The 57,671-nt window shown below is 67.2% G+C and carries 48 protein-coding genes, 1 tRNA gene, 1 pseudogene and 1 riboswitch (2 of these 51 running past the window's edge); of the genes and pseudogenes, 41 read left to right on the top strand and 9 right to left on the bottom strand.

All coding sequences use genetic code 11. The features are described 5' to 3' along the window. From coaBC to pyk, 22 genes are all read left to right on the top strand, one after another. On the top strand, positions 1-328 hold the 3' portion of the coding sequence (gene coaBC / locus B4E96_RS02635; protein WP_286956301.1) for a bifunctional phosphopantothenoylcysteine decarboxylase/phosphopantothenate--cysteine ligase CoaBC. It extends 944 nt beyond the left edge of the window; 328 of the gene's 1,272 nt are visible here — the last part of the coding sequence; its start codon lies off the left edge, out of view; its stop codon occupies positions 326-328. 9 nt (positions 329-337) lie between these two features. Beyond that, entirely contained in the window at positions 338-1,537 is a 1,200-nt protein-coding gene (gene metK / locus B4E96_RS02630; protein ID WP_286956300.1) for a methionine adenosyltransferase, read from the top strand. 21 nt (positions 1,538-1,558) lie between these two features. After that, a complete protein-coding gene (locus B4E96_RS02625; RefSeq protein ID WP_286956298.1) occupies positions 1,559-3,637 on the top strand; it encodes a primosomal protein N' in 2,079 nt (692 codons plus the stop codon). Between the two features lie 30 nt (positions 3,638-3,667). Further along, entirely contained in the window at positions 3,668-4,612 is a 945-nt protein-coding gene (gene fmt, locus B4E96_RS02620) for a methionyl-tRNA formyltransferase (RefSeq protein ID WP_286956297.1), read from the top strand. Next, on the top strand, positions 4,605-6,071 hold the full coding sequence (locus tag B4E96_RS02615) for an RsmB/NOP family class I SAM-dependent RNA methyltransferase (RefSeq protein WP_286956296.1): 1,467 nt from the start codon (positions 4,605-4,607) through the stop codon (positions 6,069-6,071). Before fmt ends, B4E96_RS02615 begins: the two co-directional genes overlap by 8 nt. A gap of 25 nt (positions 6,072-6,096) precedes the next feature. After that, complete coding sequence (gene rpe / locus B4E96_RS02610) at positions 6,097-6,759, top strand: ribulose-phosphate 3-epimerase (protein ID WP_259844980.1); 663 nt, start codon at positions 6,097-6,099, stop codon at positions 6,757-6,759. Positions 6,760-6,824: 65 nt separating this feature from the next. Further along, positions 6,825-6,950: riboswitch (FMN riboswitch) on the top strand. 102 nt (positions 6,951-7,052) lie between these two features. Further along, positions 7,053-7,721, top strand: coding sequence for a nicotinamide mononucleotide transporter family protein (locus B4E96_RS02605; RefSeq protein WP_286956294.1), 669 nt, complete (start codon positions 7,053-7,055; stop codon positions 7,719-7,721). A 327-nt stretch (positions 7,722-8,048) separates the two neighbouring features. Beyond that, entirely contained in the window at positions 8,049-8,312 is a 264-nt protein-coding gene (locus tag B4E96_RS02600; RefSeq protein ID WP_180964675.1) for a phosphoribosyl-ATP diphosphatase, read from the top strand. 68 nt (positions 8,313-8,380) lie between these two features. Then, positions 8,381-9,220, top strand: a complete 840-nt coding sequence (gene hisG / locus B4E96_RS02595) for an ATP phosphoribosyltransferase (RefSeq protein ID WP_286956437.1) — start codon at positions 8,381-8,383, stop codon at positions 9,218-9,220. A gap of 40 nt (positions 9,221-9,260) precedes the next feature. After that, entirely contained in the window at positions 9,261-9,668 is a 408-nt protein-coding gene (locus tag B4E96_RS02590) for a PH domain-containing protein (RefSeq protein ID WP_259795570.1), read from the top strand. Between the two features lie 134 nt (positions 9,669-9,802). Next, complete coding sequence (locus B4E96_RS02585) at positions 9,803-11,011, top strand: CaiB/BaiF CoA transferase family protein (RefSeq protein WP_259833651.1); 1,209 nt, start codon at positions 9,803-9,805, stop codon at positions 11,009-11,011. Next, positions 11,008-12,513, top strand: coding sequence for a carboxyl transferase domain-containing protein (locus B4E96_RS02580; protein ID WP_286956292.1), 1,506 nt, complete (start codon positions 11,008-11,010; stop codon positions 12,511-12,513). The genes B4E96_RS02585 and B4E96_RS02580 overlap by 4 nt, the downstream gene beginning before the upstream one ends. A 16-nt stretch (positions 12,514-12,529) precedes the next feature. Further along, on the top strand, positions 12,530-13,303 hold the full coding sequence (gene hisF / locus B4E96_RS02575; RefSeq protein ID WP_286956291.1) for an imidazole glycerol phosphate synthase subunit HisF: 774 nt from the start codon (positions 12,530-12,532) through the stop codon (positions 13,301-13,303). Then, a complete protein-coding gene (hisI, locus tag B4E96_RS02570) occupies positions 13,300-13,671 on the top strand; it encodes a phosphoribosyl-AMP cyclohydrolase (RefSeq protein ID WP_165882854.1) in 372 nt (123 codons plus the stop codon). The genes hisF and hisI overlap by 4 nt, the downstream gene beginning before the upstream one ends. A gap of 34 nt (positions 13,672-13,705) precedes the next feature. Continuing rightward, a complete protein-coding gene (gene trpE, locus B4E96_RS02565; protein WP_349680635.1) occupies positions 13,706-15,181 on the top strand; it encodes an anthranilate synthase component I in 1,476 nt (491 codons plus the stop codon). Beyond that, the gene (locus tag B4E96_RS02560) at positions 15,178-15,681 is read left to right on the top strand and encodes a Trp biosynthesis-associated membrane protein (RefSeq protein WP_286956290.1); all 504 of its coding nucleotides are present in this window, start codon (positions 15,178-15,180) and stop codon (positions 15,679-15,681) included. The genes trpE and B4E96_RS02560 overlap by 4 nt, the downstream gene beginning before the upstream one ends. A 109-nt stretch (positions 15,682-15,790) precedes the next feature. Next, positions 15,791-16,066, top strand: coding sequence for an HGxxPAAW family protein (locus B4E96_RS02555; protein WP_286956289.1), 276 nt, complete (start codon positions 15,791-15,793; stop codon positions 16,064-16,066). After that, on the top strand, positions 16,063-16,869 hold the full coding sequence (trpC, locus tag B4E96_RS02550) for an indole-3-glycerol phosphate synthase TrpC (protein ID WP_286956288.1): 807 nt from the start codon (positions 16,063-16,065) through the stop codon (positions 16,867-16,869). The genes B4E96_RS02555 and trpC overlap by 4 nt, the downstream gene beginning before the upstream one ends. Positions 16,870-16,907: 38 nt before the next feature. Next, a complete protein-coding gene (trpB, locus tag B4E96_RS02545) occupies positions 16,908-18,227 on the top strand; it encodes a tryptophan synthase subunit beta (RefSeq protein ID WP_286956287.1) in 1,320 nt (439 codons plus the stop codon). Next, positions 18,224-19,006, top strand: coding sequence for a tryptophan synthase subunit alpha (trpA, locus tag B4E96_RS02540; RefSeq protein WP_286956286.1), 783 nt, complete (start codon positions 18,224-18,226; stop codon positions 19,004-19,006). The genes trpB and trpA overlap by 4 nt, the downstream gene beginning before the upstream one ends. Then, positions 18,999-20,177 carry a prolipoprotein diacylglyceryl transferase gene (lgt, locus tag B4E96_RS02535; protein WP_286956285.1) on the top strand — a complete coding sequence of 393 codons (1,179 nt, stop codon included), beginning with the start codon at positions 18,999-19,001 and terminating at the stop codon, positions 20,175-20,177. The genes trpA and lgt overlap by 8 nt, the downstream gene beginning before the upstream one ends. 87 nt (positions 20,178-20,264) lie before the next feature. Beyond that, positions 20,265-21,785: a pyruvate kinase gene (gene pyk, locus B4E96_RS02530; RefSeq protein WP_102160256.1), complete on the top strand. Its 1,521-nt coding sequence runs from the start codon at positions 20,265-20,267 to the stop codon at positions 21,783-21,785. A gap of 77 nt (positions 21,786-21,862) precedes the next feature. Here pyk and B4E96_RS02525 read toward each other — a convergent pair whose 3' ends face one another. Both B4E96_RS02525 and B4E96_RS02520 read right to left on the bottom strand, forming a co-directional pair. Next, the gene (locus tag B4E96_RS02525; RefSeq protein WP_102160254.1) at positions 21,863-22,279 is read right to left on the bottom strand and encodes a phage holin family protein; all 417 of its coding nucleotides are present in this window, start codon (positions 22,277-22,279) and stop codon (positions 21,863-21,865) included. Between the two features lie 49 nt (positions 22,280-22,328). Next, positions 22,329-22,410, bottom strand: a tRNA-Leu gene (locus tag B4E96_RS02520). Between the two features lie 100 nt (positions 22,411-22,510). On the opposite strand from B4E96_RS02520, the gene B4E96_RS02515 reads away from it, so the two are divergent. Next, complete coding sequence (locus B4E96_RS02515) at positions 22,511-23,128, top strand: ANTAR domain-containing response regulator (protein WP_286956283.1); 618 nt, start codon at positions 22,511-22,513, stop codon at positions 23,126-23,128. Positions 23,129-23,189: 61 nt separating this feature from the next. Here the strand turns inward: B4E96_RS02515 and B4E96_RS02510 are convergent, their stop codons facing one another. Continuing rightward, positions 23,190-23,642 (bottom strand): PaaI family thioesterase, encoded by a 453-nt coding sequence (locus B4E96_RS02510; protein WP_102160251.1) that lies wholly within the window; start codon positions 23,640-23,642, stop codon positions 23,190-23,192. Positions 23,643-23,694: 52 nt separating this feature from the next. On the opposite strand from B4E96_RS02510, the gene polA reads away from it, so the two are divergent. Next, positions 23,695-26,373 (top strand): DNA polymerase I, encoded by a 2,679-nt coding sequence (polA, locus tag B4E96_RS02505; protein WP_286956281.1) that lies wholly within the window; start codon positions 23,695-23,697, stop codon positions 26,371-26,373. 37 nt (positions 26,374-26,410) lie between these two features. Here polA and B4E96_RS02500 read toward each other — a convergent pair whose 3' ends face one another. Continuing rightward, entirely contained in the window at positions 26,411-27,247 is an 837-nt protein-coding gene (locus B4E96_RS02500) for a class I SAM-dependent methyltransferase (protein WP_286956280.1), read from the bottom strand. A 267-nt stretch (positions 27,248-27,514) separates the two neighbouring features. On the opposite strand from B4E96_RS02500, the gene rpsA reads away from it, so the two are divergent. The 3 genes from rpsA (at position 27,515) to coaE (ending at position 32,110) form a co-directional block, all read left to right on the top strand. Beyond that, entirely contained in the window at positions 27,515-28,987 is a 1,473-nt protein-coding gene (rpsA, locus tag B4E96_RS02495) for a 30S ribosomal protein S1 (RefSeq protein ID WP_165882883.1), read from the top strand. 71 nt (positions 28,988-29,058) lie between these two features. Next, positions 29,059-30,870, top strand: coding sequence for a hypothetical protein (locus B4E96_RS02490; RefSeq protein ID WP_286956279.1), 1,812 nt, complete (start codon positions 29,059-29,061; stop codon positions 30,868-30,870). A 64-nt stretch (positions 30,871-30,934) separates the two neighbouring features. After that, on the top strand, positions 30,935-32,110 hold the full coding sequence (gene coaE, locus B4E96_RS02485; protein ID WP_286956278.1) for a dephospho-CoA kinase: 1,176 nt from the start codon (positions 30,935-30,937) through the stop codon (positions 32,108-32,110). 6 nt (positions 32,111-32,116) lie between these two features. Here coaE and B4E96_RS02480 read toward each other — a convergent pair whose 3' ends face one another. Beyond that, the gene (locus B4E96_RS02480; protein WP_165882886.1) at positions 32,117-32,548 is read right to left on the bottom strand and encodes an OsmC family peroxiredoxin; all 432 of its coding nucleotides are present in this window, start codon (positions 32,546-32,548) and stop codon (positions 32,117-32,119) included. A 138-nt stretch (positions 32,549-32,686) separates the two neighbouring features. On the opposite strand from B4E96_RS02480, the gene uvrB reads away from it, so the two are divergent. Next, positions 32,687-34,885: an excinuclease ABC subunit UvrB gene (gene uvrB, locus B4E96_RS02475; RefSeq protein WP_286956277.1), complete on the top strand. Its 2,199-nt coding sequence runs from the start codon at positions 32,687-32,689 to the stop codon at positions 34,883-34,885. A 146-nt stretch (positions 34,886-35,031) separates the two neighbouring features. Then, positions 35,032-35,967, top strand: a pseudogene (locus B4E96_RS02470) (TerC family protein); the annotation flags it as partial. Between the two features lie 424 nt (positions 35,968-36,391). Here the strand turns inward: B4E96_RS02470 and B4E96_RS02465 are convergent. After that, the gene (locus B4E96_RS02465) at positions 36,392-36,679 is read right to left on the bottom strand and encodes a YciI family protein (RefSeq protein WP_102160237.1); all 288 of its coding nucleotides are present in this window, start codon (positions 36,677-36,679) and stop codon (positions 36,392-36,394) included. A 104-nt stretch (positions 36,680-36,783) separates the two neighbouring features. Here B4E96_RS02465 and B4E96_RS02460 point away from each other — a divergent pair, with 104 nt between their 5' ends. The 10 genes from B4E96_RS02460 (at position 36,784) to secG (ending at position 50,647) form a co-directional block, all read left to right on the top strand. Beyond that, positions 36,784-39,312 carry a DEAD/DEAH box helicase gene (locus tag B4E96_RS02460; protein WP_286956276.1) on the top strand — a complete coding sequence of 843 codons (2,529 nt, stop codon included), beginning with the start codon at positions 36,784-36,786 and terminating at the stop codon, positions 39,310-39,312. 8 nt (positions 39,313-39,320) lie between these two features. After that, positions 39,321-42,233 (top strand): excinuclease ABC subunit UvrA, encoded by a 2,913-nt coding sequence (gene uvrA / locus B4E96_RS02455; RefSeq protein ID WP_170274145.1) that lies wholly within the window; start codon positions 39,321-39,323, stop codon positions 42,231-42,233. Between the two features lie 2 nt (positions 42,234-42,235). Then, positions 42,236-44,152 (top strand): excinuclease ABC subunit UvrC, encoded by a 1,917-nt coding sequence (gene uvrC / locus B4E96_RS02450; RefSeq protein WP_102160231.1) that lies wholly within the window; start codon positions 42,236-42,238, stop codon positions 44,150-44,152. Next, on the top strand, positions 44,145-45,050 hold the full coding sequence (gene rapZ / locus B4E96_RS02445) for an RNase adapter RapZ (RefSeq protein WP_102160229.1): 906 nt from the start codon (positions 44,145-44,147) through the stop codon (positions 45,048-45,050). The genes uvrC and rapZ overlap by 8 nt, the downstream gene beginning before the upstream one ends. A 90-nt stretch (positions 45,051-45,140) precedes the next feature. After that, on the top strand, positions 45,141-46,124 hold the full coding sequence (locus B4E96_RS02440; RefSeq protein WP_165884768.1) for a gluconeogenesis factor YvcK family protein: 984 nt from the start codon (positions 45,141-45,143) through the stop codon (positions 46,122-46,124). A 32-nt stretch (positions 46,125-46,156) separates the two neighbouring features. Continuing rightward, complete coding sequence (gene whiA, locus B4E96_RS02435; RefSeq protein WP_165882893.1) at positions 46,157-47,140, top strand: DNA-binding protein WhiA; 984 nt, start codon at positions 46,157-46,159, stop codon at positions 47,138-47,140. A gap of 108 nt (positions 47,141-47,248) precedes the next feature. Continuing rightward, positions 47,249-48,253, top strand: coding sequence for a type I glyceraldehyde-3-phosphate dehydrogenase (gene gap / locus B4E96_RS02430; protein WP_102160224.1), 1,005 nt, complete (start codon positions 47,249-47,251; stop codon positions 48,251-48,253). 75 nt (positions 48,254-48,328) lie between these two features. Next, positions 48,329-49,552, top strand: a complete 1,224-nt coding sequence (locus B4E96_RS02425) for a phosphoglycerate kinase (protein ID WP_286956275.1) — start codon at positions 48,329-48,331, stop codon at positions 49,550-49,552. A 10-nt stretch (positions 49,553-49,562) separates the two neighbouring features. Next, positions 49,563-50,351 carry a triose-phosphate isomerase gene (tpiA, locus tag B4E96_RS02420; protein WP_286956273.1) on the top strand — a complete coding sequence of 263 codons (789 nt, stop codon included), beginning with the start codon at positions 49,563-49,565 and terminating at the stop codon, positions 50,349-50,351. A gap of 47 nt (positions 50,352-50,398) precedes the next feature. Then, the gene (secG, locus tag B4E96_RS02415; RefSeq protein WP_243743525.1) at positions 50,399-50,647 is read left to right on the top strand and encodes a preprotein translocase subunit SecG; all 249 of its coding nucleotides are present in this window, start codon (positions 50,399-50,401) and stop codon (positions 50,645-50,647) included. A gap of 96 nt (positions 50,648-50,743) precedes the next feature. Here the strand turns inward: secG and B4E96_RS02410 are convergent, their stop codons facing one another. The 3 genes from B4E96_RS02410 to tkt are packed head-to-tail and all read right to left on the bottom strand — an operon-like array spanning position 50,744 to position 55,547. Beyond that, positions 50,744-52,363, bottom strand: coding sequence for a glucose-6-phosphate isomerase (locus B4E96_RS02410; protein WP_286956272.1), 1,620 nt, complete (start codon positions 52,361-52,363; stop codon positions 50,744-50,746). Next, positions 52,360-53,469, bottom strand: a complete 1,110-nt coding sequence (gene tal / locus B4E96_RS02405) for a transaldolase (RefSeq protein WP_286956270.1) — start codon at positions 53,467-53,469, stop codon at positions 52,360-52,362. The genes B4E96_RS02410 and tal overlap by 4 nt, the downstream gene beginning before the upstream one ends. After that, positions 53,469-55,547, bottom strand: a complete 2,079-nt coding sequence (gene tkt / locus B4E96_RS02400) for a transketolase (protein WP_286956269.1) — start codon at positions 55,545-55,547, stop codon at positions 53,469-53,471. The genes tal and tkt overlap by 1 nt, the downstream gene beginning before the upstream one ends. A 342-nt stretch (positions 55,548-55,889) precedes the next feature. On the opposite strand from tkt, the gene B4E96_RS02395 reads away from it, so the two are divergent. Beyond that, a complete protein-coding gene (locus B4E96_RS02395; protein WP_259798859.1) occupies positions 55,890-56,822 on the top strand; it encodes a heme o synthase in 933 nt (310 codons plus the stop codon). Between the two features lie 130 nt (positions 56,823-56,952). Beyond that, positions 56,953-57,671: the 5' portion of a CYTH and CHAD domain-containing protein gene (locus B4E96_RS02390; protein ID WP_286956268.1), read on the top strand. 898 nt of this gene lie beyond the right edge of the window; 719 of the gene's 1,617 nt are visible here — the first part of the coding sequence; its start codon is at positions 56,953-56,955; its stop codon lies beyond the right edge, outside the window.

Raw genomic sequence — 57,671 nt, 5'->3', positions numbered from 1 at the left:
TCTCGTCGAAACCCGCGCCGCCGGCCAGACGATCATCGGCTTCGCCGCCGAAACCGGCTCCCCGGACGCCAGTGCCGAACAGCTCGCCCAGCAGAAGCTGCTGCGCAAGGGCTGCGACATGCTCGTGCTCAACGACGTCTCCGCCGGCCAGGCCTTCGACCGCGACGACAACAGCCTCGTCGTCTACGAACGCATTGATGCTGACGCCTCCGAGGGTGGAACCGCTGGTGAGAGTGCTGGCGTGCGCGAGGTGCTGCGCACGGCCGGGTCGAAGGAGAGTGTGTCGCAGGAAGTCATGGCCGCTGTCGCTGTCCGTGCGAATCGATAGGATGGCCGGGTGAGCACACAACATCTTCGCCAATTCACCTCAGAGTCCGTCACCGAAGGACACCCCGACAAGATCTGCGACCAGATCAGCGACGGTGTCCTCGACGAGCTGCTGAGGCAGGACCCCAACGCCCGCGTCGCCGTTGAGACGATGGTCACCACCGGCCTCGTCCACGTCGCCGGTGAAGTCTCGACAGACGGCTATGCCGATGTCGCCGGCATCGCCCGCAGGATCATCACCGGCATCGGCTACGACTCCTCTGAGAAGGGCTTCGACGGCCACTCCTGCGGCGTGTCCGTCTCGATCGGCGCGCAGTCGCAGAACATCGCCGACGCTGTCACCACCTCCCTTGAACACCGCACCGGCGGTGAGGTCGAAGACGCTGACTCGCTGCTCGGCGCCGGCGACCAGGGACTCATGTTCGGCTACGCCGATGACTCCACCGACGTGCTCATGCCCCTGCCGATCCATCTGGCACATCGGCTGAGCGAGCAGCTGAGCCGGGTGCGCAAGTCCGGACGGCTGGACTACCTGCGGCCTGACGGCAAGACGCAGGTGACGATCGGCTACGACGGTGACACCGCCTGCACCGTCGAGGCCCTTGTCGTCTCCACCCAGCACGATGCCGCGATCGGCCAGCACCAGCTCGAAGCCGACGTCAAGCGCGAGGTCATCGAACCGGTCCTCGCCGACTTCAGCCTCGACACCGCTGCCACGAAGTTCTACATCAATCCCGCCGGACCGTTCGTCGTCGGCGGCCCGATGGGCGATGCCGGACTGACCGGCCGCAAGATCATCGTCGACACCTACGGCGGCTTCGCCCGCCACGGCGGCGGAGCGTTCTCCGGCAAGGACCCCTCGAAGGTCGACCGGTCCGGTGCCTATGCGATGCGCTGGGTGGCCAAGAACGTCGTCGCCGCCGGCCTGGCCCGCCGCTGCGAAGTGCAGGTCGCCTATGCGATCGGCTCCGCCCGCCCGGTCGGTCTCTACGTCGAGACCTTCGGCACCGAAACCGTCGACCCGGCCCGCATCGAAGCGGCCATCCGCGAGGTCTTTGACCTGCGCCCGTCGATGATCATCAAGAGCCTCGACCTCAAGCGCCCGATCTACACCGAGACCGCCACCCACGGTCACTTCGGGCGCACCGGTGAGAACTTCACGTGGGAGCGCACGGACCGCGCCGAGGACCTGCGCCGCCTGTGCTCCTGACCCGGTCAGGGGAGCAGACACATGAGCCAGCAGCCGCGGCTCATCGCCGACGACGGCGACGACGACGGCCTCGACACCGGCATCAGGGTGCGCGGCGGCAAGACGCCGGCCGCGCACCTGCCGGTTGCCGAAGTGCTCGTCGAAACCCAGCTGCCGCACCTGGCCCGCCCCTTCGACTACGCCGTCACCGACAGCCTCGCCGCCGACGCACAGCCCGGAGTGCGCGTGCGGGTCCGCTTCGCCGGACGGCTCATCTCCGGGTTCGTCGTCGCCCGCAAGGACAGCACCGAACACGTCGGCGAACTCACCGCCATCGAACGCGTCGTCTCCGACCTCGTCGTCCTCACCCCCGGGCTGCGGGCCCTGTGCGAGGAGATCGCCTCCCGCTATGCCGGCACCCTGCCCGATGTCCTGCGCCTGGCGATCCCGCCCCGGCACGCGACGGCTGAGAAGCGCGCCCGTGCAGCAGAACCCGAACCCTTGGGCGAAGTCGAACGGCAGCAGATCTGCGATGAGATCAGCGCCCACACCGATGAGCCAGCGGACTTCACCGACTACCTCACCGCCCTCGACACCTGGATCGGCGATACACCGTCCGAGGCCACCGACACCGGACGCCCATCTGCCGGCCCGCGCGCAGCCATGGCGCTGCTGCCAGGAAGCATGCCGGGCACCGGCTGGATCCACTACGGACTGCGCGCAGCCGCCCGCGTGCTGCGCACCGGCCGATCGGTGCTGTGGCTCGTACCCGATCACCGCGAACTCTCAGCCCTCGAAGCCGCCCTCGGCGACCTCAAGCCGCTGGCCATCCGCCTATCAGCCGACCAGGGCCAGTCCGCCCGCTGGTCAGCCTGGGTGCGCGCCCTGCACGGGGCAGGCCGGCTCATCATCGGCACCCGCGCCGCCGCCTTCGCCCCGACATCCGACATCGGCCTCGTCATCTGCCTCGACGACGGCGACGAGAACTACCTCGACCAGCACGCCCCCTACCCGCACGCCCGCCAGGTGCTGCTCACCCGCATCCAGCAGACCGGCAGTGCAGCCCTGTTCCTTGACTACAACCGCACCGTCGAGATCCAGCGGCTCGTGCGCATCGGCTGGTTCGGTGAGATCACCTATCCGGGACCGGTTCATCGCCAACAGGCCCCGATCTGCCAGCTGCCACCCGACGACCTGCCGCCGCACCAGCATCAGCGGCTGCCCGAACTCGGCTTCCGCCTCACCCAGGCAGCGATCGGGCGGACGACGGAATCCCCGGCCATCGGACCTGTCCTCGTGCAGGTCCCGCGTGCCGGCTACCTGCCGGTCGTGGCCTGTGCTGGCTGCCGCAGCGTCATCGAATGCCCGCAGTGCGCCGGCAAACTTGAAGCCGCCTCCCAGACCGGTCCGTTCGCCTGCCGCGCTTGCGGCTTCCGCGCTGAGACCTTCACCTGCCCGCAGTGCTCCAGCAACGCCATCCGGTCGGTCGTCGCCGGCATCGAGCGCACCTTTGAAGAACTCGGCCGCGCCTTCCCCGGCACCAAGGTCATCCGCTCGGGCGGCAGCCACATCATCGACCGGGTCCCAGACGAACCGAGCATCATCGTCGCCACCACAGGCGCCGAACCGTATGCAGACAACGGCTACGCCCTGGCCCTGCTGCTCGACTCGCTGTGGCCAGGCCCCGGTCTGCAGGCCACCGACCGCGCCATTGCTCGCCGCATGCGGGCCGCCTGTCTGGTGCGCGGCTGGCAGCACGGCGGGCGCATCCTGCTCATGGACGACGACCCCTCGATTCGGCAGGTCATCTCCGACTTCGCACCCGTCGCCTGGGCCGATGAGCAGTACCAGGCGCGCAGCGAGTTGCGCTTCCCGCCGGCCGTGCGCACCATCGGCCTGCGCGGCGACCGGTCCGCCGTCGCCGAGGTGGTCGCTGCGGCCTCCGAGGTAGGGGAGGTGTGGGACATCTATGCCCACGACGAGCCGTATGAGCGCATCATCGGCACGACGATCGCCTCCGGTCCTGCTGTCACCCGGCGCATCGCCGCCGAGGTCGCCGCCCGGTCGATGCGGCATGAGGAGTCCGTCTTCGCCCGGGTCGACGATCCCGACGTGCTCTGAACCGGCCGGCCCGGTCGTTAGACTGGCGGGGTGAGAATCGTCTTCGCAGGAACCCCCGCCGTCGCCGTGCCCGCTCTCGAGGCGCTGCTTGAATCCGACCATGAGGTCATCGCCGTGCTCACCCGCCCCGATGCCCCGGTCGGCCGCAAGCGCGTGCTGACCCCGAGCCCGGTGAAGGAGCGCGCCCTTGCCGCCGGCATCCCGGTGCTCGAGGCCGCCCGGCTGCGCGGGGAGATCCTCGACGAACTCGAAGCCCTCGGCCCCGATGCCGTCGCCGTCGTCGCCTTCGGTGCGATCGCCGGACCTCGTGCCCTGTCGATCAGTGAGCACGGCTGGTACAACCTGCACTTCTCCCTGCTGCCCCAGTGGCGCGGGGCAGCACCGGTCCAGCGGGCGCTCATGGCCGGACAGACGACCTCAGGAGTCACTGTCTTCCGCATCGACACCGGCATGGACACCGGACCGGTCCTCACCCAGCAGGAACTCGACCTGCCCTCGGCACCGGCCGGAGAGGTCCTCGACTCCTACGCCCGCACCGGGGCGGAGCTGCTCGTCACCGCCTTCGATCAGCTCGCAGACGGCAGCGCCGAACTCACCCCACAGCACGGTGAGACCAGCCACGCTGAGAAGATCACCCCAGACGAAGCCGAACTGCCCTTCACCGCCACCACCGCCGAACTCGTCGCCCGCGCCAACGGCGTCACCCCAGCACCGGGCCCATGGGCGCTCATGGACGGCAAGCGCACCAAGCTCTCCGGCATCACCGCCGCCGATGACCTCAGCAGCGCCGCCTGGCAGCAGCCCGGCCGGCTCGCAGCCGCCGCTGACGGCACTGTGCTCATCGGCACCAGCGACGGCGCCGTCGCTGTCGAACGCATCCAGCCCTTCGGCAAGGCGATGATGGACGCCGCCGACTTCCTGCGCGGCCGCGGTCAGGCCGCCTTCGACATCAGCGAGGAGCCCGGCGATGCGTGAGCCCAGCGGAGACCGCAAACCCGCCCCCGGCAAACCCGGCCCCGGCGTCAAACGCCGCCGTGTCAGCCATGGCCGCACCCGCGTCAACCCCGGTAGGCGCATCGCCTTCGACGTTCTCATCGCCGTCGACGATGACGACGCCTACGCCAACCTGCTGCTGCCCCCACGGCTCAGCCGTGCCGGGCTGAGCACCGCCGACGCCGGGCTGGCAACCGAACTGACCTACGGCACCCTGCGCGGCCGCGGTCTTTACGATGCGATCATCGCCCACGCCGCCGGCCGGCCGGTCAGCAAGCTCGACACGCCCGCCCGCAATGCCCTGCGGCTGGGTGCCCACCAGCTGCTCGACATGAACACCGCCGCCCACGCCGCCGTCAACGAAGCCGTCGGTCTCATGCGGGCGACCAAGCACATGAAGGCCGCAGGCTTCGTCAACGCCGTCATGCGCCGCATCAGCGAACGCACCCGCATCGAGTGGCTCGACCTCGTCACCAGAGGCGCCAGCGACGACGAGCAGATCGGGCTGACCTACGCGCACCCGGCCTGGATCGTCACTGCACTGCGCCGATCGCTCACCGCCCACGGGCGCGATGCCGGCGAACTCACCGCACTGCTCGCAGCCGACAATGTGCCCGCCCGCGTGTGCCTGACAGCCCTGCCCGGCCTGGCCGACCGGGAGGCGATCGCCGCCGACTGCGGAAAGCCCACCGCGCTGTCCCCGCTCGGCGTCGAACTGTCCTCCGGAGACCCCTACACACTTCCTGAGGTGCAGGCAGGACAGGCCCGCGTCCAGGACGAAGGCTCCCAGCTCGTAGTCCTCGGCCTGACCGCAGCCTGCGCACCTGACGGCCCGGTCCTCGACCTGTGCGCCGGGCCCGGCGGCAAGACTGCCATCCTGGCAGCAGACGCCGCTGCCACCGGAACACCAGTCGTCGCCTGCGACGTCTCCGCACACCGCGCCGAACTCGTCCGCGACTCCGTACGCGCCATCGACGCAGACGTCACCGTCCTCAACACCGACGGCCGCAGCCTGGCAGACGAGCACCTCGGCCGCTACACCCGCGTGCTCGCCGACGTTCCCTGCACCGGCCTCGGCGCGCTGCGCCGCCGACCCGAAGCCCGCTGGCGGCGCAAACCTGAGGACGTCGAGGCACTGCAGCCCATCCAGCGCGAACTGCTGACCCGGGCGATCGAGCTCACCGCACCCGGGGGAGTCGTGGCTTACACCACCTGCTCGCCCCACCACGGGGAGACGATCGACATCGTCACCGAGGTGCTCACCGCCTCGGGCACGGACGTCGAGGTGCTTGACGCGCCGGCGATCCTCGCAGACGTCACCGGCCAGGAGGCCGCCCAGTTCGCCTCGGCGCCGATCGGCACCGGGCAGGCCGTGCAGCTGTGGCCGCACGTGCACGGCACTGACGGGATGTTCCTGGCACTGCTGCGCCGCACCGGCTGAAGCGCTGAGGCTCTATGCTGGGAGGGTGAGCATTCGCATTCATCCCAGCATCCTGTCCTGTGACTTCTCCCGCCTGTCCGAGGAACTCGACGCGATCTCGGCAGCCGATATGGCCCACGTCGACGTCATGGACAACCACTTCGTTCCCAACCTCACCTTCGGCCCGCCGGTCGTCGAGCGGATCCGTGAGGTCTCGCCGATCCCCATCGACGCACATCTCATGATCGAGCAGGCCGACCGGCACGCCCAGGTCTACGCGGAGATGGGCTGCGCATCGGTCAGCTTCCACGCCGAAGCCTCCGCGGCCCCTGTCCGGCTGGCCCGCGAGATCCGCGCACTCGGGGCGAAGGCCTCGCTGGCGATCCGCCCGGCCACTCCGATCGAGCCCTACATCGACCTGCTGGCCGAGTTCGACCAGATCCTCATCATGACCGTCGAACCCGGATTCGGCGGCCAGTCATTCCTCGACGTGTGCCTGCCGAAGGTGGCCCGCACCCGCCAGGCGATCGAAGACGCCGGTCTCGAAGTACAGCTGCAGGTCGACGGGGGAGTCTCAGCCACGACTGTGGCCCGCGCTGTGGCCGCCGGAGCGAATGTGCTCGTGGCAGGCTCCGCCGTATACAGCGCTGAAAACCGCAGCGCAGCGATCGAAGAGCTGCGCGAACTCGCCCTCGACGCCCTGCGCTGAACAGGCATGCGCGGCAAGACAGAAGTTGCCGCGCATGTGAGCCAGAGCCTATAGTGCCACCAGGAGTACGTGCTCCGGGGTCGGTGAAAGTCCGAGCCGGCGGTGACAGTCCGCGACCCCCGTTCCGACGGGGCTGAACTGGTGGGATTCCAGTACCGACGGTGAAAGTCCGGATGGGAGGAAGCACGTCTGCGTCCGCGCAGCTGATGGCGATATGTGCCTGAGCCTACGCGGCGCCACCGCGCTATTCACGCGTCGCAACCCCCGGAGCCTTGAGCGAAAGGTTTCGGAAAGTGGATATCATCTCGTGGCTCAACGCCCCGGTCTTCGAACTCATGGGCAAGCCCGTTCCCTGGTCCGATGTCATCGGCAACATCTGCGCACTGGCAACGGTGTTCCTGGCACTGCGGCGCAACATCTTCTCCTGGCCTGTGCAGATCACCGGCTCGATCTTCCTGTTCTCGGCCAGCATTTCGGCGGGCCTCGGCGGCAACGCCGCGCGTCAGGTCGTCATCATCGCCGCTGCGATCTGGGGATGGAGCCAGTGGAAGCGCTCCCAGGAGGAGACCGGTGAGATCCGCGTGCGCTGGGCGACCTGGCCCGAACGACTACTGCTCATCGCCGCCCTGGCCGCAGGCACTGCCGGTTTCGGCTGGATCCTGGCGTGGGGCGACTGGTCGTGGAACCCATACCCGGACGCCTACATCTTCATCGGCTCACTCGTGGCGATGTACGCCCAAGGCCGGGCGATCGTCGAGTTCTGGTTCGTGTGGCTGGCCGTCGACCTCGTCGGGATTCCACTGGCCATCATGGGCGGCCTGCTGTTCTCCGGCATCGTGTACTTCGTCTTCCTCATCATGGTCATCGTCGGCATCGTCGACTGGGCGAGGAAGTCCAAGCAGACGATCGCATCACCGAGCGAACCCGCACAGACGATCGCCGGGCACTGCGCCGACGGCTGAGGGTCTTCGAACGTCGTGCTGACGTCGACCCCGATCATGTACGTCCGCCCTCGGCATTGCCCTCAACCATCCGGTCTGTGCGCCATCCCGCACGGGGCAGGCTCCCGAGCTCACGGCAGGAGGTTTCGGTGGCCTGGAGCTGTGATCCTCCCCTCACTTCCTCCTGATCGCAGTTTCATACGTCATCGTCTGGATGCGCCGGGCGCCGGCCGCAGCCTCTGGGGCCGCTGCTTCCAGCTCCTGCGCTGGGACTTCGCCTCTCTGCTCTGTAGGGCGGCGCCTGAGACTCTCTGCAGACTGGTGCCGGTGGTGTATTACCCTGGCCGTGTGAAGACCTTCGAAGAACTGTTCGCAGAACTGACCGAAAAAGCAGCCACCCGTCCCGCTGGCTCGTCCACCGTGGCCGAGCTGGACGCCGGAGTCCATGCGATCGGCAAGAAGGTCGTCGAAGAGGCCGCCGAGGTGTGGATGGCCGCCGAGTACGAATCCGATGTCGAACTCGCAGGTGAGATCGCTCAGGCGATCTACCACCTGCAGGTGATGATGATCGCCCGCGGGATCAGCCTCGACGACGTCTATCGCGAACTGTGAGCCGAAAGGAAGCTGTGAGCCGAGAAATCACCGATACCGGCCGCATCCCGGCGGTCCGGGCCGACGGCATGCTGCGCGTGGCTGTGCCTAACAAGGGCTCGCTGTCCGAATCAGCGACGACGATGCTGCGCGAAGCCGGCTACCAGGTGCGCACGACCTCCAAGCGACTCGTCCACCGCGACGTCGACGCCGGCATCGAGTTCTTCTACCTGCGCCCGCGCGATATCGCCGTCTATGTCGGCCGCGGGCTCATCGACCTCGGCATCACCGGCCGCGATCTGCTGCTGGAATCCGGTGCCGAAGCCGAGGAGCTGCTGCCGCTGGGCTTCGCCCGCTCTCGCTTCCACTACGCCGGAGCCGAAGGCGCTTTCCACGAGATCGACGAACTCGAGGGCCTCACCATCGCCACCAGCTATCCGATGCTGGTCGAACGCGACCTTGCACAGCGCGGACTCGAAGCCCGGGTCATCAAACTCGACGGGGCCGTGGAGGTCTCGATCGAACTCGGTGTCGCCGACGTCATCGCCGATGTGGTCGAAACCGGCACCACGCTGCGGATGGCCGGGCTGCAGACCTTCGGCGAACCGGTCCTGCACTCCGAAGCCGTGGTCATCTCCAACCGGAAGTCGAACCCGGGCACCCGGAAGTTTCTGCGCCGGCTCGAAAGCGTCATGGTCGCCCGCGACTACGTCCTCGTCGACTACGACATCGCCGCCGAACACCTCGCCGAGGCGACCGCGCTGACCCCCGGCTTCGAAAGCCCCACCGTCTCCGCCCTGCACGACAGCGACTGGTACGCCGTGCGCACCATGGTCGCCGCCCGCGACGTGCACAAGACCATGGACCAGCTCTACGAAGTCGGCGCACGCGCCATCCTGGTGACGAACATTGGCGCCTGCCGCATCTGAGACACGGCCATTCAGGCCCTATTTCACGAGGATCCTCACCGTGTTCCTCGCGATCACGATCGTCGTGTCCTTCGCACTGCTGAGCTGGGGGCTGACTCAGTTGCACTGGACCGGCTGGAAGACCCGCGACATCATCTGGATGAATGCTCTGGGCGTGATCTTCGGAGCCGTCGTCTGGCGCGTCGGGGCGATCGCGGCATTTGTCACCGACGAAGCACTCATCGTGCGCAACATCTTCAGCACGACAAGGGTCGAATGGACGCGCATCCTCTCCATCAGCTTCCACCCGCGGGGTGGTGACTCGTGGGTCACCCTCGACCTGTCCGACGGTTCGACCCTGTCGGTGATGGCGATCCAGTCCGCAGACGGAGACCGGGCGCGCTACGCCTGCGAGCGGTTGCGTAGACTCGTGGACACATACAGCTCACCCGATGTGCCGGACAACTGAACCGGTCTGACACCACCCGTGCAGACACGCGTCCGCGAGACGACAGCGCAGCGGCACCGACACCTCGGGCACACTGAGACCAGCCGCCGGGCACGGCTGCCAGCGGCCGAACGACGAAGGAGAACCGCCTGACGATGAGCAGCACATCCGAGACCACCACCCGCCCCGGACCGCTGTCCGGCTACACCGTCGTCGACCTCTCCCGCGCACTGGCCGGACCGCACGCCGGGCAGATGCTCGGCGACCTCGGCGCCCGCGTCATCAAGGTCGAGAACCCCGCCTCCGGCGACGACTCCCGCTCCTGGGGCCCGCCCTTCGTCGGCCCTGAGGACGACCCGCAGGCCACCTACTTCTTCTCCTGCAACCGCAACAAGGAATCCATCGCCCTCAACCTCAAGGACGACGGCGACAAGGAGGTTCTCGCCCAGCTCATCGAACGCGCCGACGTGCTCGTCGAGAACTTCCGCGGCGGCGTGCTCACCCGCCTCGGGTTCTCCACCGAACGCTGCATGGAGCTCAACCCGCGCCTCGTGATCCTCTCGATCACCGGCTTCGGCCACGACGGCCCCGAAGCCTCCCGCGCCGGCTACGACCAGATCGCCCAGGGTGAGGCCGGCCTCATGTCGCTGACCGGCTCCGGCCCCGATGACATGCAGAAGGTCGGCGTGCCGATCGCCGACCTGCTCTCCGGCATCTACGGCTCCTACGGCGTGCTCGCCGCCCTGCTCGAACGCGAGCGCACCGGCCGCGGCAAGGTCGTGCGCACTTCGCTCATCGCCGGCATGGTCGGCGTCCACGCCTTCCAGGGCACCCGCGCCACGGTCGCCGGGGAGAACCCCGCACCCGGCGGCAACCACCACCCGTCGCTGTCGCCCTACGGCCTGTTCCACTGCAAGGGCGGGGCCGTGCAGATCTCGGTGGGCAACCAGAACCTGTGGCACAAACTCTGCGCCGCCTTCGACATCGACCCCGAAACCCAGGGCATGGCGACCAACGCCGAGCGCGTCGCCAACCGCCCGGCAGTCATCAGCGTCATCGAGGAGCGCTTCCGCGACTACACCGCCGAAGAGCTGCTCGAGAAGCTCGCCGCCGCCGGCATCCCATCGGGCATCGTGCGCTCCCTGCAGGAGGTCTACCAGTGGGAGCAGGCCCTGTCGCAGGGACTGAAGATCTCCGTTGAGCACCCGGTGCTCGGTGAGATCGACCTGCCCGGCCCGCCGCTGCGGTTCTTCGACGCCGATACCGAAGGCGAGACCGAATCGACCCCGCGCGAGCACCTCGCCCCGCCGCTGCTCAACGAGCACGGCGACGCGATCCGCCGCTGGCTCGAGGAGACGCCATGAGCTCGCGGCTGAGCGCCCGGGAGCTCATCGACCTCGTCGTCGACGACGGCACCTTCGTCTCCTGGGACGAAGAGCCGATCGAACCTGCTGATGGGATCTCCGAGACCTACGCCGCCGAACTCGCCCAGGCTGCCCAGAAGTCCGGTGTCGACGAGGCCGTCATCACCGGTGAGGGCCGCATCTACGGCCGCCGCGTCGCGGTCGTGGCCTGCGAGTTCCGGTTCCTCGCCGGATCGATCGGCGTCGCTGCAGCCGAACGGCTGTGCCGGGCGATCGAACGCGCCACCGCCGAAGGCCTCCCACTGCTGGCCGGACCGGCATCCGGCGGCACCCGCATGCAGGAGGGCACCGTCGCATTCCTCACGATGGTCAAGCTCGCCGCTGCTGTGAAGGTCCACCGCAAGGCCGGACTGCCCTATCTCGTCTACCTGCGCCACCCGACTACCGGAGGCGTGTTCGCCTCCTGGGGATCACTGGGCCACTTCACCGTGGCCGACCGCGGCAGCCTCATCGGCTTCCTCGGCCCGCGCGTGTACGAGCAGCTCTACGGCGAGAAGTTCCCCGACAGCATCCAGACCGGTGAGAACCTCTACCGCAACGGGCTCATCGACGCCGTCCTCTCACCTGAGCGGATCGCCTCGACGGTCAACATGGTCCTGAATGTGCTCATGGGTGCCCGCGAAGTCCCGGGACCGGTGCCGGATCCGCGCACCGAACCCGACCCGATGCCGGTCAACACCCACGCCTGGGACATCATCACCGCCTCCCGCCGGCCCGAACGGCCCGGCGTGCGCGAACTGCTGCGCCACGGCGCCACCGACGTGCTGCCGCTCAACGGCACCGGCCAGGGTGAGAAGGACCCCGGCCTGCTGCTGGCCGCCGCCCGTTTCGGCACCGCACCGTGCATCGTGCTCGGCCAGGACCGCAGCCGGCAGGCCGCGGGCGAACCGATGGGACCAGCCGCCCTGCGTGAAGCCCGCCGCGGCATGGCCCTGGCAGCCGAGCTGCACATCCCGCTCGTCACGATCATCGACACCCCGGGTGCCGCGCTGTCGAAGAGCGCTGAGGAAGGCGGGCTGGCCGGAGAGATCGCCCGCTGCCTGGCCGACCTGGCCACCCTCGACGCACCGACCGTCTCCCTCATCATGGGCGAGGGGACCGGCGGCGGGGCATTGGCACTCGTCCCAGCTGACCGGGTGCTCTCAGCCGAGAACGGCTGGCTGTCACCGCTGCCGCCCGAAGGCGCCTCGGCGATCGTCTACCGGGACACCGACCATGCCCCGGAGATGGCGCAGAAGCAGGGCGTGCAGGCTGAGATGCTGCTCAAGCACGGCATCGTCGACCGGGTCATCGCCGAGCAGCCAGATGCCGCCGACGAACCCGAGGCGTTCGTCACCCGGGTGGCGAAGACCCTGGAGTACGAGATCATCACGCTGATGCGCGAGCCGGCCTACCGCCGCGAGCACCGGCGCATCGAACGCTACCGCAGCCTCGGACTGTGAGAGGAGCCCTGCGAACATGACCCTTGCCGTGCGCGTCATCCCGTGCCTTGACGTCGACGCCGGCCGCGTCGTCAAAGGGGTGCGGTTCGAACACCTGCGCGATGCCGGTGATCCGATCGAACTCGCCCGCCGCTACAGCCAACTCGGCGCTGACGAAGTCACCTTCCTCGACGTCACCGCCTCCAGCAGCGACCGGGAGACCACCTACGACATGGTCTCCCAGTGCGCGGAGACGGTGTTCATCCCGCTGACCGTCGGCGGGGGAGTGCGCAGCACCGACGACGTCGACCGGCTGCTGCGGGCCGGCGCCGACAAGGTCGGCGTCAACACCGCAGCCGTCGCCCGGCCCGAACTCATCACCGAGATCGCCGAACGCTTCGGCAGCCAGGTCCTCGTCCTCTCCCTCGACGCCCGCCGGGTCCCAGCAGACCAGCCGGCCACCGCCTCGGGATTCGAGGTCACTACCCATGGCGGCCGCCGCGGAACCGGCATCGACGCCATCGAATGGATCCGCGAGGCAGCCGAACGCGGGGCAGGGGAGATCCTGCTCAACAGCGTCGACGCCGACGGCACACATGAGGGCTTCGACCTTGAACTCATCCGCGCCGCCCGCGCAGCCGTCGACGTCCCGCTCATCGCCTCCGGAGGCGCCGGCAAGCTCGAGCACTTCGCCCCGGCCGTCCACGCGGGAGCCGATGCCGTGCTCGCCGCCTCGGTCTTCCACTTCGGCACCTTCACGATCGCCGAGGTGAAGGAAGCCCTCGCAGCCGACGGGATCACCGTCCGATGACCGGCGTCCCGGACTCCAGCCTCGACCCGGCGATCGCCGAACGCCTCAAACGCGGCAGCGGCGGGCTGCTGCCGGTCGTCGTGCAGGAGGCGACGAGCCGCGAGGTGCTCATGCTCGCGTGGATGGACGACGAGGCACTGGCCCGCACCCTGCGCACCGGCAAGGCGACCTACTGGTCGCGATCCCGCCAGGAGTACTGGGTCAAGGGCGAGACCTCCGGTCACACGCAGAAGGTCCGCTCGGTCGCCCTCGACTGCGACGCCGACACCATCCTGCTCATCGTCGACCAGGTCGGGCCGGCGTGCCATACTCAGACAGCCACCTGCTTCACCGGAAGGGAGCTCGATGCACATCTCGCCGACACGTGAGGAGTTCCGCGCCAGTGCGGAACACCATCGGCTCGTGCCTGTCTTCACCCGCGTGCTGGCCGACGCCGAGACGCCGCTGAGCCTGTACCGCAAGCTCGCCGCCGGCCGCAGCGGAGCGTTCCTCTTCGAATCGGCCAGCCAGGGCCAGTGGGACCGCTACTCCTTCATCGGCCGCGACCCGGTGGCCACCCTGACCGAGCAGGACGGCGAGCTGCTGTGGCTCGGCACCGCCCCGGCCGGAGCGCCCACCAGCGGAGACGTGCTCACCGGCCTGCACGAGACGATGCGGCTGCTGTCCATCGAACGCCCCCACGCCGGCCTGCCGCCGATGATCTCCTCCTTCGTCGGCTACCTCGGCTGGCACTTCGTGCGCCGCACCGAACGCCTCGGACCCGGCCCAGAACCCGTCGACGCGGTCCCCGAACTCAGCCTTTCGGTCCCCGGCGACGTCGCCATCTACGACCACTACACCTCTGAGGTGACCCTGGTCGCCAACGTCGTCAACGTCAACGGACTCGACAGCGGCGTCGACGACGCCTATGACGCCGGCTGCCAGCGCCTCGAGGCGATGCTGACCGAGCTCGCCACACCGCTGGAGTCCGACGTCGCCTGGTACGACCGGGCCGAACCGCAGGTCTCCTCGCGCACCGACCGCGACGACTACCTGCAGATGATCGAACGGGCCAAGGGCAACATCGTCGACGGCGACGTTTTCCAGGTGGTCCTCTCCCAGCGCTTCGAAGCCGAGTGCACGGCCGACCCGCTCGATGTCTACCGGCTGCTGCGCACCTTCAACCCGAGCCCGTACATGTACCTGCTCGACGTGCCAACCCCCGACGGGACCCCGATGGCGATCGTCGGTTCCTCACCCGAGGCGCTGGTCACCGTCACCGACGGGAAGGTCGAGACGCATCCGATCGCCGGCTCTCGGCCGCGCGGTGCCACCGCCGAGGAGGACCGCCAGCTGGCAGCCGAGCTGCTGGCCGACGAGAAGGAGCGCGCCGAGCACCTCATGCTCGTCGACCTGGCCCGCAACGACCTCTCCAAGGTCTGCCGGCCCGGCAGCGTCGATGTCGTGAACTTCATGGAGATCGAGCGCTACAGCCACATCATGCACATCGGCTCGACCGTCGTCGGCACCTGCGATGACGATGTCGACGGCATCGATGTGCTCTCGGCGGTGTTTCCCGCCGGCACGCTGTCCGGGGCGCCGAAGCCGCGCGCCCTCCAGCTCATCGACGACTACGAGACCGTCGCCCGCGGAGTCTACGGCGGAGCAGTTGGGTACCTGTCCTTCACCGGCGACCTCAACGTCGCCATCGCGATTCGCACCGGCGTCATCCGCAACGGGCGCATCTCCGTCAGTGCCGGTGCCGGAGTCGTCGCGGACTCCGTGCCCGCCTCGGAAGATCAGGAATCGCGCAACAAGGCCGCCGCAGTGCTGCGTGCAGCAGCCGCCGCGCAGACGCTGACCCGCCCGAACGGGAGCGCAGCAGAGGTCCGGCCATGACCCGATCTCGTGCCGTCATCGCGCTGCTCGCCGCAGCCGCCGTGCTGTGGATCGTCGGCTCCCAGCCATGGTTCCAGCCCGCCGAAACCGCAGAACTCGCAGGCGTGAGCGCAGGATCGGTCGCGGCTCCAGAGAACTCGCCGGTGGTGCTCGCCTGCGCGGGCATCGTCGCTGTCAGCGGCCTGCTGCTCACCATGCTCAAGCGCATCGGCCGCTGGATCGTCACCGCCTGTGCGGCACTGGCCGGGCTCGGCTTCGCCGGCGTGGCGCTGAGCGCGTCACTCAGCAGCGCGCAGACGACGAACCTGCCGGCCATCGGCATCATCGCCGGGCTGCTCGCCGCAGCGGTGGCTGTCTGGGTGCTGCTGCGCTCAGGCCGCTGGCAGACGACCGCGCGCTTCGAAGCCGACACCTCCGAAGCGGAAGCTGAAGACGAGCACGGTGACCTCGACCCGACCCGTACCTGGGATGCCATCTCCCGAGGCGAGGATCCGAGCTGAGACCTGTGCCACATCGATGACGATCAGATGTCGGTTCGCGGGTCGGTTTCTGGCCCGCCGCATCGTCGTGAGAGAATGACCGCATACCGCGTGAGAACGAAGGAGAACCATGCCGAAGACCATTTCCCGCAATGGGGCATACGACCTCGACCGCTCGAGCATCGACTACGACACAGTCAAGGATCCGGGCCACGGGAACACCGTTGCCGCCTGGACCGGAGTCTTCATCATCCTCGTCGGCTTCATCGTCGGGTGCGTCGGCGTCGTCGCCGAGACCCCGATGCTGCTCTGGGTCGGCCTCATCATCTGCGTCCTCGGTCCGATCGTCGGGCTTGTGCTGCGTGCGGCCGGCAGGGGCGGGAAGAAGACCAAGGCGAAGGCGTGAGCGTTCTCGCCGACATCGTCAGCGGGGTGAAGGCAGACCTGGCAGAACGCCGGGCTGCCTGCCCACTGGCAGACATCGCCTCACGCGCCGCGGATGCACCCGCGGCGCTTCAGTTCCTGCCGCGTGTGGCCGACGATTTCAGCATCATCGCTGAGGTCAAACGCTCCTCGCCGTCTGCCGGTGCCCTGGCCGACATCGCCGACCCCGCCGGGCTCGCGAGCTCCTATGCCGCAGGCGGCGCGGCTGCGATCAGCGTACTGACCGAGCAGCACCGCTTCAACGGCTGCTTGGACGACCTCGACGCCGTCCGTGCTGCGGTGGATATTCCCGTGCTGCGCAAGGACTTCATGGTCGACGAATACCAGTTCCACGAAGCCCGCGCCCATGGCGCCGATATCGTGCTGCTCATCGTGGCCGCGCTCAGCCCCGCCCAGCTGCAGGAGTTCAGCGAACTGTCCGCCAGCCTTGGGATGGCAGCGCTCGTCGAGACCCACACTGCTGAGGAGATCGAGATCGCTGCCGGCATCGAACCGGCCCTCCTCGGCATCAACACCCGCAATCTCAAAGACCTCAGCGTCGACCTCAACCGCTTCGCGCCATTGGCCGACCTCTGCCCGCCTGATACCGTGCTCGTCGGCGAATCCGGTGTCAGCCAGGCCGGTGATGTCGCCGCCTATGCTGCGCAGGGTGCCGATCTCGCACTTGTCGGCCAAGCGCTCGTCACCGGCGGGAAGCCGCGCGAGAACGTCGCCGAGTTCACCGAGGCCGGGCGGAAGGCGAAAGCCGAGCGCCGAGCCCTCTGACACCGCCTCGTCTTTGCGTCTCGTTGGGAAAGGACCACATGGACTACGAACTCTTCTCCCCGCAGCACAGCGAACTGCCGCAGGGTCCCTACTTCGGCGACTTCGGCGGCCGGTTCGTGCCCGAGGCGCTCATCGGCGCGCTCGAAGAGATCGGCGAAGCCTTCGCCAAAGCGATCGTCGACCCGGAGTTCGTCGCTGAGCTCCAACGCCTCCACGCCGAATACACCGGCCGGCCGAGCCTGCTGACCGAGGCTCCGCGGTTCTCCGAACACGCCGGCGGGGCGCGCATCTTCCTCAAGCGCGAGGACCTCAACCACACCGGCAGCCACAAGATCAACAACGTCCTCGGACAGGCGCTGCTGACCAAGCGGATGGGTAAAACCCGCGTCATCGCCGAGACCGGTGCCGGCCAGCACGGCGTGGCCTCCGCCACCGCCGCAGCACTGCTTGGGCTCGACTGCACTATCTACATGGGAGCCGAGGACTGCGCCCGCCAGGCACTCAACGTCGCCCGCATGCGCCTGCTCGGCGCCGAGGTGGTTCCCGTCGAAGCCGGGACCCGCACACTCAAGGACGCGATCAACGAGACCTTCCGCGATTGGGTCGCCTCTGTGCAGACCACCCACTACCTCTTCGGCACCGTCGCAGGCCCCCACCCATTCCCATTCCTCGTGCGCGAACTCCAGCGCATCATCGGCGTCGAGGCCCGCGGCCAGATCCAGGAGCAGACCGGCCGGCTGCCCGATGCCATCACCGCATGTGTGGGCGGCGGCTCGAACGCGATCGGCATCTTCCATGCCTTCATCGGCGACGAGGACGTCCGGCTCATCGGCTGCGAGGCAGCCGGGTCCGGCATCGCCTCCGGCCAGCACGCAGCCCCGCTCAACGACGGCCGCGTTGGTGTGCTGCACGGTTCGAAGTCGGTCATCATGCAGGACGAGGACGGCCAGACTCTGCCGTCGCACTCCATCTCAGCAGGACTCGACTACCCCGGTGTCGGCCCCGAGCACGCCTGGCTGCAGTCGACCGGCCGCGGTGAGTACCGCCCGGTCACCGACGACGAGGCGATGGCCGCCTTCCGGCTGCTGTGCCGCACCGAGGGCATCATCCCAGCGATCGAGAGCTCGCATGCCCTGGCCGCTGCACTCCAGGTCGGCGGCGAGCTCGGTGAAGGCGCGATCATCATCGCCAACCTCTCCGGCCGCGGAGACAAGGACGTCGACACAGCAGGGAAGTACTTCGGCTACCTCGACGCCCAAGCCGAAGAAGCTGAGACCGCAGAACCCGTCGGCGCACAGGACCCGGCTGAAGCCGAGGATGCCGCCGACGCAGGACACGCCGAGAGGAGCCGTTCGTGAGCACCGCTGACGTGCTGCGCGACTGCGCAGCAGACAACCGCGCCGCCTTCATCGCCTATCTGCCGGTCGGCTATCCTGACGTACCCGGCTCGCTCGATGCGATGCGCGCCGTCGTCGCCGGCGGCGCTGACATCGTCGAAGTCGGCATCCCGTACTCCGACCCGGGGATGGACGGACCGACCATCCAGGCCGCCTCGGTCCAGGCGCTGCGCGGCGGCGTGCGCACCCGCGACGCCTTCACCGCTGTCGAGGCCGTCGCCGCGGCCGGAGCCACCCCGGTGGTGATGTCGTACTGGAACCTCGTCTACCAGTACGGTGTTGAAGCTTTCGCCCGCGACCTCGCCAACGCCGGGGGAGCAGGCATCATCACCGCAGACCTCACCCCGGATGAGGCCGGCGACTGGATGACGGCAAGCGAAGCGCACGGTCTCGACCGGATCTTCCTCGTCGCCCCGTCGTCCAGCCCCGAACGCCTCGCCTACGTCGCCGCCCATGCCTCCGGTTTCGTCTACGCCGCCTCGACGATGGGCGTCACCGGCACCCGCGCGCAGGTCGGCGCCTCAGCCGAGAAGCTCGTCGCCGACACGCGCGCCGCCGGCGCCGAGCGCGTCTGCGTTGGACTCGGCGTATCCAACCGGCAGCAGGCGGCAGAGGTCGCCGCGTACGCTGACGGCGTGATCGTCGGTTCTGCGCTCGTCACCGCCCTGACCGACGGCGGGCCAGCCGCCGTCGAAGCCCGAGCCACCGAGTTCGCCCAGGGAGTGCGCGACCATGCCTGAACCGGTCACCGGTGCCGCTGCGCTCACCCCGCTGAGCACGGCGATCCCCTCACCGAGCTGGTCCGGATTCGAGGTCGGGCCCTTCACCATCCACGCCTACGCGCTGTGCATCCTGGCCGGCATCGTCGCCGCCCTCATGCTCGCCCAGTACCGCTGGAAGCGCCGCGGCGGCAGCGAAGACGATCTGTGGAACATCGCCGTCTGGGCGATCCCGGCGGGCATCATCGGCGGGCGGCTGTACTACGTGCTCACCGTGCCCGGCCCGTACTTCGGGCCCAACGGCAACCCGCTCGATGCATTCAAGATCTGGCAGGGCGGTCTCGGTATCGGCGGTGCGGTCGCCCTTGGTGCGCTGACCGTGTTCCTCGTGTGCCGTCACTACGGCATCCGCTTCACCTCGTTCATCGATGCTGCGGCCCCTGGGCTCATCCTCGCCCAGGCCTTCGGCCGCTGGGGCAACTGGTTCAACCAGGAGCTCTTCGGACGCCCGACGACCCTGCCCTGGGGCCTGGAGATCGACAAGGTCTTCAACGGCGCACCGAACCCCAACTGGCCTGATGCCGCGCTGCCGGCCGACACCCTGTTCCACCCGACCTTCCTGTACGAGTCGCTGTGGAACTTCGCCGGCTGCCTGCTGCTCATCTGGGCGGCTAAGCGCTTCCGGCTTGGTCACGGCCAGGTCTTCTACGCCTACATCTGCTACTACACGATCGGCCGCCTCTGGATCGAGTCGCTGCGCATCGACCACTCCGAGTACTTCCTCGGCGTGCGCATCAACATGTGGTTCTACATCGTCGTCCTCTTCATCGGCCTGGCCCTGTTCACCTTCTCCCGGATGCGCCACCGCGAACCGGCACCGGAGGTCTACACCGAACGCTGCCTGGCACGGATGGCAGCCGAACGGGCAGACGGAAAGAACTCCAACGATGCCAACGACCGCCGAGGCGGCGGTGACGGCGGCACCGGCGGGCCCACCGCCTCGGGAACGGCAGGCGGCAGCAGTGCCGCCAGCACCGGCCGCTCGGGCACCGGCGACCGACGCGATGACGACGGCGGCAACGCGCTGACCAACCGCAGCTTCGGGTTCTTCGGTGCGGTCACCTCGGCGATCTCGATCGTCCCGCAGGTGCGCCGCAGCCCGCGCGAGGACGGGTCCGCTAGCACCGACTGACCGGCCTTTGTGTCCACCTGCTGGTCAGAGCGCAGAAATTTGGACAGGATTGAAGGCAGGTGCGCAGACCCGACTAGTGTGGTGGACATGAGGCATGCAAAGATCGTCGCCACTCTTGGCCCCGCCCAGCAGAGCTACGAAGACATCCGCTCGCTGATCGAAGAAGGCGTCAACGTCTTCCGATTCAACCTCAGCCACGGCACCCACGACCAGCATGAAGAGAAGTACCGGTGGGTCCGCAAGGCCGGCCGCGACACCGGTGAGCCGGTCAGCGTGCTCATCGACCTGCAGGGCCCGAAGATCAGGGTCGGCACCTTCGTTGACGGACTCAAGCCCGAACTGAGCAAGGGCGACACATTCACCATCACCACCCGTGACATCGAAGGCATCGCGACCGAGGTGGGCACCACCTATGCCGGTCTCGCCCGTGACGTCGAGGTCGGGGATCCGCTGCTCATCGACGACGGCCGGATCCGGCTGCGCGCCACCGATGTCACCGACACCGACGTCACCTGCGAAGTCGAGGTGCCCGGCCGGATCTCCGACCACAAGGGCATCAACCTCCCCGGAGTGCCGGTGTCCGTGCCAGCGATGAGCGACAAGGACGTCGAGGACCTGCGCTGGGGACTGCGCCTGGGCGCGGACTGGGTCGCACTGTCGTTCGTGCGTACACCCGAGGACGCGGAGACGGTGCGCGAGATCATGCGCGAAGAGCGCATCCTCGTCCCGCTCATCGCAAAGCTGGAGAAGCCCCAGGCCGTCGAGGCGCTCGAGAGCATCGTCGATGCCTTCGACGGCATGATGGTCGCCCGCGGCGACCTCGGCGTCGAACTGCCGCTGGAGCAGGTGCCGATCGTGCAGAAACGCACCGTCGAACTGTGCCGCCGCAACGCCAAGCCCGTCATCGTCGCCACCCAGATGCTCGAATCGATGATCGAGGAGCCGCGGCCCACCCGCGCTGAGGCCAGCGACTGCGCCAACGCCGTACTCGACGGTGCTGATGCGCTCATGCTCTCGGGTGAGACCTCGGTCGGTGCGCACTGGCTGGAGGCTGTGCGCACGATGGCCCGGATCATCGAGTCGACCGAAGAGCACGGCCTTGACCGGATCGCCCCGCTCGGGACCGAACCGCACACGCAGGGCGGCGCCGTCACCGCTGCCGCGGTGCGGATCGCCGAACAGCTCAACATCGACACCCTGTGCACCTTCAGCCAGTCAGGCGACTCGGTGCGCCGCATGTCGCGGCTGCGCGTACAGCAGTCGATCCTCGCGTTCACCCCGGACGTGCGCGTGTACCACCAGCTGGCTCTGACATGGGGTGTGCGCGCCTTCCTCGTCAACCAGGTCCGCCACACCGACCAGATGGCCCGCCAGGTCGACCACGTGCTGCGCTCCCGCGGCCTGGCCGAGGACGGCGAGAAGTGCATCATCGTCGCCGGTTCGCCTCCCGGAATCGTCGGATCGACGAACGCGCTGCGCATCCACACCGTCGGCAACGCGATCACCGGCAAGGCCGCCGCCTACCGCGACGACTCCGACACCGGCCCGGTCAACGAGGTCTACGGCGAGATCGCCGAACCGAAGGAATACGAGCAGAACACCGACTGATCCCTTCTGCTCACCTGGATGACAACACTTACTGCCGCTCCGTTTTCGGAGCGGCAGTCAGTGCTTTGAGGGGTCCGTCAGCGTTCGGTCTCGCGTTCGCGCGGGCGGACGAAGAAATTCAGCACGAGCGACACGATCGCGATGATGATCGAGGCGAGCACCGCCGTCCAGAGGAAGCTGTCGATCTCCAGGCGGATCGGCGTGAACTGCGAGACCCAGGACGTCAGCGACACCATGGCGGCATTGATGACGATGGTGAACAGACCCAGGGTCAGGCAGGTGATCGGCAAGGCGATGAGCTCGATGAGGGGCCGGATGATCGCGTTGACGAGCCCGAAGATCAGGCCGATGACGAGGTAGGAGACGACCCCCGAGGCGGTGGGGCCCAAGCCGGTGAGGACGGTGTCGGCGCTGGTGATGGCCATGCCGGGCAGAAGTGCGGCCGCCGCCCAGATGGCGACGGCGTTGACGATGACGCGGAGCAGGAAAGTCATGTCTGCAGTCTTCCAGCACGTGCTGGGAAACCCGTGAATTCCACAAGAGTGCCGGATGTGGGACTCGAACCCACACACCTCTCGATACCGCATTTTGAGTGCGGCGCGTCTACCAATTCCGCCAATCCGGCAACGAAGAACATCCTAGACCAGCTGGGCGCCCACCCGCACCTCCAGATGAACACCGGCCCGCGCTGTCAAAACGCGCAGCGGCGTGACTAAGATGAAACCGTGGCTACTAATGAAGAAGCACCCAAGACAGAGAACGGCGTCGTTCGGCGTGTCGTCGTCGCCGAAGACGAGGCCGTCATCCGGCTCGACATCGTCGAGATGCTGCGCGAGGTCGGATACGACGTCGTCGGCGAGGCAGCCGACGGCGAGTCGGCGATCCGGCTGGCTGAGGAGCTGCGCCCGGATCTGGTCGTCATGGACATCAAGATGCCCGTCCTCGACGGGATCTCCGCGGCTGAGCGGATCGCCAAGGCCCGCATCGCCCCCGTCGTGCTGCTGACGGCGTTCAGCCAGAAGGAGCTCGTCGAACGGGCCCGCGACGCCGGAGCGATGGCCTACGTCGTCAAGCCGTTCACCTCCAATGACCTCGTCCCGGCCCTGGAGATCGCGCTGTCCCGCCACGCCGAGATCGCCGCACTCGAATCCGAGATCGCCGATATGACCGACCGGTTCGAGACCCGCAAGCTCGTCGAACGCGCCAAGAGTCTGCTCATCTCGAACATGGGCCTAAGCGAACCCGAGGCGTTCCGGTGGATCCAGAAGACCTCGATGGACCGCCGCCTGACGATGCGCGAGGTCGCCGAGACCATCCTTGAGCAGATCGGCAGCAAGAAGTAACCCACACACTCTCATCGGTCCCTGTCGCACAGCTGCGGCAGGGGCCGACGCGTATCCGGTCTCAGCTGCGGCCGGAGAGCACCATGTTCGTGATCCGCACGATCGAGAGCAGCCGGCCCTCATCATCGGTCATGCGCACCTCATGGTTGATCATCGTGCGACCGTGATGATTCAAAGTTGCCGTGGCATGCACATGCCCGTCCTTGGCCGCCCGCACATGCGTGGCATTGAGGTCCACGCCGACGACCGGACGCCCGGAGATGAAGTACGAGTGCAGCGAGGCCAGCGACTCGGCGATGACGACATGCGCCCCGCCGTGGAAGAGCCCGAACGGCTGCGTGTTGCCGGCCACCGGGATCGAGGCGGTCGCACGGTCGTAGGCGACGTCCTCGACTTCGATGCCGACGCGTTCGAGAAGCGTACCGGCACTGCGCTGCCGGTTTCCGGCCACCAGCTGGGCCCGCACCTCGGGCGGGGTGTCCTTCGTCAGGGGGAGAAGTTCGTCTTCGGTCATGGCACGACTCTACGGGATGCCTCTTGTCTGCTTCGCGCGCTAGGCTTGCAGGGTGAGCGAACAGAGCCAGAAACTCCTTCTCATCGACGGACACTCCCTTGCCTACCGCGCGTTCTACGCGCTGCCGGTGGAGAACTTCTCGACGACCACCGGGCAGTCGACGAACGCCGTGTTCGGCTTCGTGTCCATGCTGCTCAACGTCTGCCGCGACGAGGCGCCGAGTCACATCGCGGTGGCCTTCGACCTCGGCCGCGAGACCTTCCGGCTCGCCGAGTACAGCGAGTACAAGGCCGGCCGTGCGAAGACCCCGGACGAGTTCCACGGCCAGGTCGAGATCATCAAGGACGTGCTGGCGGCGATGAACATCGCGGTCGTGACGAAGGAGAACTACGAAGCCGACGACGTGCTCGCCACGCTCGCCCAGCAGGGCGAGCATGCCGGCATCGACACGTACGTCATCACCGGTGACAAGGACTCCTTCCAGCTCGCCCGCGACGGCGTCACGATCCTCTACCCCAAGCGCGGGGTCTCCGACCTCAGCCGCATGACTCCTGCCGCGATCGAGGAGAAGTACGGCGTCACACCCGCCAACTACCGCGGGCTGGCCGCTCTCGTCGGAGAGAAGGCTGACAACCTGCCGGGCGTGCTCGGGGTGGGGGAGAAGACCGCAGCGAAATGGCTGGTCAAGTACGGCGACCTGCCTGCCGTCATCGACAACGCCGAGGACATCGGCGGCAAGGTCGGCGGCAACCTGCGCGAGCACCTCGACGACGTCGAACGCAACTACCGGCTGAATAAGCTCATCGACGACCTCGAGCTGCCCGTCGCCATCGACGACGTCACCTGGACCGGCGTCGACCGTCCGGCTGTGAGCGAACTGTTCGACCAGCTGGAGTTCCGGCAGCTCGGCGCCCGCCTCGACGCCCTCGTCGGCCAGGATGAGACCCCCGCCGAGGCGCCGGCGAGCTCCCTGCCCGAGGCAGCGGTCGCCGACAGTGACGCTCTCGTGGAATGGCTGCAGGGCACCGACGCCGAGGCGCTCGTCGCCGTAGCGACGAACGGCACCTATGAGCTCGGCTCCGGCAGCGTCGACGTCATCGGCTTGGCCACCGAGGACAGTGCCGTCGCGTTCGACCTCACGACCCTCGACCCGGTTGCCGTCGAAGCGCTCTCAGAGTTTCTGACCTCGCACCTGAGCCTGGCCTTCCACGGCGCGAAGACCCAGCTCAAAGCACTGGCCGATGCCGGCTACCACGATGTGCGCCTGGCCATCGACACCGAGATCGCCGGCTACCTCCTCGAACCCGGTGCCCGCTCCTACGACCTCGCCGACCTTGCCGGCACGCACTGCGGGATCTCCCTGGCCGAACCCTCCGATGAGGGGCAGCTCGCCCTCGACCTCGACGACGGCAATGAACGGCTCACCGCCTTCGGACAGGCCGCTGCCGCGATCGCCCGGCTCGCACCGGTGCTCACCGCAGAGATTGACTCTGCCGGCATGGCAGGGGTGCTGCGTGAGATCGAGGTGCCGCTCGTGCAGGTGCTTGCCGATATGGAGCACACCGGCATCGCCATCGACCGCAGCGAGCTCTCCGCCCTCATCGACGAATTCACCCGGCAGGCCGAGACCTGCGCGCAGCAGGCGTACGAGGCGATCGGCCACGAGGTCAACCTCAACTCGCCCAAGCAGCTGCAGGTGGTGCTGTTCGAAGAGCTCGACCTGCCCAAGACCCGCAAGACCCGCACCGGCTACACAACGAACGCCGAGGCACTGGCCGACCTCTACATCAAGAGCGAGCACCCGTTCCTCGAACACCTGCTCGCCCACCGCGACGTCATCAAGCTCAAGCAGACCGTCGCCGGGCTCGAGCGGATGGTCGCCGACGACGGCCGGATCCACACCGTCTACCAGCAGACGATCGCCGCCACCGGCCGGCTGTCCTCGACGGATCCGAACCTGCAGAACATCCCGGTGCGCACCGAGGCCGGCCGGCGGATCCGGCATGTCTTCGTCTCCGAAGCCGATGCCGGCTACACAGACCTCATCTCCGCGGACTACTCGCAGATTGAGATGCGGATCATGGCCCACCTGTCCGGTGATGAGAGCCTCATCGCTGCGTTCAACGCCGGTGAGGACCTGCACTCCTACGTCGGTTCGAAGGTCTTCAACGTCGGCGTCGACGAGGTCAACGCGGAGATGCGCGCGAAGGTCAAGGCGATGTCCTACGGACTCGTCTACGGACTGTCGGCCTTCGGGCTCTCACGCCAGCTGCGGATCTCCGTCGAAGAGGCCCGCGGGCTCATGGAGGGCTACTTCGAGCGCTTCGGCGCGGTCAAGGACTACCTCGATGAGATCGTCGCCGAGGCCCGCGGCCGCGGCTACACCGAGACGATGTACGGCCGGCGCCGCTACCTGCCAGAACTCGGCAGCTCGAACCGGCAGATTCGCGAGATGGCCGAGCGCGCCGCCCTCAACGCCCCGATCCAGGGCTCGGCTGCCGACATCATGAAGATCGCAATGCTCAACCTGCGCGATGCCTTCGCCGCCTCCGACCTCAAGAGCCGGATGCTGCTGCAGGTCCACGATGAGATCATCGTCGAACTTGCCGACGGAGAGCGCGAGGCCGTCAGCGAGGTGCTGCGCACGACGATGGGACAGGCCGCTGAGCTCTCAGTCCCACTCGACGTCAACATCGGCGTCGGCCGGTCCTGGCAGGACGCCGCCCACTGAGCCACCGCCTCGGCGACGGGACAGCAGCAGGGAAGAGTCAGCCGTCCAGGCGGGTCGAGAAGATCGCAGTGCCGGGCATGAGCGCCCCGCGCAGCGGCGACCAGCCGCCCCAGGCGGTCTCATTGCGCTCCGGCCACTCGGGTTCGGTCACGCCGGTGAGCTGGAAGCCGGCGTCGACGAGCAGAGAGATCCAGTCGCCGAAGGTGCGGTGGTGCTCGGCGTAGACCGGCTCGCCGGTCGCATCGACCTCGACATAGGGGGTGCGGTCGAAGTACGAGTACTCGACCGTCAGCCCGGCCTCACCGGGCACATCCGGGAACATCCAGCGCACCGGATGGGTGACGGAGAAGACCCAGCGGCCGCCGGGACGCAGCACGCGGGCGACCTCGGCGAGGACCACCTCGGCGTCCTTGACGAAGGGGAGTGCGCCATAGGAGGAGAAGGCGATGTCGAAGCTGCTGGAGGCGAACGGCAGTTGCCGGGCATCAGCCTGCAGGAACGTCGGCGGCACGGCGGTCTCTGAGAGCGGATGCTCCTTCTGCAGCCGGGAGGCCTGCTCGAGCATGCCCGAGGACAGATCGACGCCGGTCGTGATGGCGCCCTGCTCGGCCAGCCAGCGGGAGCACTGCCCAGCACCGCAGCCGACCTCGAGCACCTGCTGACGGTCGACATCGCCGAGCAGCTGGATGTCGGATTCGTGAATTCCCTCCGGACACCAGACGAACTCAGCAGCGCCGAGGAAGCTGCCGTGCTCGGCGAGGTACTCCTCAGCCGAATGGTCCCAATAGCTGCGATTGGCTCGCACTGACGCCTCTTCGTCGATGGCGAGATAGCCGCCGCTGATGATCTCCGGAGAGTACTCGCTGTCCGTCATGGGAAGGCTCCAGTGCTGTGGGAGGTAAAATCTGCTCGCGCGTGTGCGTCATCCGCATTGATGATGCTAACATTGGCTATCGTATGCGCTGCGCGCGTGTGGGCGCGGTTCTCGTGGCGAGAACAGCCGCTGTCGGAAATCTTCCGTATTCCCGATCTCACTCATCGTGACACATTCACCGCAGCCGTGCATTCCACAAAGTCCATCAGTCCATCTAGACACTGGCGTCCGCGCCGGTGAAAAGTCCATTACGGAGTCTCAACCTTTATGACCACCACCACGCCGGGAACGGCGACCAACGAGCAGATCGCCGTCAACGACATCGGATCTGCAGACGATTTCCTCGCGGCAGTCGACGAGACCATCAAGTACTTCAACGACGGAGACATCGTTGAAGGCACCGTCGTCAAGGTCGACCGCGACGAAGTTCTGGTCGACATCGGATACAAGACGGAAGGTGTCATCCTTTCGCGCGAACTGTCGATCAAGCACGATGTCGACCCTGCTGAGGTCGTCGAGGTCGGAGACGAGATCGAAGCCCTGGTCCTCACCAAGGAGGACAAGGACGGACGCCTGATGCTGTCGAAGAAGCGTGCGCAGTACGAGCGCGCGTGGGGCGACATCGAGAAGATCAAGGAAGACGAAGGCGTCGTCACCGGCACCGTCATCGAGGTTGTCAAGGGCGGCCTCATCGTCGACATCGGACTGCGCGGCTTCCTGCCGGCTTCGCTTGTCGAGATGCGTCGCGTCCGCGACCTGTCGCCGTACATCGGCCAGCAGGTCGAGGCCAAGATCATCGAACTGGACAAGAACCGCAACAACGTCGTGCTCTCGCGCCGCGCCTGGCTCGAAGAGACCCAGTCGGCTGTCCGCCACGACTTCCTGCAGACCCTGCAGAAGGGTCAGGTCCGTCCGGGCGTCGTGTCCTCGATCGTCAACTTCGGTGCCTTCGTCGATCTCGGCGGTGTCGACGGACTCGTCCACGTCTCCGAACTGTCCTGGAAGCACATCGACCACCCGAGCGAGGTCGTCGCTGTCGGTGACGAGGTCACCGTCGAGGTGCTCGACGTCGACATGGACCGCGAGCGCGTGTCCCTGTCGCTCAAGGCCACCCAGGAAGATCCGTGGCAGCACTTCGCCCGCACCCACGTCATCGGACAGATCGTGCCGGGCAAGGTCACCAAGCTCGTTCCGTTCGGTGCATTCGTGCGCGTCGAAGACGGCATCGAGGGACTCGTCCACATCTCCGAGCTCGCCGTGCGCCACATCGACCTGCCCGAGCAGGTCGTCTCGGTCGACGAGACCATCTACGTCAAGGTCATCGACATCGACCTGGAGCGCCGCCGCATCTCGCTGTCGCTCAAGCAGGCCAACGAGGGCGTCGACCCGGATGCCACCGAGTTCCACGACCCGGCTCTGTACGGCATGCTCCAGGAGTACGACGAGGACGGCAACTACAAGTACCCCGAGGGCTTCGATCCCGAGACCCAAGAATGGCTCGAGGGCTACGAGGCTCAGCGCGAAGAGTGGGAGCAGCAGTACGCCGCTGCCCAGGCTCGCTGGGAAGAGCACAAGAAGCAGGTCGCCAAGGCGATCGCTGCCGACGCCGAGGCCGGTGGCTCCGAAGCCGCCGACGTCCCGTCGCAGGCTTCCTACAGCTCCGACGAGCCGGCCGACGCCGGTACGCTGGCCAGCGATGAGGCTCTCGCCGCACTGCGCGAGAAGCTTGCAGGCAACTGACCGGCACACAGCCTGACACGAGGGCGTCCGAACCACGGTTCGGACGCCCTCGTTGGCGTTGGCAGCGCATCATGAGATCCCCGCAGCGCACACGGTTCACGCGCCCGGTCAGGGACTGGGGGCTCTACGCACTGTTCCTGCTCGCCTGGTCCTGCGTCATCTACTGGCAGCTGCTCACCGACCTCAGCGGGTCAGTCTTCGCGCACAACGACGACCCCTCGCTGTTCGTCTGGTGGTTCGCCCATGCCGCCGATGTCGTCGCGAGCTGGTTCGGGCAGGGGTCAGGGGAGACGAACCTGCTGTTCACGCAGCTGATGAACTACCCCACTGGCGTCAACGGCGCGTGGAACACCTCAGTCATCGGCATCGCCGTGCCGATGGTGCCGATCACGTGGCTGTTCGGCCCGATCGTTGCCTACAACATCGCCATCATGCTCGCCGCACCTGCCTCGGCGCTGGCGGCTGCTCTGCTCATCCGCCAGTTCACCACCCGCGGTCCTGCGTTCCTCGGCGGTTTCTCCTACGGCTTCTCCACCTACGTCGTGGCCCAATCCGCCGGCCACCTCAACCTCGCCGTCGCGCTCACCCCACCGCTGGTGGCCTACGGCCTCATCCGGCTGGCCCGCTGCCACAGCCTGCGCCGGGCCTTTGTCATCGGCCTTTGCCTCGGGGTTCTGCTCGGCTGGCAGCTCTACGTCAGCTCCGAACTGGCCGCCGGCCTCTCGATCGCCGGCATCGTCTTCTGCCTCATCGCCGCCATCGTGCTCGCCCGGCGCTATGATGCCGCGCAGCGGCGGGCAGGTCTCACAGGCATTCTCACCGGGGGAGCGGCCGCTGCAGTGACAGCGCTGCTCATCGGGCTGCCGCTCATCCTCACGATGCTCACCTCTCCTGGTGCCCCGCAGCAGACGATCCGCCCGCAAGGCGTGTGGAACAACGACCTGCTCGAAGTCGTCTTCCCCAGCCAGTTCACGCTGCTCGGCGGTCCTGATGCCGACCCGCTGCCGCGCGTCCAGGCGATCGACCCAGCAGAGATCGGGGCCTACCTCGGCTTCTTCTGGCTGGCTTTCGCCATCCTGACGACTGTGCTCCTCTGGAACCACCGACGCCTCGGCTCGCTCGTGCGAATCACCGCGCTCACCGCGCTTGTCATGTGGATGCTCTCCCTCGGCTCACCGTGGTTCTTCGCCGGCCGTGAGGTTCTGGCCGTCGGTCCCTACCACCTCATCGAAGCGCTGCCGGTGCTCGGCAATGTGCTGCCGATGCGCCTGGCGATCTATCCAACCCTGGCGGCCGCGGTGCTGCTGGCCGTCGGAATGCACCAGGTGCTGCGCACGCGGGAGAAGCAGAGCCGTCTGCTCGCCCTCACCCAGGTGACAGCAGCGGTCATCGTCATCGCCGTCAGCACCGGCCCGGTGTCGGCGCGCCAAGTGCCGATTCCAGAGTTCTACGCCTCCGCATATGCCGAGCACCTGCCGGCGGGCAGCGTCGTCAAGACGATGCCTCGCCCCATCGCCCTGGCCGCGCCCGACGCCGACGTCGCGCTTGTCTGGCAGGCCCTGACCGGAATGCATTACCGGGAGACCGGCGGCTACTTCATCGGCTCGACCGACACCAGCCCGATCGTCTTCGGCGCCCAGCGCGACGCGCTCGACGAGCGGCTGCACCAGCCGATCCCAGGCGACCCCGAGGTGCGGGCACGGGCTGCCTCGGACACCGTGACCGCGCTGCGTGAGGAGGGCATCGACTTCATCGTCATCGGACAGGACGTTGCCTACCTGCCGGCTGCTGCTGACCAGATCGCGGCATTCGTCGCCGAAGGGGCCGGCAGCCCAGTGCAGAACATCGACGGCGTGTTCCTCATCGACGTGCGCAGCCGTTGACCCCTGCCAGCACTGCTACCGGACGATCCTGCCGTGGACGAGCGCGCAGAGTAGAGTGGAGAGCATGCTGAGAATCGGACTCACAGGCGGCATCGGCGCCGGCAAGTCGACCATCGCCGAGCAGTTCCGCAAGCGGGGAATCCCGGTCATCGACGCTGATGAGATCGCCCGCGAGATCGTCGAGCCCGGTGAACCGGCCCTGGAGTCACTCGTGTCGGAGTTCGGCGAGCAGGTCCTCCATCCCGACGGCACTCTCAATCGCGGTGGGCTGGCCGTCGTCGCCTTCTCCGATCCGCAGTCGACAGCCAAGCTCAACTCGATCATGCACCCGGCGATCGCCGAACGCACCCGGGAACACTACGAGCGCCACGCTGACGCCCCCATCATCGTCCACGACGTGCCGCTGCTCGTCGAGAACAGCATGACCCGGCTCTATCATCTCGCGGTCCTCGTCGAAACGCCCGCCGATATCCGGCTCAAACGGCTGGTCGACTCCCGCGGAATGGATCCAGTCGATGCGCAGAAGCGCATCAGCGCCCAGGCCAGCGATGCCGAGCGACTGGCCGCCTGCGATGTCGTCATCGACAACTCAGGCACACCGGAATCGGCCCAGGCGGCATTCGCCAAGGTGTTCGTGAAGCGAATCCAGCCCTTTGCCGACAACCTCGCCGCCGGCCGGACAGCCGAGCGCTCCGGCGTTCAGCTCGTCCCAGCAGGGGAGCAGCACGTACAGACGGCGCAGCGGCTGAGCAGCCGCATCTCCTACGCACTGACAGAAGCGGGCCTGTCTGATGCTGAGGTCGAGCACATCGGCTCGACGAGCGTGCCGGGTCTGCTGGCCAAGGACATCATCGACCTGCAGGTTCTCACGACCACCGAGGCAGAGTGGGATGCTGCAGCTGAGGCATTGACGGCAGCCGGGTACCCGCAGCACCACGTCGACGCTTTCGATGACTGGGACGACGCCGGCCACGTCGCGAAGCGCTTCCATCGCAACGCCGATCCCGGCCAGCCGGTCAACGTGCACGTGCGCACCCGCGGCAGCCTGTCAGCACGGTTCGCTGCGCACTTCGCCGAACGGCTGCGCACCGATGCCGCCCTGCGCGCTGACTATGAGGGCACGAAGAAGCGGCTGGCCGAACAGCACATCGATGACCGTTCGACCAGCCGCTATACCGAGGCGAAGGAACCGTTCTTCACGCCGCTGCGTGATGAGTTCCGCCGCTCAGAATCGAGCTGAACGGGCTCAGCCGAGTGAGGCGTTGAGGTGGATGTCGACGCCCTTGAGCGCCTTCGACACCGGGCAGTCCTTCTTCGCCTTCTGTGCGATGCGCTCGAAATCCGAGTGCGACAGGCCGGGGATCCGGCCGACGACCACGAGGTGGATGTCGGTGATGCCCTTCTCAGGGGAGAAGGTGACATCGGCGCCGGTGTTGAGCTCCTCGGGCGGCGTGCCGTTGTCCGTCAGCGCATTGGCCAGTGCCATGGAGAAGCAGGCCGAGTGGGCGGCGCCGATGAGCTCTTCAGGATTGGTCACGCCGTTGGTGTGCTGTTCTGCGCGGGATGCCCAGCGCATGTCCAGAGTGGCAGCCTGGGAGGAGTCGAGGCTGACGGTGCCGGTGCCGCCGGCGAGGTCTCCGCGCCAGGTGGTGTGTGCTTTCGAAACGATCTCGGCCATGGAAAGGTCCTTTCAGTTCGCGCTGATCCGTCGCAACTGCCAGCGGTGCTGATCCACCGGTGCCGGGGCTCATCTGCGCTGACGTGTTCCAGCCTACAGTCTGTTGGCCGCGTCAGTGCCCCGGCGTACAGTGGTTGCATGGCATCGAGTGAGGTCCTCAACCCGGCAGACACCACACCCCAGGAGGCTCCGCAGCGGCCCGTGCCCAAGATCGGACACCGGCCCGAGGTGGTCCGTTCCGTGGCACCGTTCGAGGTCGTGAGCGAATACTCGCCCTCGGGTGACCAGCCGACGGCGATCCGGGAGATCTCCGAGCGCCTCGCTGACGGCGAACGCGATGTCGTCCTGCTCGGCGCCACCGGCACCGGCAAGTCGGCGACGACCGCCTGGCTCATCGAGAAGGTGCAGCGGCCCACCCTCGTGATGGCGCCGAACAAGACGCTGGCCGCTCAGCTGGCCAACGAGTTCCGCCAGCTGCTGCCGCACAACGCAGTCGAGTACTTCGTCTCCTACTACGACTACTACCAGCCCGAAGCCTACGTCCCGCAGACGGACACCTTCATCGAGAAGGACTCCTCGATCAACGATGAGGTCGAGCGGCTGCGGCACTCGGCGACGAGCGCGCTGCTGACCCGCCGCGACGTCGTCGTGGTCTCCACGGTGTCCTGCATTTACGGCCTCGGCACGCCCGAGGAGTACGTCGAGGGCATGGTGTCGGTCGCCGTCGGCGAGGAATACGACCGCGATGCGCTGCTCAAGCGGTTCGTCGAGATGCAGTACACCCGCAACGACCTCGCCTTCACCCGCGGCACCTTCCGGGTGCGCGGCGACACCGTGGAGATCATCCCGCAGTACGAAGAGCTCGCGCTGCGCATCGAATTCTTCGGCGACGAGATCGAGTCGCTCTACACCCTCCACCCGCTCACCGGTGAGATCGTGCGCGAAGAGGAAGTCCTCCACATCTTCCCCGCCAGCCATTACGTCGCCGGTGAGGACCGGATGGGCCGCGCGATCGCCGACATCGAAGAGGAGCTGGCGAACCGCCTGCAGGAGCTGGAGAGCCAGAACAAGCTGCTCGAAGCCCAGCGGCTGAAGATGCGCACCACCTACGACCTCGAGATGATGCAGTCGATGGGCTTCACCTCCGGCATCGAGAACTACTCCCGGCATATCGATGGGCGCGCCCCCGGTTCGGCACCGAACTGCCTGCTTGACTACTTCCCCGAGGACTACCTCCTCGTCATCGACGAAAGCCACGTCACCGTCCCGCAGATCGGCGGCATGTACGAAGGCGATATGTCGCGCAAGCGCACTCTCGTCGAGCACGGATTCCGGCTGCCGAGCGCCCTGGACAACCGGCCGCTGAAGTTCGATGAGTTCCTTGACCGGATCGGCCAGACCGTCTACCTTTCCGCAACCCCCGGACCCTTCGAGCTGGAGCGCGCCAACGGGGTCGTCGAGCAGATCATCCGCCCGACCGGACTCGTCGATCCGAAGGTCGAGGTCAAGCCGACGAAGGGCCAGATCGACGACCTCCTCGGTGAGATCCGCGACCGCGTCGACCGCAACGAGCGCACTCTCGTGACTACGCTGACGAAGAAGATGGCCGAGGACCTCACTGATTACCTCCTCGAGCACGAGGTGCGCGTGCAGTACCTGCACTCCGACGTCGACACCCTGCGCCGCGTCGAGCTGCTGAGCGAGCTGCGCAGCGGTGAGTTCGATGTGCTCGTCGGCATCAACCTGCTGCGCGAGGGACTCGACCTCCCTGAGGTGTCGCTGGTGGCGATCCTCGATGCCGACAAGGAGGGCTTCCTGCGCTCGGGCACCTCCCTCATCCAGACGATCGGCCGTGCCGCCCGCAACGTCAACGGCGAGGTGCACATGTACGCCGACACGATCACTCCGTCGATGCGGTACGCGATCGACGAGACGAACCGCCGCCGCGACATCCAGATCGCCTACAACGAGGAGCACGGCATCGACCCGACTCCGCTGGTCAAGAAGATCGCCGACATCACCGAGCGGCTGCAGCGCGAGGACGAGGACACCCGTGAGCTGCTCACCCAGTTCGACTACGGCAAGGGCCGGCGCGGTTACAACGCCACTCTGACCGACGATCAGCGCGCGGGCGCCGTCAGCAGCGGTGACGCAGCTTCCGGCGGAGGCAGCCTGCGCCCGCCGGCAGCCGATCTCACTGAGCTCATCGCCACCATGACCGAGCAGATGCACACCGCAGCAGCCGAGCTGCAGTTCGAGCTCGCCGCCCGTCTGCGTGACGAACTCGGCGACCTTAAACAGGAGCTGCGCACGATGCAGAAGGAAGGTCACGCGTAAAGGGATGTACACTTGAGTGCTTGGAAGGGGAGTATCCCAGTCATCTCGTGTTCGTCATCACGTTCGCCCATGCGATCCGGGCACGAGAGCAGGTACACGCACGCAGCCTGCGGGAGAGACTTTCGACACTCTGAAGAAAGGCTGCTATGAACTCTGCGTTGCCCTTGTGGTTTGAGATCACATCTCTGTCAGTGCTCTGCCTCATCCTGCTGGTGGATCTCCTCCTCGTCGTCAAACGCCCCCACGTGCCCTCCATGAAGGAGGCCAGCCTGTGGGTCGGCTTCTACGTCACCTTGGCTCTCATCTTCGCCGGCCTCATGTTCCTCATGGGCGACTCAGAACACGGCGCCCAGTTCCTCGCTGGCTGGCTGACCGAGTACAGCCTCAGCATCGACAATCTGTTCGTCTTCGTCATCATCATGACCCGGTTCAAGGTGCCGGCGAAGTACCAGCAGGAAGTCCTGATGGTCGGCATCATCCTCGCGCTGATCTTCCGCGGCGCCTTCATCCTCGCCGGCGCGATCATCATCGAGATGTTCATCGGCGTGTTCTTCATCTTCGGCGCCTTCCTTCTGTGGACCGCATGGAACCAGGCCTTCGGCGGCGACGACGAGGACAACGAGGACAACAAGTTCATCAAGATGCTGCGCAAGCGCATCAACATCACCGACGATTACAACGGCAACAAGCTGACGACCCGCATCGATGGGAAGAAGTTCTACACCCCGATGCTGCTCGTGTTCCTCGCCATCGGCACCACTGACGTGATGTTCGCCCTCGACTCGATTCCGGCGATCTTCGGCATCACCCGCAGCCCCTTTATCGTCTTCACCGCGAACCTCTTCGCGCTCATGGGTCTGCGCCAGCTGTACTTCCTGCTCGGTGGTCTCATGGACCGGCTCATCTACCTCAAGTACGGCATCGCCGCGATCCTCGCGTTCATCGGCGTCAAGCTCATCATGCACGCCGCACACGAGACGTTCCTGCCGATGGTCCCGGACGTCAACACCTGGGTGTCGCTCGGCGTCATCTGTGCCGCGATGCTGACGGCGACCATCGCCTCGCTCATCCACATGCGCCGCTACCCGTCGCGCATCCCGCTCGGCCCGGTCGAGCACACCGTGCGCCACAAGGACGGCACCATCGAGCACGTCGATGCCGCCCGCGTCTACGAGGAGGTCCGTTCGGCCCGCGAGGACAACGGCACCTCCGGCGAGTCCGTGCTGCCCGAAGCAGTCTCCGCCGACCCGACGATGCCGCACACCCCGGCCACGACCGAGGCGGGCATCGGCGAGAGCCTCACCGGCAACGGCGAACCGATCTCGCTCTCACCGGCCTCCGACGGTGAGCAGACCACCGCCTCGGGCGGATCGCACGCCGCAGGCACCGAGGCGACAGGCGAGGACACCGGAACACAAAGGTGACACCGTTCTGACCGCAGACGAAAAGCCGCAGGGCCAGCCGGATCAACCGGCTGGCCCTGCGGCATTCAGGTGTCGGGACGGATCAGTCCTGCACCCACGGTCCGAAGACCGGTGTCCACTGGCGGATCTCCACACCCTCGATGACGCCCGCCTCGGCGTAGGGATCCTGGGTGAGGACGTCCTCGACGGCCGCCTGCGACTCGGCATGCACGAGAAGCAGGGCACCGGGACGCTCCTCGTCGAATGGGCCGGCAGCCAGGATCACCTTCTCGTCGAACAGGCGGGAGAGCCACGTCCGGTGCTGCGGGCGGGTCTGCATCCGGGTTTCGGTATCAGAGCTGTAGGTGTACTGGACTGCGAAGACGGCCATCAGGTCTCCTTGCTCGACGGGCCCGCTGTGCGGGAATAAGGCGGCGGTGATCTCTGGTTAGAGTGTACGGTAGACCGTTCCCCACACTCCCAGAGGAGACATGCGTGCCGACGCTGCCTGAGATACCGAGTGACCACGCCGACCCGGACACTCTGTTCTCAGCCTTCTCCGATTACGCCGCTGAGCAGGGAATCGAACTTTACGAGGTACAGGAAGAGGCCATCCTCTCCGTCCTCACCGGCGACCACACGATCGTCGCGACACCGACCGGCTCCGGCAAGTCGATGGTCGCCCTCGCTTCGCTCTTCGCCGCCCTCAACACCGGCCGCTGCGCCTACTACACCGCCCCGATCAAGGCACTGGTGAGTGAGAAGTTCTTCGACCTCACCGCCGCACTGGGAGCCGAGAACGTCGGCATGATCACCGGTGACTCCTCGGTCAACTCCGATGCCCCGATTATCTGCGCGACCGCTGAGATCCTGGCCAACCAGGCGCTGCGCGAAGGCGCCGAACTCGACGTCGAACTCGTCGTCATGGACGAGTTCCATTACTTCGGCGACCCGCAGCGCGGCTGGGCCTGGCAGGTGCCGCTGCTGGAGATGCCGCAGACCCAGTTCGTGTTCATGTCCGCCACGCTCGGCGACATGTCCCACATCAGCGCAGACCTCAGCGAACTCACCGGCCGCGACGTCACCCTCGTGACATCGGCGACCCGTCCGGTGCCGCTGGAGTACAGGTACTCGGAGGAGCCGCTGCATGAAACGCTGCGCCAGCTCATCTCCAAGGACCGTGCACCGGTCTACATCGTCTCCTTCGCCCAGGCCCAGGCCGTGACCCTGGCCGGCAACATCGTCAGCGCCAACCTGTGCTCACGTGAGGAGCGGGAGGCGATCGCCGCAGAGATCAAAGGCTTCCGCTTCTCCAAAGGGTTCGGGCAGATCCTCAAGCGCCTGCTCAGCCACGGCATCGGCGTTCACCACGCCGGCATGCTGCCCCGCTACCGCCGGCTCGTCGAACAGCTCGCCGGCGCCGGGCTGCTGCGCATCATCTCCGGCACCGACACCCTCGGCGTCGGCATCAACGTGCCCATCCGCACTGTGCTGCTGACCGGGCTGGCGAAATTCGACGGCCGGCGCATGCGCCGGCTGACGGTGCGCGAGTTCCAGCAGATCGCCGGGCGTGCCGGGCGGGCCGGCTACGACTCCGTCGGCTACGTCGTCGCGCAGGCCCCCGAACACGTCATCGAGAACCAGAAGGCCCTCGCCAAAGCCGGCGACGATTCGAAGAAGCGGCGCAAGGTCCGCAAGCAGCAGCCGCCGACCGGATTCGTCGGCTGGTCCAAAGAGACCTTCGACCAGCTCACGACCGGCCAGCCCGAAGAGCTGCGCTCCCACATGCAGCTCAACCATGCCACGATCCTCAACCTGCTCTCCAGGCCCGGCAGCGGCGTGCACACGATCCGCCGGTTCATCGACGCCACCCACGAGACAGCCGCGGCGAAGATCGACCTGTACCTCAAAGCGCTCAAGATCGGGCGCGCGCTGCTGCGCTCGGACGTCATCCGCCGGGAGGTCACCGACGCCTCGGGACCGGACGGCGAACCGGAGGTGCGCTACGTCCTGCAGCGCGACCTCGGCCCCCACTTCGCACTCAACCAGCCGCTCTCGCCGTTCGCGCTGGCCGCCCTCGACCTGTTCGACCGCGACGGCGACGGCTGGGCGCTCAACGTGCTCTCGATCATCGAGGCGACCACCCCGGTGCACTTCACGATCCTCAAGGGCCAGCTCGACCGGATCAAACAGGAGGAGCTCGCTGCGCTCAAGGCCGACGGCGTCGACTACACCGAGCGGATGGCGATCCTCGACGAGCTGACCTACCCGCAGCCCAACGCCGAGATCCTCGAAACCGCCTTCGACGCCTATGCCGAGACCTCGCCCTGGGTGCGCGAGGTCGGGCTCGAACCCAAGGCGGTCGTCGCCGACATGATCGAGCAGTCGATGAACTTCTCGCAGTTCGTCGCCTACTACCGGCTCGCCCGGGTCGAAGGCGGACTGCTGCGCTACCTCATGGACGTCTACCGGGCACTCGTGCAGAACGTGCCCGCCGACGCCGTCGACGAGCGCCTGCAGGAGATCATCGACTGGCTCGGCGAGCTCATCGCCCGCGTCGACTCCAGCCTCGTCGAGGAATGGGAAGCCCTGCGCACCGCGGGCGGGGGAGACGAGGACGAACCGGCGCTGCTGCCGGCCGCCGCACAGACGCTCAGCTCCGACCGCAGACGGTTCACCTCGCTGATCCGCAATACGATGTTCCACCGGGTGCTGCTGGCCGAACGCGCCGCCTACGACCACCTCGGCGAACTCGACGCTGACTCCGGCTGGGATGCCAAGGCGTGGGAGAACGCGATCGAGGACTTCTACGAGGAGTACGGCGATCTGCGCATCGATGGCGACGCCCGGAGTTCTGCCTATGTGCAGATCACCGAAGGCGAGGAGGAGTGGAGAGTCCGGCAGATCCTCGCCGACCCCGACGGCGACCGCGACTGGGCGATCACCGCCCGCGTCGACGTGGCCGCCAGCGACAGCGCCGGCGAAGTCGTCGTCGAGATCCTCGACGTCGGCCCGATGCGCTGAAATCACCGATGTCAGTGAAGGGAACTAAAGTACACACTGTGACTACTCAGACCGCGAATGCAGAGGCCGACCGCGGCGTATCGCACCTCGACACGCTGTGGGTCAAAGGGGCCCGGGCACACAACCTGAAGAACGTCGAGATCGCCATCCCGCGCGACTCGATGGTCGTCTTCACCGGGCTGTCCGGCTCCGGAAAATCCTCCCTCGCCTTCGACACGATCTTCGCCGAGGGCCAGCGCCGCTACGTCGAATCGCTGTCGTCGTACGCGCGGATGTTCCTCGGGCAGATGGACAAGCCCGACGTCGACTTCATCGAAGGCCTCTCACCGGCGGTGTCGATCGACCAGAAGTCGACCTCGAAGAACCCGCGCTCGACCGTCGGCACCATCACCGAGGTGTATGACTTCCTGCGCCTGCTGTGGGCGCGCATCGGCACCCCGTACTGCCCGGAATGCGGTGAGCCGATCACCCGGCAGACACCGCAGAACATCGTCGATCAGCTGCTGACCCTGCCGGAGCGCACGAAGTTCATCGTGCTCGCCCCGCTTGTGCGCGGGCGCAAGGGCGAGTTCGCCGACCTGTTCGCCGACCTGCAGACCAAGGGCTTCTCCCGCGCCGTCGTCGACGGCGAGCAGGTGCAGCTGACCGATCCGCCGAAGCTGGAGAAGCAGTACAAGCACGATATCTCCGTCGTCGTCGACCGGCTCGTCGCCAAGGACGGCATCCGCCAGCGCGTCACCGACTCCGTCGAGACCGCGCTGGCAACCGCCGGCGGGCGCCTCGATGTCGAGCTCGTCGACGAGGGCACCACCCGGACGTTCTCGGAGAACATGTCGTGCCCGAACGACCATCCGCTCACCGTCGATGAGATCGAACCGCGCACCTTCTCCTTCAACTCACCGTTCGGCGCCTGCCCCGTCTGCGACGGCATCGGCACGAAGCTGCAGGTCGATGAGACGCTCGTCGTGCCCGATGAGGACCTCACCCTGGGTGAAGGTGCGATCGCGCCGTGGTCGAAGGGCAAGACGACAGCGAAGTACTTCAACCGGCTGCTCAAGGGCCTCGGCGATGAACTCGGCTTCGACCTGTTCACCTCGTGGAAGGACCTGAAGAAGTCCCACCGCAAGGCGATCCTCGAAGGCAAGGACTACCAGGTCCACGTCCGCTACAAGAACCGGTTCGGCCGCGAACGGACCTATTCGACCGGTTTCGAAGGTGTCTTCCAGTACATCCTGCGCAAGCACGGTGAGACCGAATCCGACCACGCCCGGGAACGCTACGAGTCCTACATGCGCCAGGTGCCGTGTGCCGCCTGTGGCGGAACCCGCCTCAAGCCCGAGGCGCTGCACGTCAAGATCGCAGGCAAGTCGATCGCCGACGTCTCCACCATGGCCCTCGACCAGGCCGCCGAATTCCTCACCGGTCTCGAGCTCAGCGGCCGTGACGCGGCGATCGCGGCACAGGTGATGAAGGAGATCCGGGCCCGGCTCGGGTTCCTCCTCGACGTCGGACTCGAATACCTCAGCCTCGACCGCACCGCCGGCACACTCTCCGGCGGGGAAGCGCAGCGCATTCGCCTGGCCACCCAGATCGGCTCCGGACTCGTCGGCGTGCTCTACGTCCTCGATGAACCGTCCATCGGATTGCATCAGCGCGACAACCGGCGGCTGATCGAAACGCTGCTCAAACTGCGCGACCTCGGCAACACCCTCATCGTCGTCGAACACGACGAGGAGACGATCGAGGCCGCCAACTGGATCGTCGACATCGGACCCGGCGCCGGCGAACACGGGGGAGAGGTCGTCTACTCCGGACCCGTCGCCGACCTCACGAAGGCCGAGCGCTCCATCACCGGTGCCTACCTCAGCGGCCAGCGCCAGATCGAGATCCCGACCCAGCGCCGCTCGGTCGACCGCAAGAAGATGGTGACCGTCCACCACGCCCGTGAGAACAACCTCAAGGACGTTACCGTCTCACTGCCGCTCGGCGTCTTCACCGCCGTGACCGGAGTGTCCGGTTCAGGCAAGTCGACGCTCGTCAACGACATCTTCTACACGCAGCTGGCCAACGACCTCAACGGCGCCAACCGCGTACCCGGCCGCCACAAGCGGATCACCGGTCACGAAGACCTCGACAAGATCATCCACGTAGACCAGTCGCCCATCGGCCGCACGCCGCGGTCGAACCCCGCCACCTACACCGGCGTGTTCGACCACGTGCGCAAGCTCTTCGCCGAAACCGAAGTCGCCCGCATCCGTGGCTACCAGCCCGGCCGGTTCTCCTTCAACGTCAAGGGCGGACGCTGCGAGAACTGCCACGGCGACGGCACCATCAAGATCGAGATGAACTTCCTGCCCGATGTCTACGTCCCCTGCGAGGTCTGCCACGGTGCCCGCTACAACCGGGAGACCCTCGAAGCGAAGTTCAAGGGCAAGACGATCGCCGATGTGCTCGACATGCCCATCGAGGAGGCCGCCGACTTCTTCTCGGCGGTCCCTGCCATCGCCCGGCACCTGCACACCCTGGTTGAAGTCGGCCTGGGCTACGTGCGCCTCGGCCAGCCTGCCACCACGCTGTCCGGCGGTGAGGCCCAGCGCGTCAAACTCGCAGCCGAACTGCAGAAACGCTCGCGCGGCCGCACCGTCTACGTGCTCGACGAACCGACCACAGGCCTGCACTTCGAGGACATCCGCAAGCTTCTGGGTGTGCTGCAGGGTCTCGTCGACAAGGGCAACACCGTCATCGTCATCGAGCACAACCTCGACGTCATCGCCTCAGCCGACCACATCGTCGACATGGGGCCCGAAGGCGGACGCGGCGGCGGCACTGTCATCGCCGAGGGAACACCGGAAGAGGTCGCGGCCATCGAGTCCTCCTACACCGGGCAGTTCCTGGCCGAGATGCTCGCTAACCGGACATAACCGTGGATCCGAGCAAGTACCGCCCGGCGACAGGTGAGATCCCCACCCAGCCCGGCGTCTACCGCTTCCGCGACGCCGACCGGCGGGTCATCTACGTCGGCAAGGCGAAGAACCTACGCGCCAGGCTCAACTCGTACTTCGGCAACCCAGCCGCGCTTATGCAGCGGACCTTCACGATGGTCCACACCGCAGCCTCGGTCGACTGGACCGTCGTCAACAACGAAGTCGAGGCGTTGCAGCTGGAATGGACGTGGATCCGGGAGTTCCGCCCGCGATTCAACGTCATGTTCCGCGACGACAAGTCGTATCCGTACCTGGCGATCACGATGCAGGACGAATACCCGCGCGCCTTCGTCACCCGCGGCAGCCGCAAGAAGGGCGTCACCTACTTCGGTCCCTTCACCCAGGTGTGGGCGATCAAGGAGACCCTCGACCTGCTGCTCAAAGCCTGGCCGGTGCGCACCTGCACCGCCGGAGTGTTCCGCCGTGCCCGGCAGACCGACCGACCCTGCCTGCTCGGCTACATCGACAAATGCGCCGCCCCCTGCGTCGGCCGGGTGACACCGGAGGAGCACAGGCAGCTGGCCCGCAACATCGCCGACTTCATGCGGGGCAACACCGGTCAGTTCATCTCCAGCCGACAGCGCGAGATGGCCGACGCCGCACAGAACCTCGACTACGAGCGCGCTGCCGAGCTGCGTGACGAGATCCAGGCGCTTGAGAAGGTCCTCGACAAGAGCGCCGTGGTGCTGTCGCAGAATGTCGACGTCGACGTCTTCTCCATGGTCGTCGAGGAGCTGGAGGCCTCGGTGCAGGTGTTCCATGTGCGCGGCGGCCGCATCCGCGGCCAGCGCGGCTGGATCATCGAACGCCTCCAGGACCTCACGCCTGCGGAGCTGACACTCGACTACCTGCGACAGGCTTACAGCGGCATGGATGCCGACGCGATCCCCAAGGAGATCCTGCTCGACACCCTGCCCAGCGACGTCGAGCTCGCCACGACCTGGCTGAGCGAGCAGCGCGGAACGAAAGTCGAACTGCGGGTCCCGCAGCGCGGGGAGAAGAAAGCTGTGCTCGACACCGTGCACAAGAACGCCGAGCAGGCGCTCATGCGGCACAAGATGCAGCGTGCCTCCGACCTCACCACCCGCAGCGAAGCGCTGAGCGAGATCCAGCAGGCGCTGAACCTGCCGGAGCCGCCGCTGCGCATCGAATGCATCGACAACTCCCACATGTCGGGTCAGAACGTCGTCGGCTCGCTCGTCGTATTCGAAGACGGCCTGGCCAAGAAACGCGACTACCGTCGGTTCTCCATCAGCGGTGATGCCGCGCGGGACGACACCTCGGCGATGTACGACGTCGTCTCCCGGCGCTTCTCCCGCTACCTCGAGAGCCTCGTCGAGGACGAACCCGACGAGCGATTCGGCTACCGGCCCAGCCTGCTCGTCGTCGACGGTGCGCTGCCGCAGGTCAACGCCGCCGTGCAGGCGCTGAATGATCTCGGCATCACCGACATCTCCGTCGTCGGCCTGGCGAAGCGACTCGAAGAGGTGTGGGTGCCCGGTGATGAGTTCCCGGTCATCCTCCCGCGTGGCTCGGAGGGCCTCTTCATGCTCCAGCGCATCCGCGACGAGGCCCACCGCTTCGCCATCCGCTACCACCAGCAGAAGCGCACCCGAGCCCAGCGCTCATCGGCCCTCGACGGCATCCCCGGGCTCGGGGCGGCCAAGCAGAAGGCGCTGCTTAAGCACTTCGGCTCCGTTAAGCGGATCCGGGCCGCCGCGGTCGACGATCTCACCGCTGCCCCAGGCATCGGTCCTGCCCTGGCGGAGAAGATCCACCGGACACTGAGCCCGGAAGTAGAATCCGATACTGTTGAGGCAGATGAGACCACTGCAGAAGGGACTGCCGATGACTGACGCCTCATCACCGGTTGCCATCGAGGGCACCGGCGACGACGTCGAGGTGCTGCTGCTGACCGGAATGTCCGGAGCCGGCCGTTCGACGGCGGCCAACGCCCTTGAGGACATGGACTGGTATGTCGTCGACAACCTGCCGCTGCAGATGATCCCGCCGCTGGTCGAACTCGTCGCCCGCGCCGACGGATCGCTGCCGAAGGTCGCCGTCGTCACCAATGTGCGCACCCGCCAGATGTTCTCCGAGCTCAACCAGACGCTCAGCGCCTACCGCTCGCAGGGCCTCAACATCAAGGTGCTGTTCCTCGACGCCAACGACGACGCCCTCGTGCGCCGCTTCGAATCCGTCCGCCGCCCCCACCCGCTGCAGGGCGAGGGCACCCTCATCGACGGCATCACCGAAGAGCGCAAGGCCCTCGCCCCGCTGCGCGACCAGTCAGACATCCTCATCGACACCAGCGACCTCAACGTCCACCAGCTGCGTGCCAACGTCCACTCCCTGCTCAGCGGCAGCGACAGCAACCAGCTGCGGATCACCGTGCAGAGCTTCGGATTCAAATACGGCGTGCCCGTCGACGCCGATTTCATGGCCGACGTTCGCTTCCTGCCCAACCCCTACTGGATTCCGCAGCTGCGCGGCCAGAACGGCACCGACGCACCTGTGCGCGACTACGTGCTCTCGCAGAACGGCGCCCTCGCCTTCGTCGACCGCTACCTCGGCGCGCTCGACGTCGTCATCGAAGGCTATGAACACGAGAATCGATCGCATATGACGATCGCCCTCGGCTGCACCGGCGGCAAGCACCGCTCCGTGGCCATGAGCGAGGAACTCGGCCGCCGGCTGGCCGAGCGCACGACCGCATCGGTGACCGTGCGCCACCGCGACCTGGGACGCGAGTAGATGAGTCAGCACATAGGATTCTCACGTCCCGACCCGAGCAGCTACAGCCCCAGCGCCCACCGCCTCCACACCGAAGAGCTGCCGTTCGTCATGGCCGCGCGCCAGCGGCGCAGCACCGGCGGCCCACAGGTCGTCTCCTTCGGCGGCGGCCACGGGCTCTACGCTGCGCTGCGCGCTTTCCGGCTGCTGACGGAGAACCTCACCGCCGTCGTCACCGTGGCCGACGACGGCGGTTCGTCCGGTCGCCTGCGCCAAGAGCTCGGCGGCCTGCCGCCCGGTGACCTGCGCATGGCACTGGCCGCGCTGTGCGACGACGGCGAATGGGGCCGGGTGTGGCGCGATGTCATCCAGAGCCGGTTCTCCTCCGACGGCCCGCTGCACGACCACTCGGTCGGCAACCTCCTCATCTCCGCTCTCTGGCAGCTCCTCGGAGACCACGTCGAAGGCCTCGACTGGATGGCGCGCCTGCTGCGCGCCCACGGCCGCGTGCTGCCGATGTCGTCGCTGCCGCTGCGTATCGAAGGCGACGTCCAGTTCGCCCCCGATGCCGCGCCCGAGGTGGTGCAGGGTCAGTCGGCCCTGGCGGCAACGGACGGGCACCTGCGCGAAGTGCGGCTCGTGCCGCACAACCCGCCCGCCCGCGCAGAGACGATCGACGCCGTGCGGGCAGCCGAGATCCTCAACCTCGGTCCCGGCTCCTGGTACACCTCCGTCATGCCCCACCTGCTCGTCCCGGATCTCGCTGAGGCGATCTTCGCCTCAGATGCACTGCGCACCCTGACCCTCAACCTGCCCGGTGCGAAGGCCGAGACCCGCGATCTGAGCCTGTGCGATCACCTCGAATCACTGCACTCGCACGCCCCGCGGCTGCGCTTCGACTATGTTCTCGTCGACGAGGACGCCGCCCGGGCCGAACCGGAACTCGAAGCCAAAGCACAGCGCCTCTTCGCGGCGCGGCTGTGGACCCGGTCGCTGCGCGGACGCAAGCAGAGCCAGCACGACAGCCTCAAGCTCGCCGCCTGCTATCGCGACGTGCTGCTTGACGCTGGCATCACCGTCGACGAACAGTGGTGAGCAGCGGTGGACAATCGAAAGGACTCGACGCAATGGCACTGACAGCACAGGTCAAGGATGAGCTCGCGCGGGTGGCCATCACCCGCATCTCGGCCCGCAAGGCCGAGGTGTCGGCGATCCTGCGCTTCACCAACGCCCTGCACCTCGTCGCCGGCTCCATCGTCATCGAAGCTGAGGTCGACACCAACATCGTCGCCCGCCGTCTGCGCGCAGAGATCAAGTCGCTCTTCGGCCACACCGCCGACGTCGTCGTCATCGGCGCCTCCGGCATCCGGCGCGGCAGCCGCTACCTCGTCCGCGTCGCCAACGACGGAGCCGCCCTGGCCCGCCAGACCGGGCTCATCGACGGGCGCCTGCGCCCGGTGCGCGGACTGCCCTCGGCGATCGTCAACGGCTCGCTGGCCGATGCGCAGGCCGCCTGGCGCGGCGCGTTCCTCGCCCACGGATCCCTGACCGAACCAGGACGTTCGGCAGCTCTGGAGATCACCTGCCCCGGACCCGAGGCGGCACTCGCGCTCGTCGGTTCGGCCCGCCGCCTCGGCATCTCCGCCAAGGCCCGCGAGGTGCGCGGGGTCGACCGGGTCGTCATCCGCGATGGCGAGGCGATCGGCGACCTGCTGACGAACATGGGTGCCGAGGCCACCCGCCTGGTGTGGGAGGAGCGGCGGATGCGCCGGGAAGTGCGCGCCACCGCCAACCGGCTGGCGAACTTCGACGACGCCAACCTGCGCCGGTCGGCCCGAGCGGCGGTCGCCTCGGGCGCACGCGTCGAACGTGCCTTCCAGATCCTCGGCGACGAGATTCCCGAGCACCTCAAGTACGCCGGCGAGCTGCGGCTCAAGCACAAGCAGGCGTCGCTGGAGGAGCTCGGCCAGCAGGCCGACCCGCCGATGACCAAGGACGCGATCGCCGGGCGGATCCGCCGACTGCTCGCCACCGCCGATAAGAAGGCTGATGAGCTCGGCGTGCCCAACACCGAATCGAGCCTGACGCCGGACATGCTTGAGGATGCCTGACACAGTTCATGTGAACTTCACATCCACGCCCCGCTGAGCCTGCAGAGGCGCATGAAGCGTGACTAGGATGAATACCGGAACACTCGCCGAACCCCAGGAGGAATCGGAATGTCCATTCGTGTAGGCATCAACGGCTTCGGCCGAATCGGCCGCTCGTTCCTGCGCCAAGCATACGAAGTCGACACCGATGTCGAGATCGTTGCCATCAACGATCTGACCGACAACAAGCACCTCGCCCACATGCTGCGCTACGACTCCGTGTGGCGGAAGTTCCCCGGCACCGTCGAATACGACGACGAATCGCTCACCGTCGACGGAGACCGCATCCACGCCTCGGCGGAGAAGGACCCGCACGACATCAACTGGGGAGACCTCGGAGTCGATGTCGTCGTCGAGGCCACCGGCAAGTTCCGCACCCGCGAAGCCGCCGCAGCCCACCTCGAATCCGGTGCCAAGAAGGTCATCCTCTCGGCACCCGGCAAGGGCATTGACGGCTCGTTCGTCATGGGCGTCAACGACAGCACCTACGACCCGCAGAACCAGCACATCATCTCCAACGCCTCGTGCACGACGAACTGCCTGGCACCGCTGGCGATGGTCCTCGACGACGCCTTCGGCATCGAGGCCGGCCTCATGACGACGGTGCACGCCTACACCGGTGACCAGAACCTCGTCGACGCCAACCACAAGGACCTGCGCCGGGCGCGTGCGGCCGCGATCAACATCGTGCCGACGACCACCGGCGCCGCCAAGGCCGTCGCCGAGGTGCTGCCGCAGCTCAAGGGCCGCCTCGACGGATTCGCCGTGCGCGTGCCGGTGCCCACCGGTTCGCTCGTCGACCTGACCTTCAACCCGAAGAAGCAGGTGACCGCGGAAGAGGTCAACGCCGCGGTCAAGAAGGCCTCCGAAGGCGACCTCAAGGGCATCCTCGGCTACACCGAAGACCCGATCGTGTCCTCGGACATCGTCATGAGCGAGTACTCCTCGATCTTCGACGCCGAGCTCACCCGCGTTGTCGGCAACCAGGTCAAGGTCGTGTCCTGGTACGACAACGAGTGGGGCTACTCCCAGCGTCTGTTCGAGATGGTCGAGTTCGTCGGCAAGACCCTCTGAACCACACCAGCATCGCGCCTCGCCCGGCGGCTCAGCGACCGCCGGGCGGGGCACAGTCATAGGAAAGGTACGACAGTGAAGAAACTGGAGCAGCCGGCCGAGCTGGCCGGCAAGCGGGTGCTCGTCCGCAGCGACCTCAACGTCCCGATGGACGGCACGACGATCACCGACACCGGCCGCATCGTCGCCTCAGCACCGACGCTGCGCAGCCTCGCCGAAGCCGGCGCCAAGGTCATCGTCATGGCCCACCTCGGCCGCCCGAAGGGCACCCCTGAGGAGAAGTACTCGCTCAAGCCTGTCGTCGCCGCCCTGTCCGAAGCCGTCGGCCGCGAGGTGCAGTTCGCCTCCGACACCGTCGGTGAGGACGCCAAGACCAAGGCTGCCGCACTGGAAGACGGCCAGATCCTGCTGCTGGAGAACCTCCGATTCAACGCCGGCGAGACCTCCAAGGACGATGCCGAGCGTGGCGCATTCGCCGATGAGCTCGCAGCTCTCGCCGACGTCTATGTCTCCGACGGCTTCGGTGTCGTGCACCGCAAGCAGGCCAGCGTCTACGACATCGCCCAGCGTCTGCCGCACATGGCCGGTGGTCTCGTCGCCGCCGAAGTCGAGGTGTGCGACCGGCTCCTGCACGATCCGGCCCGCCCCTACGTCGTCGTGCTCGGCGGATCGAAGGTCTCCGACAAGCTCGGCGTCATCGCCAGCCTGCTCGAGCGCGCCGACACCCTCATCATCGGCGGCGGAATGCTCTTCACCTTCCTCAAGGCCCAGGGACACGCCATCGGCTCCAGCCTGCTTGAGGAAGACCAGCTCGACACTGTCAAGGGCTACCTCGCCGCTGCCGAGGAGCGCGGCGTCGAGATCCTGCTGCCCACCGACATCGTCATGGCCTCCTCCTTCGCCGCCGATGCCGAGCACTGGACCGTCAGCAGCGATGCCCTCGAATCCACCCCGGCCGGAGCCGACGGCATCGGCCTCGACATCGGACCGGAGACCGCACGGACCTACGCTGAGCGGATCGCGGCAGCCAAGACCGTGTTCTGGAACGGCCCGATGGGCGTCTTCGAGTTCCCTGCCTTCGCAGCCGGCACCCGGGCAGTCGCCGAAGCCCTGACCGACGAGCACGGCGGACAGGCCGAGGGCCGGCTCACCGTCGTCGGCGGTGGCGACTCCGCAGCCGCAGTGCGTAGCCTCGGCTTCGCCGACGACCAGTTCGGCCACATCTCCACCGGTGGCGGCGCCAGCCTCGAGTACCTCGAAGGCAAGATGCTGCCCGGCCTTGACGTACTCGCCGATTGAAAGAGGAACGATGAGCACGACTCGCACCCTGCTGCTGGCCGGGAACTGGAAGATGAACCTCGACCACCTGCAGGCGATCTCCACGGTGCAGAAGCTCGCCTGGTCGCTCAAGGACCACCGCGTCGACATCGAGAAGGCCGAGGTGGCGGTGCTGCCGCCGTTCACCGACATCCGGTCGGTGCAGACACTTATCCAGGGCGACAAGCTGCCGATCGCCTACGGCGGGCAGGATCTCTCAGCCCACGATGAAGGCGCCTACACCGGTGAGGTGTCCGGGGCGTTCCTCAACCGGTTGCGCTGCACGTACGTCATCGTCGGGCACAGCGAGCGCCGGGCCTACCACAGCGAAACCGATGAGGTCGTCGCCTCGAAGCTGCGCGCAGCGCTGCGGCACGAGCTCACCCCGATCCTGTGCGTCGGCGAGTCTCTGGAGACCCGTCAGGCCGGCGAGCACGTTCAGTTCACCCTCGGCCAGGTCGAGAAGGCTCTCGACGGGCTGAGCGCAGATGAGCTCGCCGGTCTCGTCATCGCCTACGAGCCTGTGTGGGCGATCGGCACTGGGGAGACGGCCACCGCCGGTGACGCTGCCGAGATGTGCTCCGCGATCCGCTCCCGGCTCGAAGAGCTCTACAATGCCGGATTCGCCGGCACTGTCCGGCTGCTCTACGGCGGCAGTGTCAAGACGGAGAACGTCGCTGAGATCGTCGCCCATGACGATGTCGACGGCGCACTCGTCGGCGGAGCGAGCCTCGACCCGGAGAGCTTCGCCTCTTTGTGCCACGCGGCTTCCTCGCAGTAGACTCTCTGACAGCATCTTTTCCTCAACGTACGCAAAGGCAGACAACTGTGGACTCCATCCTCACCTGGACGTTGACGAGCATTCTTGTGCTCACCAGCGTGTTCCTCACCCTGCTCATCCTCCTGCACAAGGGCAAGGGCGGCGGCATGTCGGACATGTTCGGCGGCGGCATGAGCTCGAACCTCGGATCGTCAGGTGTCGCTGAGCGCAACCTCAACCGCTTCACCACGCTCGTGGCCATCGTGTGGGTGTCTTCGATCGTGCTGCTCGGACTCATGGTCCGCTTCCAGGGCTGAGGACAAGACAGACAAACGGTGTGGGGCCGGCGGATATCCGCCGGCCCCACACCGTTTTCGCATCCGTCAGCAGACGGCCATCTCAGCGCGCTTGGCTCACACGTCCTCGAAGCCGAACGCAGCGAGGATGTCAGCGATGCCCTGCGCACGATCGCGCAGATGCAGACGCAGCACCGGCCGGCCGCGATCGGTGAGCACATCGGCATCACCGGCGGCCTGCGCGGCCTGCAGCTGACCGAAGCTGTACGATTCGCCCGGAATCAGCACATCAGCCCGTGGGCTGCCGGTGATCTGCAGGAACACACCGTTGGGGCGTCCGCCCTTGTGGTACTGGCCCGTCGAGTGCAGATAGCGCGGCCCGTAGCCGAAGGTCGTCTGCAGTCCGGTGCGCAGCGCGGCCGCCTGCCGGATGAGCTCGGCACGCCGGTCGCTGATCCGGTCGAGGAAGGCCTGGACTGCCAGGTATCCGTATTCGTCAGCTGCGGCCGCCAGGGCGCGCAGCGCCTCTTCGAGCGTGTCGACACCCTCGAGCAGGTGCGGTGAGCTGTAGACCTCGACGGAGCCGACAGTGAACAGCGGCTCTTCGCTGTCGATCGGCGAATCGGATTCCAGCAGTGCGCGTGCACTGGCCTTCGCCGCCTCGACATCGGGCTGGTCGAAGGGATTGATGCCGATGCTGTAGCCGGTGATGGCGGTGGTGTACTCCCACAGCAGGAACTGCGCCCCCAGCGGATAGTCGACCGCACAGGCGAAGCCCGACGGGGGAGTGGCCTCACCGGTGACTTCACCGACGAACAGCAGCATCGCATCAGCCCGCGCGTCGGAGAAGCCGGGTGCGTCCGGTCCTTCGACGACGACCGGGAGGATGCCCTCGCCGTCCTTGCCGGTCGATTCGGCCAGCAGCTGCTCCAGCCAGGCGCCCAGACCAACGATCGAGGAGGTGGTGCGGGCGATGACGAGCTTGTCGGTCTCCCGGGCGTGGGCAACACCGAGGAACGCGCCGAGCTGGACGGCAGGGTTGTCCGGTGAGTCGTGTTCAAGCTGCGGGGCGATCTCGCGCGCCTCAGCGAGCAGTCCGGCGATGTCGGCGCCGGCCAGGCCGGCCGGCACGAGGCCGAAGGCACTGAGAGCGGAGAACCGGCCGCCGACGCGCGGATCAGCGTAGAAGACCTTGCGGTAGCCTTCCTGCTCGGCCAGCTGCGCCAGCGGCGATCCGGGATCGGTGACGACGACCATGCGGTAGGCGGCTGGAATGCCGGCGGCCTCGAACGCCTCGGCGAAGGCACGGCGCTGCGCCTCGGTCTCGATCGTCGAGCCTGACTTCGATGCCACGACGACAACACTGCGCTGCAGGTCCGTGCCGATGGCTTCGGCGATCTGGCCGGGATCGGTGGTATCGACGACTTCGAGGAACACACCCGCGGTGGCGCAGATGACCTCAGGGGCCAGCGATGAGCCGCCCATGCCGCAGAGGGTGACATGGTCGATGCCCTCGGCGGCGAGCTCGGCGCGCAGCTTCTCGATCTCGTCGAGCAGCTCGACTGACGATTCCGGCAGGCCCACCCAGCCCAGCCGCTTGGAGGCCTCCGCCTCGGCGGCGTCGCCCCACAGCGTGGGATCACCGGAGGCGATGCGCGAGGCGGCGCGGGCGGTGACGAGATCGCGGACCTCGTCCTCGAATTCGGCGGGGGAGGGATAGCCGAATGACAGTGTCATGACTGTGCTCCTTCAAGCTGCTGGGTGACGGTCTCGACGAGTTCTGCCCAGCTGGCGTCGAACTTCTCCAGGCCCTCTCGCTCGAGGACGTCCATCACCTCGGCGTAGTCGATGCCCATGATCGCCAGCGTGTCGAAGAGCTCATCGGCCTCGGTGTGCCGATCGACGACCGTGTCGCCGTGCAGCTCACCATGGTCGGCGAAGGCCTCCAGGGTCTTCTCCGGCATCGTGTTGACCACACCCTCGGTGACGAGCTCGCTGACATAGAGCGTGTCAGGGTAGGCAGGATCCTTGGTGCCCGTCGACGCCCACAGCGGCCGCTGGCGGTGCGCACCGGCAGCCTCGAGGACGTCCCAGCGCTCACTGTCGAACAGCTGCGTGCAGATCTCGTAGGCCAGGCGGCAGTTCGCGATGCCGGCCTTGCCCTTGAGGCTCAGCGCCTTCTCCGAGCCGATGGCATCGAGGCGCTTGTCGATCTCCGAATCGACGCGGGAGACGAAGATCGAGGCGACCGAGTGGATGCGGGAGATGTCGCGGCCGGCCTCGCGGGCGCGTTCGAGACCGCTGATGAACGCCTCGACGACCTTCCGGTAGCGGTCGAGAGCGAAGATGAGGGTGACGTTGACGCTGATGCCCTCACCGAGGGTGCGGGCGATGGCGAGCATGCCCTCCTCAGTGGCGGGGATCTTGATGAGGATGTTCGGCCGGTCGATCATCTCCCACAGCTTGCGCGCACACTCGACGGTCCCCTCGGTGTCGTGCGCGAGATGGGGAGGCACCTCGATCGACACCCGTCCGTCGACGCCGCCGGAGGCCCGGTAGATCGGTGCGAGGATGTCGGCGGCTTGCGCAACGTCGTGACAGGTGAGCGCATCGATGGCGTCGTCGACACTGGCACCGGAGGCAGCAAGCTCGCGGACCTGCGCATCGTAGGCCTCGCCGTCGGCCAGCGCGGCGGCGAAGATCGTCGGGTTCGTCGTCACACCGACGACGCTCCTGTCGACGATGAGCGAGCCGAGCGACCCGGAGGTGATCCGGCCGCGGGACAGGTCGTCGAGCCACACCGAGACCCCGGCGCGGCTGAGCTGGGCGAGTCGATCAGTCATCATCGTCCTTCCACTGCTGAGATGCTGTCTTCTGCTGCTGCGACGACGGCTTCGGCGGTGATGCCAAACTCCTCGTACAGGCGCTTGTAGTCAGCCGAGGCGCCGAAGTGCTCCAGCGAGACAGCCCGGCCGTAGGTGCCGAGGAACTGGTGCCAGCTCTGGGCGGTACCGGCCTCGACGCTGACCCGCGCGTGGACCTCTGCCGGCAGCACCGAGTTGCGGTAGGTCTCGTCCTGGGCGGCGAACCATTCGAAGCACGGCATCGAGACGACGCGCACGGCGCGGCCCTGCTCGGCCAGCGTCTCGGCGGCAGCCAGGGCGATCTCGACCTCCGAGCCGGAGGCGAGCAGGATGACATCCGGGGTGCCGGTGCAGTCCTTGAGGATGTAGCCGCCCTTGGCCGTCTCCGAGGCGGGGGCCAGGGCGGTGCGGTCGAGCACCGGGACGGCCTGGCGGGTGAGGACGAGGCCGGAGGGCCCGTCAGCGCGTTTGAGGATCAGCTTCCACGCCTCGGCGGTCTCGTTGGCATCGGCGGGACGCACGACGTCGAGGCCGGGGATCGCGCGCAGCGAGGACAGGTGCTCGACCGGCTGGTGGGTCGGGCCGTCCTCGCCTAGGCCGATCGAGTCGTGGGTCCACACGAAGATGTTGGGCACCTGCTGCAGTGCGGCCAGGCGGACGGCCGGGCGCTGGTAGTCGGAGAAGACGAGGAAGGTGCCGTTGTACGGGCGGGTCGGGCCGTGCAGGGCGATGCCGTTGCAGATGAGGCCCGCGGCGAACTCGCGGATGCCGAAGTGCAGGTTACGTCCGTAGAGCTCTCCTGAGAACATCTCCGAGCTGCGCTCCGGCGGCAGGAAGGAGGCGGCGTCCTTGATGAGTGTGTTGTTCGAGCCGGCGAGGTCAGCCGAACCGCCCCACAGTTCCGGCAGCGCCTCGGCGATCGCGTTGAGCACCTTGCCGGAGGCCGCACGGGTGGCCACACCCTTGGCATCGGCGTCGAAGACCGGGAACAGCTCATCCAGGTTCTCCGGCAGCTCACCGGAGACCAGCCGGTCGAGCAGAGCGGCGCGATCGGGCTGCTCGCTGCGCCACTGCTCGAAGCGCTTCGACCAATCGGCGTGCGCTTCGGCTCCGCGGTCGCGGACCTGGCGGGCATGGGCGAGGACATCGTCGTCGACGGCGAAGTCGGCCTCTGGGTCGAAGCCGAGGATCTTCTTCGTCGCTGCGATCTCCTCAGCGCCGAGGGCCGCGCCGTGGGAGGCGCCGGTGCCCTGAGCGGTCGGGCTCGGCCAGGCGATGATCGTCGACAGGCGGATGAACGACGGGCGCGGATCGGCCTTGGCGGCCTCGACAGCGGCGTGAAGGGCGTCGATGTCCTCGGTGTAGTCACCGTCGTTCAGGAAGTCGACGTGCTCGACGTGCCAGCCGTAGGCCTCGTAGCGGGCGGAGACGTCCTCGGTGAAGGCGATCGAGGTGTCGTCCTCGATCGAGATGCGGTTGTCGTCCCAGATGACGATGAGGTTGCCGAGGTTCTGGGTGCCGGCCAGGGAGGATGCCTCTGAGGACACGCCCTCCTGCAGGTCGCCGTCACCGGCGATGACGAAGACGCGGTGGTCGAAGACCGACTCACCGGCAGCGGTGTCCGGGTCGAAGAGGCCGCGTTCGCGGCGTGCGGCCATCGCCATGCCGACTGCGGAGGCCAGTCCCGAGCCGAGCGGGCCGGTGGTGATCTCCACACCGTCGGTGTGGCCGACCTCCGGGTGGCCGGGGGTCAGCGAGCCCCACTGGCGCAGCGCCTTGAGATCGTCGAGTTCGAGGCCGTAGCCGCTGAGGTAGAGCTGGACGTACTGGGTGAGGCTGGAGTGACCGGCAGAGAGGACGAAGCGGTCACGGCCGATCCACTGCGGGTCCGCCGGGTCGTGGACCATCGCATGCTGATAGAGGTAGTAGGCGACCGGAGCCAGGCTCATCGCCGTGCCGGGATGACCGTTGCCGGCCTTCTGCACGGCGTCGGCAGCGAGCAGGCGGGCAGTGTGAACTGCAGTGCGGTCCGCAGCGGACCAGGGGAGGGAGCTCATGTGAGTGAATCAATCCTTCTCATCAACGGTAATCCACCACCGACTCTACCCGCCGAGATGAGCTGTGCGGAACCGCGCAGGCCCCCTTTCGGCACCGGCTGACAGATACCTCACACACGGCGCGCGCGTACACCGGCTGACCACGCACGAAGTCTGGCAGCAGGCGGACACGGCGGCAGCAGGCGGAAGTGGAATTTAACTAGACGACGAGTAGAATAATGTCCGTTGACTGACAGCCGCCCAAAGCGCAGCTGAACAGCCTCGCCCCTGTTCGAATGAGGAAGTGACTTGAGCGACGTGACTGCCGACCAGAACCGTGCCGCCCTCTCTGAGGAGAAACCGCTGCAGCGGATCGCCGATGAGACGACGCGTGGGTCGAAGCCCCGCAGCCGGTTCATGGCCTTCGTCGCGCTGACGAAGCCGCGCATCATCGAGTTGCTGCTCGTCACCACCGCCCCGGTGATGTTCCTCGCCGCCCAGGGCCTGCCGAGCCTGTGGCTCGTGCTCACCACCCTCATCGGCGGTTCTGCTGCCGCCGCCTCGGCGAACGTCTTCAACTGCTATCTCGACCGCGACATCGATGCGAAGATGCACCGGACCGAGAACCGCCCGCTCGTCACCGGTGAGGTCTCCGCCCGTGAGGCGCTCGTCTTCGCCTTCGCGCTCGGCATCGGCTCGATCTTCTGGATGGGCGGCTTCACCAACTGGGTCGCCGCCGGCCTGACCGCCACCGCGATCCTGCTCTACGTCGTCTTCTACACGATCATGCTCAAGCGCCACACCACCCAGAACATCGTCTGGGGCGGCGCCGCCGGCTGCATGCCGGTGCTCATCGGCTGGTCGGCTGTCACCGGTTCGGTCAGCTGGGAGCCGTTCATCCTGTTCCTCGTCGTGTTCTTCTGGACGCCGCCGCACTACTGGCCGCTGGCCATCAAGTACAAGGCCGACTACGACGCCGCCGGCGTGCCGATGCTGCCGTCGAAGGTCCCGCCGACGAGCGTGGGCCGGCAGATCATCTGGTACGGCTGGGCAATGGTCGCCGCCAGCCTCGCGCTCATCCCGGTCGCCCCGATGGGCCCGATCTACATCGCCACCGCTGTACTGGCAGGCGCCTGGTTCATGTACCAGTGCTACGCCCTCGTCAAGCGAGCGAAGAAGGGCTTCTCCGGCACCCAGCTGCGCGCCATGAAGGTCTTCCACGGCTCGATCACCTACCTGTCGGTGCTGTTCCTCGCCGTCGCCGTCGACCCGTTCTTCAACCCGTTCTTCGGCTGACGCACCACTCCAGCTCTCATCTCAGGCCCGGCTCCGATGCCGGGCCTGAGTCGTGTCCGGGGGCCGATATACTTCAAGCACCGGCCGCACCGAACCCCGACGCTGCGGCGCAACGAGCACTGGAGAGTCTGTGAGCGAGCACGCTGGTTCCCCTGCCGATGCCGATGTCGCCGAGTCTGACGCCGCCGCTGGCCCCGCCGCCGAGGCGGTGGTTGCCGCTGCAGAGTCCGAACGGGTCAGCGTCGCCACCGAAGAGGAGCTGAAATTCGCCCCGGCTCCCGAGCAGCCGATTCCCGACCTTTCAGGCCTGGCACATGAGGTCGGCGGGGATTCGATGCAGCTCGATGCCGTGTACTTCGATTCCCCGGATTTCCAGCTCTCGCGCGCGAAGCTCACCCTGCGCAGGCGCACCGGCGGCACGGACGCCGGTTGGCATCTCAAGCTGCCGGCCGGCAGCGCCCGCACGGAGATGCACGTCGATCTGTCCGACGGCGATGAGCTTCGCGTGCCTGCCGAACTGCTCGCCGTGGTCCGTGAGGAAGTCGGGCAGGTGCCGCTCATCCCCGTCGCCCTGCTCAGCACCGCCCGCACCACGACGCTGCTGGCCGAACGCGCCGGCGACCCGGCGGTGGCTGAGCTCAGCGACGATCACGTCACCGCTGTGCGCTTCGCCCGCCCGGGCGTGGCCGCAGCCCGGTCTGAGTGGCGCGAACTCGAAGTCGAGCTCGCCGAGGCCGGCACCGGGCAGGCGCTGCTCGACGGGATCGCCGAGGTCTTCACCGCAGCCGCCATCGAACCGGCTGAGGCCCCCTCAAAGCTCACCCGCGCGCTCGGCACAGCGCCCCAGCT

This window comes from Brevibacterium sp. UBA7493 (assembly GCF_002479565.1).
GTDB classification, from domain to species: domain Bacteria; phylum Actinomycetota; class Actinomycetes; order Actinomycetales; family Brevibacteriaceae; genus Brevibacterium; species Brevibacterium luteolum.
Note: the sequence above shows the minus strand (reverse complement) of the source record. Positions and strands in the feature narration are given on the sequence as shown.

Coding starts and splice junctions, on each gene's coding strand:
- B4E96_RS02465 (WP_102160237.1), bottom strand. CDS start 36,679: ATGGCCGTCTTCGCAGTCCAGTACACCTACAGCTCTGATACCGAAACC.
- B4E96_RS02410 (WP_286956272.1), bottom strand. CDS start 52,363: ATGACACTGTCATTCGGCTATCCCTCCCCCGCCGAATTCGAGGACGAG.
- tkt (WP_286956269.1), bottom strand. CDS start 55,547: ATGAGCTCCCTCCCCTGGTCCGCTGCGGACCGCACTGCAGTTCACACT.
- tal (WP_286956270.1), bottom strand. CDS start 53,469: ATGACTGATCGACTCGCCCAGCTCAGCCGCGCCGGGGTCTCGGTGTGG.
- B4E96_RS02555 (WP_286956289.1), top strand. CDS start 15,791: ATGCCGAAGACCATTTCCCGCAATGGGGCATACGACCTCGACCGCTCG.
- rapZ (WP_102160229.1), top strand. CDS start 44,145: ATGACTGACGCCTCATCACCGGTTGCCATCGAGGGCACCGGCGACGAC.
- trpB (WP_286956287.1), top strand. CDS start 16,908: ATGGACTACGAACTCTTCTCCCCGCAGCACAGCGAACTGCCGCAGGGT.
- lgt (WP_286956285.1), top strand. CDS start 18,999: ATGCCTGAACCGGTCACCGGTGCCGCTGCGCTCACCCCGCTGAGCACG.
- B4E96_RS02525 (WP_102160254.1), bottom strand. CDS start 22,279: ATGACTTTCCTGCTCCGCGTCATCGTCAACGCCGTCGCCATCTGGGCG.
- whiA (WP_165882893.1), top strand. CDS start 46,157: ATGGCACTGACAGCACAGGTCAAGGATGAGCTCGCGCGGGTGGCCATC.
- B4E96_RS02510 (WP_102160251.1), bottom strand. CDS start 23,642: ATGACCGAAGACGAACTTCTCCCCCTGACGAAGGACACCCCGCCCGAG.
- B4E96_RS02625 (WP_286956298.1), top strand. CDS start 1,559: ATGAGCCAGCAGCCGCGGCTCATCGCCGACGACGGCGACGACGACGGC.
- B4E96_RS02585 (WP_259833651.1), top strand. CDS start 9,803: ATGAGCAGCACATCCGAGACCACCACCCGCCCCGGACCGCTGTCCGGC.
- uvrA (WP_170274145.1), top strand. CDS start 39,321: ATGTCAGTGAAGGGAACTAAAGTACACACTGTGACTACTCAGACCGCG.
- hisG (WP_286956437.1), top strand. CDS start 8,381: ATGCTGCGCGTGGCTGTGCCTAACAAGGGCTCGCTGTCCGAATCAGCG.
- B4E96_RS02580 (WP_286956292.1), top strand. CDS start 11,008: ATGAGCTCGCGGCTGAGCGCCCGGGAGCTCATCGACCTCGTCGTCGAC.
- B4E96_RS02560 (WP_286956290.1), top strand. CDS start 15,178: ATGACCCGATCTCGTGCCGTCATCGCGCTGCTCGCCGCAGCCGCCGTG.
- B4E96_RS02490 (WP_286956279.1), top strand. CDS start 29,059: ATGAGATCCCCGCAGCGCACACGGTTCACGCGCCCGGTCAGGGACTGG.
- pyk (WP_102160256.1), top strand. CDS start 20,265: ATGAGGCATGCAAAGATCGTCGCCACTCTTGGCCCCGCCCAGCAGAGC.
- B4E96_RS02500 (WP_286956280.1), bottom strand. CDS start 27,247: ATGACGGACAGCGAGTACTCTCCGGAGATCATCAGCGGCGGCTATCTC.
- rpsA (WP_165882883.1), top strand. CDS start 27,515: ATGACCACCACCACGCCGGGAACGGCGACCAACGAGCAGATCGCCGTC.
- hisI (WP_165882854.1), top strand. CDS start 13,300: ATGACCGGCGTCCCGGACTCCAGCCTCGACCCGGCGATCGCCGAACGC.
- B4E96_RS02615 (WP_286956296.1), top strand. CDS start 4,605: ATGCGTGAGCCCAGCGGAGACCGCAAACCCGCCCCCGGCAAACCCGGC.
- tpiA (WP_286956273.1), top strand. CDS start 49,563: ATGAGCACGACTCGCACCCTGCTGCTGGCCGGGAACTGGAAGATGAAC.
- gap (WP_102160224.1), top strand. CDS start 47,249: ATGTCCATTCGTGTAGGCATCAACGGCTTCGGCCGAATCGGCCGCTCG.
- coaE (WP_286956278.1), top strand. CDS start 30,935: ATGCTGAGAATCGGACTCACAGGCGGCATCGGCGCCGGCAAGTCGACC.
- B4E96_RS02480 (WP_165882886.1), bottom strand. CDS start 32,548: ATGGCCGAGATCGTTTCGAAAGCACACACCACCTGGCGCGGAGACCTC.
- B4E96_RS02440 (WP_165884768.1), top strand. CDS start 45,141: ATGGCCGCGCGCCAGCGGCGCAGCACCGGCGGCCCACAGGTCGTCTCC.
- uvrB (WP_286956277.1), top strand. CDS start 32,687: ATGGCATCGAGTGAGGTCCTCAACCCGGCAGACACCACACCCCAGGAG.
- hisF (WP_286956291.1), top strand. CDS start 12,530: ATGACCCTTGCCGTGCGCGTCATCCCGTGCCTTGACGTCGACGCCGGC.